General features: G+C 41.7%; 49 protein-coding genes and 1 pseudogene. 35 read left to right on the top strand and 15 right to left on the bottom strand.

The window, feature by feature from the left end:
* Positions 1–284 precede the first annotated feature (284 nt).
* From Q8O20_RS10795 to Q8O20_RS10685, 23 genes are all read left to right on the top strand, one after another.
* Positions 285–1,142, top strand: a complete 858-nt coding sequence (locus tag Q8O20_RS10795; RefSeq protein WP_305531169.1) for a hypothetical protein — start codon at positions 285–287, stop codon at positions 1,140–1,142.
* Between the two features lie 73 nt (positions 1,143–1,215).
* A complete protein-coding gene (locus Q8O20_RS10790; protein ID WP_305531168.1) occupies positions 1,216–1,584 on the top strand; it encodes a response regulator in 369 nt (122 codons plus the stop codon).
* A gap of 8 nt (positions 1,585–1,592) precedes the next feature.
* On the top strand, positions 1,593–3,662 hold the full coding sequence (locus Q8O20_RS10785; RefSeq protein ID WP_305531167.1) for a chemotaxis protein CheA: 2,070 nt from the start codon (positions 1,593–1,595) through the stop codon (positions 3,660–3,662).
* 9 nt (positions 3,663–3,671) lie between these two features.
* Positions 3,672–4,172 carry a chemotaxis protein CheW gene (locus Q8O20_RS10780; RefSeq protein ID WP_305531166.1) on the top strand — a complete coding sequence of 167 codons (501 nt, stop codon included), beginning with the start codon at positions 3,672–3,674 and terminating at the stop codon, positions 4,170–4,172.
* A complete protein-coding gene (locus tag Q8O20_RS10775) occupies positions 4,150–4,986 on the top strand; it encodes a protein-glutamate O-methyltransferase CheR (RefSeq protein ID WP_305531165.1) in 837 nt (278 codons plus the stop codon). The genes Q8O20_RS10780 and Q8O20_RS10775 overlap by 23 nt, the downstream gene beginning before the upstream one ends.
* A complete protein-coding gene (locus tag Q8O20_RS10770) occupies positions 4,983–5,606 on the top strand; it encodes a chemotaxis protein CheD (RefSeq protein ID WP_305531164.1) in 624 nt (207 codons plus the stop codon). Before Q8O20_RS10775 ends, Q8O20_RS10770 begins: the two co-directional genes overlap by 4 nt.
* 9 nt (positions 5,607–5,615) lie before the next feature.
* Positions 5,616–6,659, top strand: coding sequence for a chemotaxis-specific protein-glutamate methyltransferase CheB (cheB, locus tag Q8O20_RS10765; protein WP_305531163.1), 1,044 nt, complete (start codon positions 5,616–5,618; stop codon positions 6,657–6,659).
* A gap of 41 nt (positions 6,660–6,700) precedes the next feature.
* Positions 6,701–8,110, top strand: coding sequence for a PleD family two-component system response regulator (locus tag Q8O20_RS10760; RefSeq protein ID WP_305531162.1), 1,410 nt, complete (start codon positions 6,701–6,703; stop codon positions 8,108–8,110).
* A 141-nt stretch (positions 8,111–8,251) separates the two neighbouring features.
* On the top strand, positions 8,252–8,809 hold the full coding sequence (locus Q8O20_RS10755) for a hypothetical protein (protein WP_305531161.1): 558 nt from the start codon (positions 8,252–8,254) through the stop codon (positions 8,807–8,809).
* A gap of 161 nt (positions 8,810–8,970) precedes the next feature.
* Positions 8,971–10,464 (top strand): methyl-accepting chemotaxis protein, encoded by a 1,494-nt coding sequence (locus Q8O20_RS10750; RefSeq protein WP_305531160.1) that lies wholly within the window; start codon positions 8,971–8,973, stop codon positions 10,462–10,464.
* 26 nt (positions 10,465–10,490) lie between these two features.
* On the top strand, positions 10,491–10,979 hold the full coding sequence (locus Q8O20_RS10745; RefSeq protein ID WP_305531159.1) for a PAS domain-containing protein: 489 nt from the start codon (positions 10,491–10,493) through the stop codon (positions 10,977–10,979).
* On the top strand, positions 10,954–12,384 hold the full coding sequence (locus Q8O20_RS10740) for a methyl-accepting chemotaxis protein (protein WP_305531158.1): 1,431 nt from the start codon (positions 10,954–10,956) through the stop codon (positions 12,382–12,384). Before Q8O20_RS10745 ends, Q8O20_RS10740 begins: the two co-directional genes overlap by 26 nt.
* Before the next feature lie 89 nt (positions 12,385–12,473).
* Positions 12,474–13,856, top strand: coding sequence for a HAMP domain-containing sensor histidine kinase (locus Q8O20_RS10735; protein ID WP_305531157.1), 1,383 nt, complete (start codon positions 12,474–12,476; stop codon positions 13,854–13,856).
* Entirely contained in the window at positions 13,853–15,139 is a 1,287-nt protein-coding gene (locus Q8O20_RS10730; protein ID WP_305531156.1) for a hybrid sensor histidine kinase/response regulator, read from the top strand. Before Q8O20_RS10735 ends, Q8O20_RS10730 begins: the two co-directional genes overlap by 4 nt.
* A gap of 2 nt (positions 15,140–15,141) precedes the next feature.
* The gene (locus Q8O20_RS10725) at positions 15,142–15,948 is read left to right on the top strand and encodes a response regulator transcription factor (RefSeq protein WP_305531155.1); all 807 of its coding nucleotides are present in this window, start codon (positions 15,142–15,144) and stop codon (positions 15,946–15,948) included.
* A 10-nt stretch (positions 15,949–15,958) separates the two neighbouring features.
* Positions 15,959–18,052 carry a hypothetical protein gene (locus Q8O20_RS10720; RefSeq protein WP_305531154.1) on the top strand — a complete coding sequence of 698 codons (2,094 nt, stop codon included), beginning with the start codon at positions 15,959–15,961 and terminating at the stop codon, positions 18,050–18,052.
* Positions 18,053–18,099: 47 nt separating this feature from the next.
* Positions 18,100–19,293, top strand: a complete 1,194-nt coding sequence (locus Q8O20_RS10715; protein WP_305531153.1) for a sensor histidine kinase — start codon at positions 18,100–18,102, stop codon at positions 19,291–19,293.
* Positions 19,283–21,013: an EAL domain-containing protein gene (locus Q8O20_RS10710; RefSeq protein ID WP_305531152.1), complete on the top strand. Its 1,731-nt coding sequence runs from the start codon at positions 19,283–19,285 to the stop codon at positions 21,011–21,013. The genes Q8O20_RS10715 and Q8O20_RS10710 overlap by 11 nt, the downstream gene beginning before the upstream one ends.
* 59 nt (positions 21,014–21,072) lie before the next feature.
* On the top strand, positions 21,073–22,248 hold the full coding sequence (locus Q8O20_RS10705; protein ID WP_305531151.1) for a hybrid sensor histidine kinase/response regulator: 1,176 nt from the start codon (positions 21,073–21,075) through the stop codon (positions 22,246–22,248).
* Positions 22,245–22,925: a response regulator transcription factor gene (locus tag Q8O20_RS10700; protein ID WP_304741775.1), complete on the top strand. Its 681-nt coding sequence runs from the start codon at positions 22,245–22,247 to the stop codon at positions 22,923–22,925. The genes Q8O20_RS10705 and Q8O20_RS10700 overlap by 4 nt, the downstream gene beginning before the upstream one ends.
* Positions 22,918–24,570, top strand: a complete 1,653-nt coding sequence (locus tag Q8O20_RS10695; protein WP_305531150.1) for an EAL domain-containing protein — start codon at positions 22,918–22,920, stop codon at positions 24,568–24,570. The genes Q8O20_RS10700 and Q8O20_RS10695 overlap by 8 nt, the downstream gene beginning before the upstream one ends.
* Position 24,571: 1 nt before the next feature.
* On the top strand, positions 24,572–25,693 hold the full coding sequence (locus tag Q8O20_RS10690; RefSeq protein WP_305531149.1) for a sensor histidine kinase: 1,122 nt from the start codon (positions 24,572–24,574) through the stop codon (positions 25,691–25,693).
* 174 nt (positions 25,694–25,867) lie between these two features.
* Positions 25,868–26,431 carry a hypothetical protein gene (locus Q8O20_RS10685; RefSeq protein WP_305531148.1) on the top strand — a complete coding sequence of 188 codons (564 nt, stop codon included), beginning with the start codon at positions 25,868–25,870 and terminating at the stop codon, positions 26,429–26,431.
* A gap of 3 nt (positions 26,432–26,434) precedes the next feature.
* Here Q8O20_RS10685 and fliG read toward each other — a convergent pair whose 3' ends face one another.
* The 7 genes from fliG to hemH form a co-directional block, all read right to left on the bottom strand.
* Positions 26,435–27,436, bottom strand: coding sequence for a flagellar motor switch protein FliG (gene fliG / locus Q8O20_RS10680; protein ID WP_371131556.1), 1,002 nt, complete (start codon positions 27,434–27,436; stop codon positions 26,435–26,437).
* A gap of 67 nt (positions 27,437–27,503) precedes the next feature.
* Entirely contained in the window at positions 27,504–28,688 is a 1,185-nt protein-coding gene (locus tag Q8O20_RS10675) for a saccharopine dehydrogenase family protein (protein ID WP_304737937.1), read from the bottom strand.
* A 59-nt stretch (positions 28,689–28,747) separates the two neighbouring features.
* Entirely contained in the window at positions 28,748–29,116 is a 369-nt protein-coding gene (locus Q8O20_RS10670; RefSeq protein ID WP_305531146.1) for a diacylglycerol kinase, read from the bottom strand.
* On the bottom strand, positions 29,103–29,831 hold the full coding sequence (locus Q8O20_RS10665; protein ID WP_305531145.1) for a DUF695 domain-containing protein: 729 nt from the start codon (positions 29,829–29,831) through the stop codon (positions 29,103–29,105). The genes Q8O20_RS10670 and Q8O20_RS10665 overlap by 14 nt, the downstream gene beginning before the upstream one ends.
* 37 nt (positions 29,832–29,868) lie before the next feature.
* On the bottom strand, positions 29,869–31,104 hold the full coding sequence (locus Q8O20_RS10660; protein ID WP_305531144.1) for a hypothetical protein: 1,236 nt from the start codon (positions 31,102–31,104) through the stop codon (positions 29,869–29,871).
* Positions 31,105–31,107: 3 nt separating this feature from the next.
* Positions 31,108–31,752 carry an HAD family hydrolase gene (locus Q8O20_RS10655; protein ID WP_304737949.1) on the bottom strand — a complete coding sequence of 215 codons (645 nt, stop codon included), beginning with the start codon at positions 31,750–31,752 and terminating at the stop codon, positions 31,108–31,110.
* Positions 31,753–32,700: a ferrochelatase gene (gene hemH / locus Q8O20_RS10650; protein ID WP_305531143.1), complete on the bottom strand. Its 948-nt coding sequence runs from the start codon at positions 32,698–32,700 to the stop codon at positions 31,753–31,755.
* A 147-nt stretch (positions 32,701–32,847) separates the two neighbouring features.
* Here hemH and Q8O20_RS10645 point away from each other — a divergent pair, with 147 nt between their 5' ends.
* Together Q8O20_RS10645 and Q8O20_RS10640 are read left to right on the top strand one after the other, a co-directional pair.
* A complete protein-coding gene (locus tag Q8O20_RS10645; RefSeq protein ID WP_305531142.1) occupies positions 32,848–33,627 on the top strand; it encodes a C40 family peptidase in 780 nt (259 codons plus the stop codon).
* 2 nt (positions 33,628–33,629) lie between these two features.
* Positions 33,630–34,094 (top strand): hypothetical protein, encoded by a 465-nt coding sequence (locus tag Q8O20_RS10640; RefSeq protein ID WP_305531141.1) that lies wholly within the window; start codon positions 33,630–33,632, stop codon positions 34,092–34,094.
* Here the strand turns inward: Q8O20_RS10640 and Q8O20_RS10635 are convergent.
* Entirely contained in the window at positions 34,085–35,236 is a 1,152-nt protein-coding gene (locus Q8O20_RS10635) for an FAD-binding oxidoreductase (protein WP_305531140.1), read from the bottom strand. The two genes, Q8O20_RS10640 and Q8O20_RS10635, sit on opposite strands and share 10 nt — an antisense overlap.
* Positions 35,208–37,244, bottom strand: a complete 2,037-nt coding sequence (gene glyS, locus Q8O20_RS10630; protein ID WP_305531170.1) for a glycine--tRNA ligase subunit beta — start codon at positions 37,242–37,244, stop codon at positions 35,208–35,210. Before glyS ends, Q8O20_RS10635 begins: the two co-directional genes overlap by 29 nt.
* A gap of 169 nt (positions 37,245–37,413) precedes the next feature.
* Here glyS and Q8O20_RS10625 point away from each other — a divergent pair, with 169 nt between their 5' ends.
* The 8 genes from Q8O20_RS10625 to Q8O20_RS10590 all read left to right on the top strand — a co-directional run bounded on the left by Q8O20_RS10625 (position 37,414) and on the right by Q8O20_RS10590 (position 42,600).
* The gene (locus Q8O20_RS10625; protein ID WP_305531139.1) at positions 37,414–37,833 is read left to right on the top strand and encodes a class II SORL domain-containing protein; all 420 of its coding nucleotides are present in this window, start codon (positions 37,414–37,416) and stop codon (positions 37,831–37,833) included.
* Positions 37,834–38,003: 170 nt separating this feature from the next.
* Complete coding sequence (locus Q8O20_RS10620; RefSeq protein ID WP_305531138.1) at positions 38,004–38,621, top strand: hypothetical protein; 618 nt, start codon at positions 38,004–38,006, stop codon at positions 38,619–38,621.
* Between the two features lie 101 nt (positions 38,622–38,722).
* The gene (locus tag Q8O20_RS10615) at positions 38,723–39,130 is read left to right on the top strand and encodes a hypothetical protein (RefSeq protein WP_305531137.1); all 408 of its coding nucleotides are present in this window, start codon (positions 38,723–38,725) and stop codon (positions 39,128–39,130) included.
* A 78-nt stretch (positions 39,131–39,208) separates the two neighbouring features.
* The gene (locus Q8O20_RS10610; RefSeq protein WP_305531136.1) at positions 39,209–39,871 is read left to right on the top strand and encodes a uracil-DNA glycosylase; all 663 of its coding nucleotides are present in this window, start codon (positions 39,209–39,211) and stop codon (positions 39,869–39,871) included.
* Positions 39,868–40,935, top strand: a complete 1,068-nt coding sequence (locus tag Q8O20_RS10605) for a hypothetical protein (protein ID WP_305531135.1) — start codon at positions 39,868–39,870, stop codon at positions 40,933–40,935. Before Q8O20_RS10610 ends, Q8O20_RS10605 begins: the two co-directional genes overlap by 4 nt.
* Positions 40,913–41,581: a Crp/Fnr family transcriptional regulator gene (locus tag Q8O20_RS10600; RefSeq protein WP_305531134.1), complete on the top strand. Its 669-nt coding sequence runs from the start codon at positions 40,913–40,915 to the stop codon at positions 41,579–41,581. Before Q8O20_RS10605 ends, Q8O20_RS10600 begins: the two co-directional genes overlap by 23 nt.
* A gap of 57 nt (positions 41,582–41,638) precedes the next feature.
* Entirely contained in the window at positions 41,639–42,145 is a 507-nt protein-coding gene (locus Q8O20_RS10595; protein ID WP_305531133.1) for a ferritin-like domain-containing protein, read from the top strand.
* Positions 42,145–42,600, top strand: coding sequence for an ankyrin repeat domain-containing protein (locus Q8O20_RS10590; RefSeq protein WP_305531132.1), 456 nt, complete (start codon positions 42,145–42,147; stop codon positions 42,598–42,600). Before Q8O20_RS10595 ends, Q8O20_RS10590 begins: the two co-directional genes overlap by 1 nt.
* Here Q8O20_RS10590 and Q8O20_RS10585 read toward each other — a convergent pair.
* Both Q8O20_RS10585 and Q8O20_RS10580 read right to left on the bottom strand, forming a co-directional pair.
* Positions 42,595–42,966 carry a YbgC/FadM family acyl-CoA thioesterase gene (locus tag Q8O20_RS10585; protein ID WP_305531131.1) on the bottom strand — a complete coding sequence of 124 codons (372 nt, stop codon included), beginning with the start codon at positions 42,964–42,966 and terminating at the stop codon, positions 42,595–42,597. The genes Q8O20_RS10590 and Q8O20_RS10585 overlap by 6 nt on opposite strands.
* A 92-nt stretch (positions 42,967–43,058) precedes the next feature.
* A complete protein-coding gene (locus Q8O20_RS10580; RefSeq protein ID WP_305531130.1) occupies positions 43,059–44,006 on the bottom strand; it encodes an HD-GYP domain-containing protein in 948 nt (315 codons plus the stop codon).
* 119 nt (positions 44,007–44,125) lie between these two features.
* Between Q8O20_RS10580 and hrpB the strand changes: the two genes are divergently transcribed.
* Complete coding sequence (gene hrpB / locus Q8O20_RS10575) at positions 44,126–46,627, top strand: ATP-dependent helicase HrpB (RefSeq protein ID WP_305531129.1); 2,502 nt, start codon at positions 44,126–44,128, stop codon at positions 46,625–46,627.
* A gap of 1 nt (position 46,628) precedes the next feature.
* On the opposite strand, the gene recR is transcribed toward hrpB, so the two are convergent.
* Entirely contained in the window at positions 46,629–47,198 is a 570-nt protein-coding gene (recR, locus tag Q8O20_RS10570) for a recombination mediator RecR (RefSeq protein ID WP_305531128.1), read from the bottom strand.
* 114 nt (positions 47,199–47,312) lie between these two features.
* Between recR and dnaJ the strand changes: the two genes are divergently transcribed.
* Positions 47,313–48,431 carry a molecular chaperone DnaJ gene (dnaJ, locus tag Q8O20_RS10565; protein ID WP_305531127.1) on the top strand — a complete coding sequence of 373 codons (1,119 nt, stop codon included), beginning with the start codon at positions 47,313–47,315 and terminating at the stop codon, positions 48,429–48,431.
* On the opposite strand, the gene Q8O20_RS10560 is transcribed toward dnaJ, so the two are convergent.
* The 3 genes and pseudogenes from Q8O20_RS10560 to Q8O20_RS10550 all read right to left on the bottom strand — a co-directional run.
* Positions 48,424–49,530: a hypothetical protein gene (locus Q8O20_RS10560; RefSeq protein ID WP_305531126.1), complete on the bottom strand. Its 1,107-nt coding sequence runs from the start codon at positions 49,528–49,530 to the stop codon at positions 48,424–48,426. The two genes, dnaJ and Q8O20_RS10560, sit on opposite strands and share 8 nt — an antisense overlap.
* A 3-nt stretch (positions 49,531–49,533) precedes the next feature.
* Entirely contained in the window at positions 49,534–52,644 is a 3,111-nt protein-coding gene (gene ccsA, locus Q8O20_RS10555; RefSeq protein ID WP_305531125.1) for a cytochrome c biogenesis protein CcsA, read from the bottom strand.
* A gap of 124 nt (positions 52,645–52,768) precedes the next feature.
* Positions 52,769–53,066 (bottom strand): annotated as a pseudogene (locus Q8O20_RS10550) (chemotaxis protein); the annotation flags it as partial.

Here is a 53,066-nt window from a genome sequence, read left to right as displayed (position 1 = left end):
CGACTACACGCCCAATGGTTAAACCATCGGCAACCCTCTCACGACCAGCCTCCCCTGCTCCGAAACCATCGGCCAAGAGCAGCAATGACGATGTCTGGGAAAGCTTCTAGCCATAAAATAAAAGCCCTTTAGTCGGGCTTTTAAAATATTACACTGCAATAATCGCTTTTTTATGTTTTGCCACAAACTTGCAACACTAATATGGGATACTGCTAAGACAGATTAGAGATGCCGAAAAATTAATCTACGGTTATGACGTTTCGAAAAGTATTGAAGGAATAGTTATGAAGAAAATATGGAATTTACTGGAAGATGACTCCGGTTTTCCCTCTTTGGAAGATGCGGGCTATAGAGTCGCTTCTGCCGAAGAGGTAGATTGTGATGTCATGATCTGTGGACTGGAACATGTTGAATATGCGGGAGCCTTGGTAAATCCAAATGAGAGCTTTTTTATTGTTGCTCTCGATAATCCCGATCATGAACGCCATTTGGTTCCGAGTACATTTAGCGCATGGATCGACCGTAAACGGCTTCATCGTTTACCGAGTATGCTCGACGCATATCGATCCCATATTGATCAAAAAGGGAAAACGCGAGCCCTTCGCGATACGCTCCAGCGTTTTAGCGTCGATACGTCGGTGCACTATGCGAATCTTGAGGGGATCAAGCTCAATATGCGCGAGAGTACCAAAGAGATCGAAACGATTTTTGAAGAGCGTGTCGAAGAGATGCGTGCCATACACAAAGATACTACTCTTGCACATGAAAAACTGACGGCATTAAAAGAGCAGATTGTTCCGAAAGAGTTCAATGATTTGGAAGAGTCGTGGAATATGACCCGATCGATTCTCGATCGTACCGATGAAGTGATTAAAGCGATGTTCGGATTTATCATGGTACTTCAGTGCGAAGACCGTATTACCCAGATGATCGACGGGATCGGAAAGATTATGGATGATGATATCCGACATGCTGCTGAACTAGGATGCAATATCCCTCATGATAAAGAGGTTATCTTTAAAGAGCGTCTCGTACCGTTTTACACCATTCAAGATCAACGTGATTTTGTACAGGGCAAAGATGATGCTATGCAAAAATGCAAGCCGGATCAAAGTGAAATAGATGAGTTCACTCTGTTTTAAAATCTGCCTCATGTGAGGTCATGGTTTAGTGTCGCCTGAGAGGGCTAAAAAAATTTAACTTATGGAGAGAAAAATGCCAAAAATTCTAATTGTAGATGATTCTAATATGTTGCGTGATATGGTCAAATATGCTTTAAATGAAGGTGGATACCCTGATGTTACCGAAGCGGTGGACGGAGTGGATGGTTTGGAAAAAGCAAAATCTGCAGTTTTTGATTTAATCGTTACCGATATCAATATGCCGAATATGAACGGATTTGATTTGATCATCGAGCTGCGCAAACTTCCGACCTATGCGAAAACGCCGATTTTGACTCTTACGACCGAGAAAAATGATGATATGAAAGCAAAAGGAAAAGCAGTCGGAGCGACAGGCTGGATCGTTAAACCGTTCGTACCCGAACAGCTTCTTAAGGCGGTGGGAATCGTCCTAAGTCGATAAGGATACCTATGGCAGTGTTTGATATTAATAAATATCGTCAAATGTTTTTAGAAGAAGCGGAAGACATATTTGAAACCATCGATACCATTTTGCTCGAAGCGGAAGAATCGGGTGATATGGACAATGAAACGGTTAATTCTCTGTTTCGTTCCGTTCATACGCTCAAAGGGAACTCGGCTTCGGTAGAACTGGCTATGTTCGCCGCACTTGCCCATGAACTTGAATTTTTCATGGACAGATTGCGTAACGGTGAACTCGCATTTGAAGAGAGTATGGCAGAGCTTTTGATTGAAGGGATCGATACCCTCAAACAGATTTTAGAGATGGAGCTCTCCGGTGAACTCGAAGAGAGTTTTTTCCATACAACGAAAATGTCTTTGCTCCAAAAAATTGAATCTTTTAGTGAAGATACCCAAGAGGTTGCCGCGTTAATCCTTCTCGAAGAGGAGAAAGATGACTTCGGATTGCTCATGCCGATCGATGATGATAAAGGGTTTGGGCCCATTTCCGGTGAATTCTCTGACAAAGCAGAAGAGATGCCTGAGAGCATGGAAGAGTATTTCGGACTCTTCGATGATGAAGCTCCGCAAAGAGAACTTCCTCCATTCGAAGATGTTTTCGGACTTTTCGATGATCTTGAAGAGATAACGATGCAAGAGGCCAAAGAGGAGATGTTCGGATTCTTCGATGAAACAGAAGAACCGCTAAGCCCTGTGGCAACCGTTTCTGCAGATGTAGAAGAATCGGATGACGATCATTTCGGGTTTTTTATGGAGATAGAGCCTCAACAGAAAGTAAAAGTTTCTCTGCCGGAAAAGAGATCAGAGCCAAAATCTAAAGAAGCACTTCCAGAAGCAGCGGTAGATGAATCAAAGGTAGCGAAAAAGTTCAAAGCCGATACGACTTCCAATTCGATTCGTGTTGATCTCTCGAAGATTGACGGGTTGATGAATAATATCGGAGAGCTTGTAATTGCTCATTCGATGCTTTCTCAGTATATCTATACGATGGAAGACCAAAAAACAAAATCTGATTTGGGTGAGCGGCTCGAACTGATCGATCGCCATATCCGTGAGCTGCAAGAATCGGTTATGAGTGTCCGAATGGTTCCGATGGAGACCGTTTTTTCAAAGTTTCCTAAAGTGATCCGCGATACGGCGAAAAAACTCGACAAAAAGATCGATTTCCGTAGCTTCGGAGAGAGTGTCGAGATCGATAAGGCAATGATTGAGGGGCTAACCGATCCGTTGATGCATATCGTACGAAACGGCCTTGATCACGGTATCGAATCTCCTGAGCGACGACGTAAAGCGGGCAAACCCGAAACCGGTACTCTGATGATGAGTGCGGAGCAGGCTAATGGTCAAATGATTATTAAAATACAAGATGACGGCGGCGGAATCAATCTCGCCAAAGTAACCGCTAAAGCGTTGGAAAACGGCGTTATAGATGAGCATCAAGCGTATTCGATGAGTGAGGAAGAGAAAGCAATGCTCATATTTGCTCCGGGTCTTAGTACGGCTGATGCCGTCACTGATATTTCCGGACGCGGTGTCGGGATGGATGTGGTTATGTCTAACATCAAAAAACTCGGCGGAATTGTGAAAGTCGATACCGAAGAGGGATATGGAAGTACATTTACGATTGCACTTCCTCTGACCCTCGCGATTTTGGACGGGCTTAATATCCGTGTCGGAGCGGAGCAGTTTATTTTGCCTCTTTCAGCCATCATCGAATCGATCAAACCTGAAGAGGAGATGATCAAGCAGATCGGAGATACGCAGTCAGAAGTGTTGATGCTTCGCAATGAGTTTATTCCTGTTGTACGGCTTCATACGATTTTTAACGTCGAATATGAGCATCAAAAACTCTCTGAGGGATTGTTGATCGTGGTACGCTCGGCGGCGCAAAAAATCGCTCTGTTCGTTGATGAATTTATGAATCAGCAGCAGTTTGTCATTAAGCCGCTCGATCGAAATTTCCGTAATGCACGCGGAATAGGCGGAGCGACGGTACGCGGAGACGGAACCATCGGTCTTATCATCGATACGATGAATATATTAGATAAAAACTACTAGGAGAGCATTATGTCAATCATAGAGAGCAATCAACTCCTCACTTTTAAACTCGGAAACGAAACCTACGGGATTCAAATCTCTAAAGTGAGAGAGATCCTAACCTACCCTACCGTTACCCCTATTCCCGACGCGTCACGCTGGGTTAAAGGGGTGATTAATTTGCGCGGCGAAGTGGCTCCCGTCATCGATTTGCGGGTGCGATTTAACATCAATAATGATCCTATCTATACGAATCGTACGATCATTATCGCCGTTAAAACCCAAGATGCACGGATGATCGGTCTAGTCGTCGATGAAGTATCCGATATGGAAAATGCTGAACTCGACCGCCTCTATCCGGCACCCGATATGGGGACGTCAATCGCCCCTGAATATCTCAAAGGGCTGTTTAAAAAAGAGGACAAGATGATCGTAATCCTTGATATTGACCGTATTTTGGATAAAGAAGAGATGCAGAAGCTTTCTCGTCAATCTCCTGAGACAATGCATGTACTCAGCGCGTCAGCTTGATCGTGCGCGTGATCTCGCGTATCGTCATAGCGGGATTACGCTGGGTGACAATAAAGATGTAATGATCTCCAATCGTCTCGATAAACTGAAGCGTTCTCTTAACTCCGAGGATATCGATGCGATTTTAGCATTGGTTGAAAACGGTCACCATATTGAGATATTTGTCAGTACTTTTACCACCAATAAAACGAATTTTTTTCGTGAAACGTTTCATTTTGATGATCTAAAAGAGCGGGTCGTTAAACAGGCGATCGAATCGAATCAGTCTCTTAAAATCTATTGTTCCGCCGCTTCGACGGGCGAAGAACCCTACTCGATTTTGATGACGATAGAAGAGGCAAACCGCGAATATAAAACGGCATTGTCAAATTATTCCCTCCTTGCGACCGATATTGACCTGGATGTCTTAAAACATGCCTCTAGCGGTATCTATGAGTGGAATAAAAATGCGGATGATTTTCCTTCATGGATAAAGCCGGCCGAGTATTTTAAACGCAGAGCGCATCCAACAAAAGAGGATGATTATCTGATTAAAGTCAAAGATCATCTTATGCGTAAAGTTCGGTTTGATCAGATGAATTTAATGTCAGTGAGCTATCCGTTTAAGTCTGAAGAATTTGATGTTGTTTTTTGTCGAAATGTACTTATCTATTTTAATCAAGACGATCAAAACGCTATTTTGAAAAAACTTTTTAGAACCCTTAAATTGGGTGGAACACTTTATCTTGGACATTCAGAAAGTCCATTGGAACTGGCTCCTTATGTAGAGCGGTGCGGACAAAATATATTTGTAAAAACAAAAGAGTACTTATGAAAATTATCAAAGGGACGGTAGATTCTAAAATCGTTAAATTATCCCACCCTGATGCGATCAAATACATACAAAACAAAGAGACTCTCGGAATCATCGGCGGTGAGTTTGCTATAACCTACGATAGTGATAATCTCCCTATTACGACCCTGTTGGGATCGTGTGTCGCGGTAATGCTGTATGACAGCGTTTTGCAGATCAAAGGGATGAACCACTTCCTTTTGCCCTCCTCCTGTACACAGGGAACGTCATGTCGGTTCGGTCTTTATGCGATGGAATCAATGCTGAATGAAATGTACAAACTTGGATCCCGTAAAGAAAATATTAATGCAAAAATTGCCGGAGGAGCCAACGTCCTGCACAATTTCAGCGACAATATCGGGGAGCGTAACGTGATATTTGCCCGAAGTTTTTGCCGCTCCGAGGGAATTCGGGTGGTAGCGGAGAATGTTTTGGGAACAAACGGGCGGGTCGTTATGCTCGATAGTGCTTTTAATACCGTCTCTAAAACAATCATAAATCGTTCGATGGATGAGCGGCTGGCGAATGCCGATCGCGAATTGGCAAAAATTATCAACAAAACCGAAACGGTTCCGCTCGACAACGCCGTTACCTTGTTTTAGGAGTATCAGATGTATACGGTTATTGTTATTGACGACTCTCCTTTGATGCAGCGTATCCTCTCAGACATGATTTCGCGTCTTGAAGATTTTAAAGTGATTGCAACCGCATCGGACGCTTTTGAAGCTCGTGATCTGATTAAACAGCATGAGCCTGATTTGGTCACTATTGATATCAATATGCCCAAAATGGACGGAGTCACTTTTTTACGCAATTTAATGCGGCTTCATCCGATGCCCGCAATCGTCATTTCTACGGATGTGTCACGCCATCATGATGTTTTCGATGACGGTGCCGTCGGCTTTATCGCGAAAAAAGGGATTGGCGAAAAGGATGAATCATTTTTTGCGCGAATCGAAGATACGCTGATGCGTTTAACGTTTTTAATTGATCGCTATAAAACGAAAAACAGAGCCAAAAAAGAGCCTATTGAAATCGAAACAGAAAAAATCCATCCTGATGCGCTACTCGTAAAAAAACCGGCACTTATTCATGCATCCAAAGTCATTGCGATCGGAGCATCTACGGGAGGCGTTGAGACCCTGATGAGGATATTTTCTCAGATATCCCCTCCTCTTCCGCCGATATTGATCACGCTGCACATTCCGTTCGGATTTTCGGGAAGTTTTGCGGAGCGGCTCAATCGACTCTCTGCTTTGAGCATTAAAGAGGCACAAGAGGGTGATATGGTAAATGAGTCATCGGTTTATATCGCTCCGGGAAACCGTCATATGCTTTTGGAAAACCGTCAAGGCAAATATTTTATTAAGCTTCTCGACGGCCCCCGTATCAGCCGCCACAAACCGAGTGTCGATATTCTTTTCCGCAGCGTCAACAATGCCGTCGGCTCAAAAGCCATGGGGATCATGCTAACAGGGATGGGAGATGACGGTTCTATCGGCATGAAAGAGATGTATGACTCGGGTGCATTGACAATAGCGCAAAGTGAAAAAGATTGCGTTGTTTTCGGAATGCCGCTCAAAGCTATCGAATCACAAGCCGTTCGCGAAGTAGTACATTTGGGTGATATCCCTCAGCGTATTCAGACTTTTTAATACACAACACGCTAAGAACAGAATTTTAAGATAGGGTGTATATGAAAAAAATACTCATAGTTGATAAGAATAAAGAGAGCCGAATATATCTTCGTACCATGTTGGAAGAGTATGCCCATGATACACGGAAAAAGTTTGTGATTTATGAAACCGATAACGGAAATGAAGCGGTTATGATGTCCGATCACGAGAATTACGACATGGTCTTCATCGATGTTGAAATTTCTGAGATGGAGAGTGCGAAAGCAACCGAACTGATTCGTGAAAAAAATTCCAAAGCGATGATTATTGTCGTCTCTGATACGAAAGACCCTGAAATACGGAGCCGAATCTTACGCAGCGGAGCTGAAGATTATATTCGAAAACCGATTGATCCTGATCTTTTTTATTCACGGTTAGACAACTATACCGCACTGATACAATCACGCCGATTGCATCTTTCTATCCATGAAGGTCATAATCTTTACGGTGATGCAACGTATGGGCGAACCATCTCCTATTTCATCAAAGAGTATGACGTTTTAGCTGAGTTTTGGGAGTTTTATCTCCTAGAGACTCAAGAAACGAGAACCCTTACCGATGCATGTCGACGATGCAATGTCGGAAAAAGCATCCTTAATACGCATCAAGCTTCTACGCGGCTATCCGATACTGTACGTGCGATTTATGATATCTCAATACAAGCGCTTAATATCAACGTGACACCGCATATATGGATTGAAGAGTCTGACAAAAATATCTACTTTACGATTGAAGGCTTAAGTCAAATCAACCCTGATCGGATCAGGACGATTCTAAACAAAATCCCTGAGCTCAATACCTATATATTTGACCACTATAAAGTTACGATACTCACCCCTCGTGAAAAAGTCGATCTGTGTAAAGTTGAAATTCCGTCTGATCCAAAAAAGAGCACCGAGACGATTATCATGACAGAGACAGCAAAGAGTGAGATTCAATCGCAAGTCGTCGCAGAAACCTATGTGGAGCCTGTCGTTGAAAATCAAATCTTTTACTATATGGATGAAGAAGATTTAGAAGATATCAAAGAAAATCTTTCCCGACTAAATACCCTTTTACTGATGGTAGGAAGCGGAGATATCCGATACGATGAAGTTGAAGAGATCGCTTATTATCTCGATAGGATCGGAAAATCTGCATCTATCTATTCAGAAAGCTATCCAATTGCGAGATCATTAGGTGAATTGTCCTCGACCATTAATAACAATGTGCAAACTTTTATCGATAAATCTTCTTCTTTGGGGCTCTTTTGTAAAACATTCGGATTGGATTTGACAAATTGGCTGCAAATGATCTTTTATGACGGTGCGCCAAGCGTCAATTTTATGGATGATACGATTATCAGCAATGCCCAAATGGTGGGTAGCATGTTATGTGTTAATGATTCCCCGAACGAATCAATCGACATGGACGATATTTTCGATTTTTAAATTGCGACAAACTTGCAACACTAAAACCTTATGATTCTTTATCTATTTGAATTAAAAGGTTTTATTTGATGCTCAGCCTTTTTGTAGTTGTATTTGCTGCATTTGTTTTTTTACTTTCAGTGATGACCTATGTGCTCAATATTGTCAGTATCCACGAATAATTCCTCCGAACATTTACTCGAAGAGATAATACTCAAAGCACGACTCAAAGGGGCAAAAATTTTGACGTGGTATCAATCTCCCAATGGTAGAACCGTCATTGAAATTTATGGAAAACTTCCGATTTTTTATTTAAGTCAGCACGCGGCTATCGATAGTATTATCCACCAATATAATTTAATTTCCCAATACCGGCACCTGTACCAAAGTACGACACAAAAATTCAAGCTATTAGCCGTAGAAACAACGGAACAAGAACATAAAGTCTCCATTACATCCAAAGCAATCTATGAATGTGAATCGGTGTTTGCGAATATGGATAACGAACTTACGGCATCCACAAGAAGAAAACTTTATGCAGCATTAGAAAAAATCAACGCTTCTGAGCGGATGAGCCCCTCTGAGTTTTATCTTTTTCAAAATGTCTTGTTAGATCATTTTCGTGACAAAGTTATCGAAGCCCGCTCCACAAAAAAGAAAAAACAGCTTCAAATGTTTATCCGTTTTCTTGAAGAGATAAGTCACTCCGATGTTGAATAAGCGTTTTGCGACACTATTGCAACAGTAAACATTTATCATTCTCTCACTTATTTAAAAGAAGGCTAATCATGCTAACGACCGTCAAATCAAAAATAATTTTTACAATTATTTTTTTTAGTTTTATTGGGATGGGGGCAATATATTCGTATATATCGACATCGTTGAATACCTTTTCTAACGAAACAGCCAAACGCTCATTAATGATGCTAAGCGATTCTATCTTTCAAACTCTTTCACTAAGTATGCTCGCCGGTGATCCAAAAGTCGTAAACGAAGCCATTACCCATGCACAGGAGATCGACGGTGTTTCTAAAATCGAAGTTCAAAAATCTCAGCAGGTAATTGAACTGTTTGGGTTAAATGAACAATTCAGTGATGATCCGATGATTCAGGAAATTTTTAAAAGCAAAAAGCCTCAAGTCATTGAAAACAGAGACGAAGGGCATTCTATACGCCTTTTACAACCATTGATCGCACAAGAGAGATGTTTATCGTGCCACACTAATATTCAAATCGGTGAAGTCTTGGGAGTTATGGATCTGGTCGTTTCTTTGGAGAAAAATGATGCAGAAATTGATAATACAAAATTTATTTTGTTGATTACTTTAAGTATTACGATTGTTGCTTTTGTCGTCATCCTTTCTATCTTTTTCGGAAAAGAAATCTTGCATCCGCTTGAAGAACTCAAAAAACGTATCAATGAATTAGTCAACGGTGATAAAGACTTAACCAAACGACTCGAAGTAACCAAAAAAGATGAATTTTCAGAAGCGGCCGTTGAAGTCAATCATTTTGTTGCTATGGTTCAAGATACCGTCAATCAAGTAAAAATATTGGGTGCTCAGAATTCTATGATTGCATCTACGATCACCGAAGCAACACATAGTATCTCTAAAGGGGTAGATCAAGAGCGTTCTATTGTCAAAGAAGCTACCGATAAAAGTATCTCCATTAAAGAGATATTGTCGAAAAGTATTTTGATATCCGAGCAAACACAAAAAAATGTTACGACGGCAAATAATGAATTGATTACGGCTAAAAATGTACTCAGTAAATTGGTTGTGGAGGTTGAGGGGTACATTGAGACGGAACAGGAAATGTCTTCCCAGCTGGTTGGCTTGCGTCAAGATGCCGATCAGGTCAAAAATGTTTTGGAAGTAATCAAAGAGATCGCTGATCAAACCAATCTACTCGCGCTCAATGCTGCAATCGAAGCGGCACGTGCAGGTGAGCATGGACGAGGATTTGCCGTTGTCGCTGATGAAGTACGTAAGTTGGCGGAGCGGACGCAGCGAAGCTTAACGGAGATAGAAATTAATGTTAATACAATCGTACAGTCGATCAATGATGTAAGCGATAAGATGATCAACAATGCCCGAAATATGAATCAATTAACGCTTATTTCCGATGAAGTAGAAGAAAAAATTTCGGTAACTTCTTCTGAAATGGAGCGATCCGTTCTTGTTGCACAGCATTCATACAATGATTCAGTTGAAGTGGTAAGCCACATCGAATGGATCATTGAACGGATATCAAATATTAATCATGTTTCGCAATCAAACCAAAAAAGTGTCGAAATGATCGAGAGCGACTCGGATAAATTACTGCAAGTGGCAAAATCGCTTCAATCTCGTATTAATGAATTTAAAAGCTAAAAATAAACAAATGAAAGGAGAATAGTATGGCAGGAAATGAATTGACGTTTAGCGATGACACATTTATCGTCTCAAAAACGGATATTAAAGGGAAGATTACCTACGGTAATGAACTGTTTATCAGTATGTCAGGGTACACTGAAGACGAATTGCTCTACGCCCCTCATAACATCTTGCGTCATAGTGATATGCCCGCAAGTGTTTTTAAATTGCTATGGACGCGAATTCAATCGAGAGAAGAGGTCTTTGCCTATGTCATCAATAAGACAAAAAATAATGACTATTACTGGGTATATGCCCATGTAACTCCCAGCTTTGATGCACAAGGGAATATTATCGGATACCACTCGGTACGCCGTAAGCCCAAAAAAGAAGCGCTCTCTATTATTCAACCGCTTTATCGTTCCATGCTCAGTGCCGAAAAAATCGGCGGAATTGCTGCAGGCGAAAAAATATTAATTGCCGCATTAGATCAAATGAAGGTCACCTATGATGAATTCATCCTCTCTCACTAAATTACAGTATCTTAATCTTATCTCTATCGTTGTATTTTTAATAGCGTTAGTGGTCGAAATCATTACCATAGGCTTTGACTGGATTCGATTGTTGAATGTTATAAATTTTGCGATTGCGTGGGCAATTTTTATCAATATTCGTAAAGTTCAATCCACAATCCATAAAGTTGCGGAGGTGATGAATGAAATCGAAGAAGGCCACATGGAGTCTCGAATAACTAATATTAATGAATATGGAGAGCTTAAGGCATTATGCTGGAATACCAATAATATGATAGATCAGTTGGAAGTCTATATGCGTGATACCTATGCCGTTATCGATGCGTTGAGTAAAGATCACTATTATCGCACCGTGCAAAGTTCAGGGCTCAAAGGATCCTTCAAACGTTCAGCTGAAAATATCAACCTGAGCGTTAAAAAGATGGAGCAAAGCCATGAGTCACTTAAACTCTTCGATTTGGACGGAAAACTGGCTGAGATCAGTCGTTCTACCGGAGGTCTTGATGTCATTCAGCGTGATCTTATGACATCAATTGAGAGCCTTTCTCATATTTCAACTATTTCTCAAAGTACAGCGGATCAATCAACTATCACGGTAAAAGAACTCGATACCGTTACGACCAATCTAAATGAACTTACCGCTCTGGTACAGGATTCTAACGGTGCTATCAATGCGTTGGGGACGAGAGCGAACGATATTAACTCGGTTGTTAATTTAATTAAAGATATCGCGGATCAGACAAACTTGCTTGCGCTGAATGCCGCCATCGAAGCCGCACGTGCGGGAGAACACGGGCGTGGATTTGCTGTTGTCGCGGATGAAGTTCGAAAACTCGCAGAAAAAACCCAAAAAGCGACCGGTGATATTTCTATAGCGATACAGACCCTACAGCAAGATACGCACCAGATTCAATCCAGCTCAGAGGCAATGAATGAGATTGCGTTCAAATCCAACGGCATGATTCAAAACTTTACCGAAACGATCCATTCTTTCAATACAAATGCACTGGAAACGGCGAATGTCGTCCATAATATTGAGCTCACCGCATTTATTACTCTAGCGAAAATAGATCATATACTCTTCAAAGGACGGGCGTACGATGCTGTCTACGCACGTAAATTGGATGGGGCATTTGTCGATCATACCAATTGCCGATTCGGAAAATGGTATGAACAAGGAGACGGCAAAAAGAGTTTTAGCGCCTTCCCATCGTACAAGCTGATTCAAGAACCGCATAAACAAGTCCATGACAATGTTCTGGCAGTGGCAGAGATAATTAAAACTACGGGTCTAAGTGAATCTAAAGACCTAATAGTGGATCGATTTCAACAAGTCGAAACGGCATCCGGTAAACTTTTCATCATCATGGACACTATGTTAAAAGAAGCTTCAAAACGGGAATAATCTTTCCCGTCATTCCATTAAATGCAACATATTTGCAACACTAAGGCGTCATAATCATTCAATAACCTTTTTACATACCAAGGATTTTGATGCAGACTTCGCACTCCCCTCTTACCCTTCAATACGAAACTGATATTCAACAGCTTCAACAAGATTTAGATCAAATTAACAAAAGTCTTTTTGATGCTACAGCACATACTGCAATCTTGCTTGTAAACCATAAGGGTGAACTTCTTCAGGCTAATAACTATTTCCACCAAATATTTGATTCGGTGATGGAGCCTGCTTTTCCGCGTAAAATTCAAGTTCTTCCCATTACCAATACGTACGGTTCGTGTTCAACTGATTCTTGGTTTGAATTTCTAACATTTAAAGATGAGAGGATGCTTCCAAAAGTTGAAATATTGATTGACGGAAAACTCCTTTATTTTACAATCATATCCACCGTTATTGATAACAAAGAAAGCGGATCGGGTGAACATCAATCCAGCTATATCCTATCATTGACAGACATAACCAATGTCGTTGAACTGCATAAAAATGAGATCAGTATATCCAAGGAACTTGCCTATAAACAGGGTATTTTTGATGTGACCAGCGAATACATCCACAACATTGGAAATATCGTCACGGGTGCGCAGCATCTCTCCGAGCGTATTATTAAGAATCTCGAACCGATGCAATTCTTTTTCAAATATTTTGATCATATCAAAGAGCAGCTTCAGGGGAATAAACAGTTCGTCAAAGAGAGTGTTTTAGAAGAGTATCTCAAAAATTTCAAGAAAATCGAAATGAGTCTGAATATTATCGAATCCTCTATGACCGATACTATTAAGAATGTTTTAGACAGCGATATGAAAAATCTACAAAAAGCGATCAGTAATATCGCTACCACCATAGCCTATCAACAAGAACTCTACAAAAATACCAAAAACAATATGGATGAGTTGGTCAAATTTATCGATCTTATTACCGAAATACGCAGTGTCATCGAACCGCAACTCTTTAAAAACGATATTGCACTTATGGTGGATATACATCCAAGCCTTAGTTTTCAAATTAATAGAATACATCTTTTTAACGGAATGCTTAATGTCCTTAAAAATTCAATCCATGCGATTCTCACAGCAGACAAAAGCCATAAACTTTTTCCGAAAATTATAAAAATTTCGGCGAGAAGCGTCCCTATCGAGGGGAGCTTCTTCGAACTTGACATGATGAACAACGATACCATTATGATGGATGAAAATATTGTAATAGAAGTCTATGACAACGGTATCGGAATGGATGAAGAGACAACTAAGAATGTATTTTTACAGGGCTTTACGACCAAAAAAGACGGGCACGGACTTGGGCTGCACTCTTTTGCCAATTTTCTAACCGGAAACGGACATACGATTACCTGCAAATCTGAAGGAATTGGAAAAGGGACTCTCTTCACGATTACACTTGCCCCAGGATATAAATCATGAGTGAGGCTGTTCATAACGTTCTTACCATTGATGATGATACTACTATCCTCGAAGCGTATGCCGCCATATTGGCACCGTATAAAAAAACGAGCCTTGAAGATGCAATTTTAAAGCTTGAGCAGTTGCATGATATTCAGTGCAGTGCGATTGATCCTACCGACAGGACGATGAATTTTAACCTTTTTCAGTCCAACAACGGGTTGGACGGTGTAGAAATTTTTCGCCGACACTATGAAGAGGGGTTGAGTATTCCCGTCTGTATCGTCGATATGCGGATGCCAAACGGCATCGACGGACTCGAGACATCGCTTCGCCTCAAACAAATCGATCCCGATGTCCATATAATTATTGCAACCGCCTATTCGGATCGGACGAATAAAGAGATATTGGATGCGCTGAAGAGCAATACCTATTACATTCGTAAACCCTTCAACAGTGAAGAGATCTATCAGCTGGTCTATTCCCTCTCAATCAGTTATACCTCTACGAAAACCATTCAAAGACTCAATAACGATTTGGAAGTGAAGATTGAAGAAGAAATTGAAAAAAACAGGCAAAAAGATTCCCTCCTTTTTCAACAGGCCAAACTTGCTGCAATGGGTGAAATGATCGGCAATATTGCCCATCAGTGGCGACAACCGCTCAATATTATTTCCATGTTATTTCAAAAAGTTTACCGTCAGCACAGTAACGGGACGCTTGATAACAAAGCCATGGAACATGCGCTCAACCAAGCTATGGACACCATCACCCACATGTCTCAGACGATTGATGACTTCCGAGGACACTTTGAGCCTAATAAAGAAAAAGTACACTATACCCTCTACAGTATTATTGAAAATGCGATTACACTCGTAGAACCGAGTTTTAATCTTGCCAACATCACATTGAAGACATCCGTGCAATCGGATATAGAGCTTTACGGATTTCCCGAAGACCTCAAGCAAGTACTGCTCAACCTTGTCAATAACGCTAAAGATGCAATTGTTTCCAATGCTATCTTAAACGGAGTTATCCGTTTAGAGGTAGCTTGTTCGGATGATAAAACTCAAGCACTCATCCGTATTTACGACAATGGGGGCGGGATCGATCTTCAATATATCGACAAAATTTTCGAACCCTATTTTACGACCAAACACAAATCGCAAGGGACGGGAATCGGTTTGTATATGTCTAAACGGATTGTCGAAGAGCACCTTGGCGGGAGCATTACGGCTCATAATGACGCTGAAGGAGCGGTATTTACAATATTTATCCCTGCACACATTAACAACAAAGGCTAAAAATGGAAAATCATATCACGCTAGCAAAAAAACTACATGTTCTATTCGTTGATGACGAGAGGCTCATTCGTGAAATGGTTTCCGATATGCTCAGCGATACGGTTGGACATGTTTCCCTCGCTTCAAACGGTCAAGAAGGACTTGATTTTTATCTGAATTCGCTCCGTCCGATTGACATCGTTATCTCAGATCAGACGATGCCAATTATGCAAGGTCTTGATATGCTTGAAAAAATTAAAGCGCATAACCCAACACAAAAATGCATTATGATTACAGCCCATTCCGAAGCAAAATATATGTTACGTGCCATTGAAATCGGAATCGAGAACTTTATTATTAAGCCGATTATTTTTGATAAGCTGGACAATATTTTATACGATTTAGCCCTTAAAATCGAGCAGGAATCTCAGCAGAAAGAGAGGGAAAAGCTTGATCAGCTGGAACTGATACAGCACGCTTTCAATAAATCTCTTGAATCTCTTATCAAAAACATCCCCCTCCCCTCCTTGATCCTTGATCAACACGATCATGTGATTGTCGGCAATAGTGAAATATTCTCTATCTTTGCAGGTACCCCTTATTATACAAAACTGATCAATAAAGAGCTCAACTTTAAAGATCTCCTGAATGATGATGCTCCCGTAAAAAGCGATCCCCATTTTTGTGATTGGAAAGAAGAATTTTTGCTTATGGGAGACGAACTCTATTTTGACATTGAAGGAGTCCTTTATTCGGCAAAAATCAAGCGGATACTCTCGGATGACAATACCCGTTTTTATGTGCTTTGTTTGATAGAACTTCTCAATTGAGCGGCACATCATGATTAAAATCATCCAATCTTTTCATGTTAACGCCAGTGTAATCGCCATCCACTCCGATGAGAAGACGATTTATTTTAGCGATACCGACGGAAACCTACATACTGTCTGCAGAACGAAGTGGAATCGATCCGAAGTATCATTGATCCAAGAAGCAACTCCTTTACATCGATTTCAAAAAGGGTCTTCTTTCAGTCAAAACGGCCATGTAGCATACAGTGCAAAAATCAATAATGACTGTGCTATTTGTGTGAAACTCCCGTCTATAGCTGATACGGAAAGTGAGGTGGAAGGTGCATTTCCAGACCCGATGGAAAACAATGCAGAAGCGGTTATAGGACTGCGCGGACATGATCAGAGAGCAGAGGTTATGACCTTTTGCGGGGCAAAGGGTCAATACCTTCTTACCGGAGGGACCGATGGGAAAGTCTACATGTACAGCACACAAACCGGCAAGATTATCATGTCACTTAAACCAAAGCCCGATTATATTTCTCATATCACCGTCGATAAAAAGGGAGGAAACTTAGCCTACTCCGCCTATGACAAGTCATTGAACGTTTTAAACATCCGCCATCAAAAAGAGCGTTTAAACACGTTTGCAGAGGATGCAATCGAACACTCTTTCTTCTATAATGACTCTAAATCATTGTACGCAATCGGTCGTGAAGGAAACTCTTATGTATACCATTTGAAAACGGATGAAACTTCTAAAAAAGCCCTCTTCCCTTCTTGGCCAAGTTGCTGTGCCGTCGATTCCAGCGGACGTTTTGCCATAGTCGGAGGACGAAACGGAACGATTTATGTGGTCAAGCTCTCCGATAATACAATGTTTTCCTCCTTTAAACTTGATCAAAAAGGGATCAGTTCATTGCACGTAGAGGATACGTATCTTTTTATAGGCTTTGAGAGCGGATGGGTCTATATGATCGATATGCATGCCTTTATTGATGATTTCTCACAAGCGCTTAGCGTCAAAAATTTTAAAACTGCCAAAAGATGTTTGGACAACAACCTATTTTTGGCTATACATCCGATGTCTGAAATGTTTCAAGAAGCATGGGAAGAGATGCTTAAAGAAATTATCAATCAGTTTTCCACAGGAAACGCTGCTTCTGCATTGGAATTTGCTACTCCGTTTTTATCGGATGACGAACATAAAAAAGAGTTTGAATTTTTACTTCAGAAGCAAAAAGATTTTGAAAAATTTGCTATTTTAGTTCAGAAAAAAGAGTTTCAGGAAGCATTCGGAATGCTGGATAGAGCTCCGTATCTTGAAAAAACCGATAGTGCACGTAAACTGGAACTTTACTTTACAAAAAGCTTTGCAGAAGCAAAAAAGTTGATTGCTGCCGACCCGCTACGCAATGCCCCAAAAGCACAGGAAATTCTTAAACCCTTTTGTGTGGTACCCGCAAAAAAAGAGATGATACACTCATTGCAAAAAAACTATGAGCTCTACCTCAAAGCGGACGCTCTCATCAAAGAAAAACAATTCAGAGAGTACTTCACATTAACGGCTAAATATGATTTTTTAACATCCGAAGAGGTCTATAAAAAAATATGCTCCCTTGCCGAAGCCTCTATTGGCAAAATAAAAAAGCTCATTGAAGAGGGAAAATACGACGATGCGTTTTCCGGGATAAAACAAGTCGCTGTTTTTCTTCCCTATAAAGAGCAGCTGATGGAACTGGCAAAAGAGATTCAACTGCGGCAAAAACTATTAGAAGCGATCCAAAATAACGCTATTCAAACCGCATACGAACTTGTTGTAGCCTATCCCATACTTGAATCGATGGCTGAGTTTGTCGCATACGATGAAACATTTGATGAAGTACTCTCAAATGCTATGCAATCGGTTGCTAACGGAGAGATAAAACAGGTACAGCAGATATTACTCCCGTATGCGGGGATACCTATTTTTAAACCGAAAATCAGAGAATGTATACGTCAAGCAACATTCAATAAACTCGGACTCCTCCTCGCTGCAAAATCGCTTGCCGTAGCGCAGAGTATTGCCGCTTATTACCTAAAAGAGTTTGGCAAAGATGACGAGTTTGAAAAACTTCTCAAACACTATGGGGTAGCTTCGTAATATTTTTTTGCCACATACTTGCAACACAGGAGAGCTATACTTTTGGTATGAAAGATTACTCTGAACAGCAAACCCTTGCCTATGTTTGTATGAATGCCATAGGCAACTCTCTTGTTCTTGAAAATATGTTGAGCGATGTTATCACCACATTTGTACATCATACCGGAGCTTTAGGAGGCAATTATCTTACCTCTGTACCTACTCGAAAAAAAATCGTTACTGTCGAAAAGGATTTTGATACTCCTGTCACTTTATGCACTGCAATTGAGGAATATTCTATTGTTGCAGTAGCGTCTCTCGGATATATTCTCGATATTCCGATCGGAAACGAGCATTTTTTGTTTGCATTTGAAAACAGCGATGGAACGGATGGTTATGGTCGGATGTTTGCTGGGTTTAAAACGAAACTGACAAATGCCATTGATGCTTGTCGGAGTACTGAGCGCTTGCATGAACTTAATACTGCTCTCGAAAATCAAGTTGTTGAAGCAAAAAATAAGCATGAAATAACTGAAAAGATGATGATTACCCAATCAAGAATGGCGATTATGGGAGAAATGATCGGTATGATCGCGCATCAATGGCGCCAGCCTATAACCGTTATCGGAATGATTACCAACAATACGATTCTGACACTGGAATTTGATGAGATAAACAAGCAACATCTCTTAGACGATTTAAATGTGATTGATAAACAGATTCATTACCTCTCAACCACTATTGACGACTTTCGCAACTTCTTTCGACCGAACAAATTGCCGCAGAGCGTTTCTCTGCGTGAGATGTCAAATGATTTATTGACAATGTTGGGGAAAAATTACAAAAACTTTGGAATCAATCTAACGTTTACGGGAGATGTTGATGCCGCTTTTGTTACCTATAAAAATGAATTGATGCAGGTCTTTTTGAATATATTAACCAACTCTAAAGATGCTTTTGAAGAACGCCTTATTCCCGAACCTTTTATTCAATTCAATTCAGTGTACAATGAAGAGAATATCGTATTTTCCATTCGAGATAATGCCGGAGGGATTTCGGAAGAGATCATTGATAAGGTATTTGACCCCTATTTTTCGACTAAAGTAGAGAAAAACGGGACTGGGCTCGGTTTGTACATGTCGGCTATTATTATTGAAAAACATTTAAACGGTTCCATACAAGTCTGTAACGATGCGGAGGGGAGTGTTTTTACCCTCTCTATACCAACAAACTATACTAAGGATATAACCTATGTATTCTAACCACTCAAACGAACACTATCGATTACTGCAAGATGCCGCTAAAGGAATTCGTGTACTGTATGTGGAAGACGATCCGTTTATTCGACGAGAATATATCACTTTCCTGAGCCGTTTTTTTGAAGAGATTGACAGTGAACCCAATGGTGAAGATGGTCTTAAGGCCGCATTGGCGAATCGTTATGATCTTGTCATTACCGATTATCAAATGCCGCTGCTGAACGGTTTGGAAATGATCGAAAAAATAAAAGAACGCTATCCCACCCAAGCAACCTTACTTGTATCGGCACATAAAGAGAGCGACATCCTTCACCGCTCCGTAGAATTGGGAATAGACGGCTATCTTTTTAAACCGATCGAGAGGGTTCAAACGATCGATGTCCTTTATAAAATCGTTGCAAAAATATCGATGGAAAAAGAAAATCTAACCTACAAAGAGCATCTCGAAGAGCTTGTTATCGAAAAAAGTCGTGAAGCATTACTGACGTATACTATCGATCGGATAAGCGGCCTTTTTTCTTTTGCTATGCTTGAGAATGATCTTCTAGAACACCGTAATAACTCCCTTTCATTGCTAAAAATAAACAATTTTAAAAATGTAAATGATTTTTACGGCTATTCGGTAGGAAACAGCATCCTAAAGCAAACAGCAGAGCTGCTCTCGAGATTTATTGAAGAGGAAGCTATGCCTTTTCATGCCATATATCGTGTCAGCGGTGCCCACTTTGCCGTTCTCTCTCCGTTGGATGCGAAAGAACTCTATCATTACATACATCGAATTATCCATAAATTTGAAGCTACGGAGATACAAATCAATGGACAGATGATGTATTTGGAGATGGGAGCGGGTATTGTCGATCACGGCGATGACGCCCCGCTTTCGCATGCCGACATTGCTCTGCGTCAAGCGGAAAAAGAGGGAACTATCATTATTTATAGTAATGATACGCGATCGGTACAGGAGCGCTCCACGAAATTACAGTATCAAGACATGATCAAACGAGCCCTTCAAGAAGACCGTTTTGTCCCCTATTTCCAGCCGATTATCGATAATAAAACGAAAAAAATCATTAAATACGAGGCATTGGCACGACTTATTTTACCCGATGGTGAAGTAATCTCTCCGGGACTTTTTTTACCGATTGCCAAAGAGACCAAAATGTATAACTCTATCACGAAAATGATCATACGAAAAACTCTCGAAAGCTTTTCTCATTCGGAATGTTCCGTCAGTATGAATCTCTCAATCGATGATATTAGAGACCGCCCTACTCGCGAATTTTTGATTGAGCAGATAGCCCTGTTTCCCCAGCCTGAGCGTTTGATATTTGAACTTCTTGAATCTGAGGGGATAGGTTCTTATGAAGCGGTGCAACACTTTTTTTCTGAAATTAAACATTATGGATGCAAAGTAGCAATCGATGATTTCGGATCAGGATATTCTAACTTTGAGCACCTTGCTAAGCTCAATATCGATTATATAAAAATCGATGGATCCCTTATTCTCGGCATTGAAGATACCTTGATTTCACAGGTTATCGTTGAGATGCTCTCTGATTTTGCAAGAAAAATGGGGATAAAGACGATTGCTGAATTTGTCAGTAAAGAGTCTATAAGCGCAAAAGTAAATGCCATGGGTATTGATGAATCTCAGGGCTTCTTATACGGTCAGGCGATCCCTTATAATATAGCAATGAACCACTCCATTCAATACGTAACCTAAAGTGGTATACTAAGATTCCTCATTTTACTATAAAAGAGAAAGAGACTATGCAAAGTTCCTTGGCACTATTAAAAGATTTGGCAGATGAAAAAACACTCCTTATTGTAGAAGATGATGAACGAATAGGTGAAAAACTTGCCCAAATCCTCTCCAAATTTTTTAAAAATATCGAACGTGCTGAAACTATTTCTGCGGCTCTAACCCTCTATCATGCAGCAAAAAACGATAATAAAATCATATTAATATTAACGGATATCAATCTTGCGCATGAGAGTGGTATTGACTTAACCGCTCAGATTAAAAAAATTGATCCGGATCAAAAAGTGATTGCTATTTCGGGTACCGAAGATCGATCGGTATTTGTTGAATCGATCCGATGCGGAGTAGATCGATTTATTCTGAAACCGATCAGTCATGATGAACTCTTTGACGCCATTATTAATGTATTGCAAAAAATAGAATATGATCTGGAGCTTAAAAAAAGCCAGCAATTACTCAAAGATTCAAAAGAGTATGCCCTTAAACTCCTAGAAGAACAGGATCAATTTTTAAAAAATGCGATCCACGAAATCCACACACCGCTTGCCGTTATAATTACCAACATCGATCTGCTACGGATGAATGGAATCGATAATGAATTTCTAAACTCTATTGAAGCGGGATCAAGAATTATCCAAAACAGCTACGAAGATATGACCTATCTGATGAAACGCGATCGCGTAAGTGAACAAATGAGCGCAATTGATGTGGTCGAATTTATTCATGAACGTGTACGATATTTTACGTGCATCGCTGAAGTTAATGAACTTACCCTTTCGGTGCGGGTCGGTCAGCCGAACCTTCCTTGGATAAATTTTAATGAATTAAAGCTTTCCAGACTTATAGACAATACACTGTCTAATGCTATCAAGTATTCCTACCGCCCGGGAGAAATTAATGTCACGGTAGGGTCTCGAAAAGGAGACCTCTTTTTTGAAATCCGCAATCATGGCCCTTTAATCAAAGATAAACAGAAAATATTTCAACGTTTTCACCGCGAATCCGATCATAAAGGGGGATACGGTCTGGGGCTAAGTATTGTCGCCCAAATCTGTGAAGAGGAAAATGTTGCGATTGAAATCTCATCTACCGCCAAACACGGAACCTCATTTCGTTATATTTTTGAAAATGCGACACTCTTGCAACATAATTCGCCTACAATGGCGCTACCAAAGCACAGTGGAGTTACTACGTGAAAATACTGTTATTAGAAGACGAATTTATGCTGGCACGATCCATTCGGACTTACCTCCTTTCTCGTGGCCATCTCGTCGATCACTACGATAACGGACAAGAGGTTTTAGAAGTCATAGAATCTCAAGCGCACGATTTTTATATTTTGGATATTAATACTCCTCTCATCGGAGGGCTAGAATGCCTCAAAGTTATTGCAGAAAAATATCCCGATACTCCTAAAATCATCATTAGTGCCTATCATGATGTCGACTATATATCGGATGCCTTCTCCTTTGGGTGCAGCGATTATCTCAAAAAACCGTTTAATCTGAAAGAACTCGATATCAGGATACACCATTTGACCGTACAGGCAAAACCGAAAATCGAGCAAGTCAATGATCCGATTATCCATTTGAGCAATCACTATACCTTTAATAAAGAAAACTATCTCCTCTATCATGACGGTAAAGTACAGCAATTTACCAAACGGGAATATTCACTTATTATTTTATTTGTCAGTAACCTTGGGCAAATAATGACCGATGAAAGTATCCGATCTTTTATCTGGGATGGAGAAGATACCGAGTCTTCGACAATCCGTTCATTGGTCAATCGTGTCCGAGCAAAACTCAAAGAGGATTTGATTCAAAACATTCGTGGATTCGGTTATATTATGAAAAGGGGAGATTTTGTCTAATATCATTCAGCGGCTTCAAATCGACAGTGCCAGTCGGTCAGTGCTTATTATCGATGATGATCCTGAATTAGCAGAATCGCTCAAACGAATTGTCCAAATGTTTTTTAAAGAGTGCATCATTGCGACGGACGGAGACGAAGGGGTAAAAACCTACCGAAACAAGCTGGAATCTAACGAGTCGTTTACCCTTGTCATTACCGATCTTGAACTGCCTAAAAAAGGGGGGCTTGGTGTCATAAAAGAGATTCGTTCTCTTTCAAAATCGCAGCCGATCCTTATCCTTTCCGCCCATGATGATGCCGATTTCATGGCTGAAGCGATTTCATTGGAAGTACAGGGATATCTTTTAAAACCTCTTTCAATGCCGAAATTTTTTCAATATCTTGAAAAAATTCTCCTAGATACCTCGGCTAGTGTTGTAAAGATACGGCATACCGATCCCGTTACTCGATGGAAATTACTCCCTGAACTGGAAGGATTTTTTAAATCGCCTCTTTCTGAACCGGTTGCTTTGCTGCGTATAAGGGTTAATTATCTCTCCAATATCTATGATCTTGTGGGAGAAGAGTATGCAGACGAATATGTCAGTGAGTTGGGAGCGCTGTTGGAGAGTCTCAAAATTAATTCAGAAGGTACATTCTATCGTTGTAGCCGTGATGAATTTTGTCTTGTTCTAAAAAATCAAAATCTACAATTTGCCAATGTTCTAGCCAACGATATGGTATCGATTGCACGCTATTTTCACACATCAGAAAAAGGGATAATTCTCAACTCAACACTCTCTATCGGAATCGCATACGGAACCGAAAACTTATTGGCCAATTCACGCTTGGCACTTGAAAATATTATTCATCCTGATACGGCCGGTGTGATGGTGTTTATCCAAAGCGATGAGGAGCGTGATCAGACTATTGTACACGGTCGAGAAGTGTTAAAGATGATTTTTCATGCCCTTGAAGAGGAAAACATTGTCCCATATGTTCAGCCGATTGTAAATGCATCGAGCGGCGATATCGAAATTTTTAACAGCTTTGTTAGAATACGTCAAGAAGAGAAAATATACGGGCCGGAAACCTTTTTAAATGTTGCTATCAATACACACCAAATGACGATGATCACCCGTTCGATGATTCGGAACACTCTCAGCCTTAATGCTACTATAACGCCTAAAAATGCCATATTGACCGTTTGTCTGGCAGATGAAGATCTCAACGATGACGCACTCCTCTCCTATATTCAGTTTTGGACGGAACGTTATCGATTGGAGCCTTCGAGAGTTGCATTTGAACTTGTCGGACGTGCAAAAGAGAGTGTATCTAACTCAATGTTCCCTCTTATAAAAAAGCTCAAAGCTCATGGCTATAAAATCATCTTAAACCGTTTTGGTTCGGGTGATTTTAACCTTGCCTACCTTTTTGAGTTAAAACCGGATTATATTAAAATTCATCCTGATCTGATAATACAGCTTCATACCGAACCAAGAGCTATCCAGATTGTTCAAAAATTAGTGGATATAATTCATCTCGTGGGTGCAAAAGCGATTGCCACCCATCTCTCTACAGCGAGTGATATTGAACTACTCAGATCAATTGATATCGATTATCTGCAAGGCTATGCCGTTGCAGCACCGTATGAAGTGAAATAATATGACAAAACAACGCCCTATAATTCTCCATTTTTTCGAAGACACACGTCAATTAGCGCTTCCCGAATTTTTTATAAAATCGTTTGAAGTCATCCCCATTCCTCTAAATTCTCCGCTTCTGGTTAATGAATATGTTGTAGGGATTATAGTTGACGTCTCTGCTTTGTCGAATTCGCTGTGCGATATTGTTTTGGCACACAACGCGCTTGTCGGAAATATGGGAATCTGCCTTTGCACGGATAGCTTTCAGCCTAAACTGGCACATATCCTCTCGTTAGAAGCACAAACAGTTTGCTTAGAGCGCGAATTGCTTAGAAATACGAATACAGTGGAGTGGAAACAATTAGAGCGTTTTTTTTCCTCTATTGCCCGAACCAATCATTATAATACTGCTATTACCCGTTCTTCGTACCAAAAAAGTGTGTTAGATACTCTTCAGATCATTGCACACCAGTGGCGACAGCCTATCAACCTTATCAGTATGGAGGCTATCAATATGATGGTATTGGCCAATATCGATAAAACTGTCAAATCATCTGAAGTCCTCAAAAGCAGCGAATTTATCTCACAGCAGATTTCTAGAATGTCTGATATTCTTAAAAGTATCCTTAATATGGGGAAAGACGAACGGATAAAACAACTTTTCACCGTTCATGAACTTACCGATTCTATCAAACTATTTTTCAATGAACAATTTCAAAAAGAAGAGATTGACTTGGTTATTGATATTCTTGATGATGAGATACAAATTTACGGGTTTAAAACAGATATTGAAGAAGTACTCATAAACCTCATTAACAATGCCTGTGATGCTTATAACGGAAATCATATGGATGGGAAAAAAACGATTACATTTCGAGCGCTCATCGATAAAGACACCTATCTATTTTCTATTCGAGATGAAGCGGGAGGAATTCCCGAAGAGATCCGTAAAAAGATATTTGAGCCTAAATTTTCAACTAAAGACAAAGGGGTAGGATTTGGAATCGGCTTGCATTTTGCTCAGCTCACTATTGAAAAAGAGTTTGGAGGATCACTCACCCTTCACTCATTTGAGAATGGTTCGGAATTTCAAATTAAACTTCCCAGAAATGATCTAAGTAATCTCACGTTTATTCATTAAGAATAGCCAAAATTGTAGATATATAGCAGTTTTTTCAAATTCTTCTTTATAGAGTCTTGGATAGTAGATGAGATCTTTTTTTGTTACGAATTTGTAAGAATAAAACGCTAACATTCCCTACTTAATATATCGGTAATTTTTTTACCGCAGATTCTTTAGATTCAGTGATACTATATGACATACTCTACAGACAATCCACCCGAAATAATATACGAAAATTTACTCGATGAGATCATTGCCAAAGTACGATTAAAAGGGGCAAAGATAACTTCGTGGTCACAATCTCCAAACGGTAAGACGATTATCTATATCCCGAATAAGCTTCCGATGTACTATCTTAGCATGGATGCTGCTGCGGACAGCCTGATACATCAATATAAGTTAGTGTCAGAATACCGGTATCTTTACCAAAATTCGGCCCATACCATTAAATCACTCACTACTCAAGCATCAGACGAACCAAAAAATTCTCTCAATGCTCAAGGAATATTTGAGTGTGATGCTCTTATTAGCAATATGGATAATGAACTTTCTGGGACTATTAAAAGAAAACTCCATCATATTATCGAAAAGATCAATTCTGCGCACCGTCTGAGTCCATCTGAATTTGATCGCTTTCAAAACTTTTTGATAGAACATTACCGCAATAAAACGATAGAGGCCACTACAACGCAAAAGAAAAAACAATATCAAATGTTTATCCGTTTTTTGGAAGAGATAAGCCAATTAGATATTTAAGGGTTATTCGAGCATCTCTTCGGATTCGCCGAGCTGCAAGATACCCTGCTCTGCCAATGCCTGAACCGCATCAACGATTTTACGCTGAGCACCCTCTACCTCTTTCATCTTAACGGCACCCAAGAATTGGAGCTCTTCGACAAAAGCATCTTTGGCACGTTGAGACATATTGGCGTAAAATTTCTCTTTAAGCTCTTCCGCCGCATTTTTAAGTGCCAGCATAAGATCGTTTTTATCGACTGCTTTGAGGATTTCACGGATACTATTACCGTCAAGATCGACGATATCTTCGAACGTAAACATCATCTCTTTGATCGATGCCGCAAGTTCCTGATCGAGCTGTTCGATTTGCGTGAGGGTCGCTTTGGAGGCTTTCGCTCCCAAACGGTTGAAGACATCGGCCACCGCCCGCGGTCCGCCCACTTCCACTTTATAGCTGGCGAGAGATTCGAGTTTGGATTCAAGAACGGCACTGACCCGCTTGATAATCGCCGGAGTGATATCGCCCAATTTCGCCATACGCATTGCTACTTCGGCCCGCAAATCATCCGGGAAGATATAGAGGGTCTCTGCAGCAGAGGAAGGGTCCATGTGCGCTAAGATTAACGCAACGGTCTGCGGGTGCTCATTCATAATAAAGTCGGCGAGCTGCTGCGGTTTGATTTTAGACAAGTACGAAAAGTTCTGGGCACCCTGCATCGTTTTGCTCAGACGTTCCAATACCTTTTTCGCTTCTTCAGGCCCTAGTGCTTTGTAGAGGATTTCACGGGCGTAATCAAGACCTCCGGTATTGAGGTATTGATTGGATTGGATGATCGCATAAAACTCTTCAAGGATGGCTGCACCGATATTTTTTTCTACAGAACGGTTAGAGGCTATGTATTTTGAAACTTCGGTAATTGCCTCGACATTCATCCGAGAAAAGATAGTAGCAGTGGTATCTTCACCCAGCTGCATCATCAATATTGCAACTTTTTCGGCCATCCCCATTTCATCAAAAGCCATTTGCTGATTGGGGTTGAGATTCACGATTGCCCTTTACGTAAAAGGTTGCTGAAAAGAAGCGCTTTGATTAGCACTCCATCTCTATGATATTCCAAGGAAGACCTTGAGTATTCATCTCATCCATGAAGAAATCAGGATCGAGTTGTTCCATGTTGAACACCCCTTTTCCACTCCATTTACCCTCAACCATGAGTTTGGCACCGATAACGGCCGGGACACCTGTGGTGTACGATACACCTTGGGATTTTACTTCGGCGTAGCACGCTTCGTGATCTTTTACCTGATAAATATAGATGCGGCGTTTTTTACCGTCTTTGAGCCCTTCAGCAACGATACCGATATTCGTTTTCCCTTTGGTTCTCGGACCGAGTGATGCCGGATCAGGGAGGAGTGTTTTCAAAAACTCCATCGGAACGATTTTCATCCCTTGATGCTCAATCGGCTCAATTCCAAGCATTCCGACGTTTTCGAGACATTTCATGTGGGTAAGGTAGCTTTGACCGAACGTCATAAAAAAGCGAATACGTTTGAGCCCTTTGATATGTTTTACTAACGATTCCATCTCTTCGTGGTAAAGAAGGTAACTGTCTTTTGGCCCTACTTCAGGGTAATCCCACACTTGCATAATCTCCATCGGTGCGGTTTCTATCCACTCACCGTTTTCCCAATAGCGCCCTTTTGCACTCACTTCACGAAGGTTTATCTCAGGGTTGAAGTTGGTCGCGAAAGGATAACCGTGATCACCTGCATTACAGTCGAGAATATCGATCGTATGGATCTCATCAAAATAGTGTTTTTGAGCATACGCACAGAATACATTCGTTGCACCCGGATCGAATCCGCTTCCGAGTAATCCCATGATACCTGCTTCTTTAAACGCGGCATCACGCTCCCATTGGAGTTTGTATTCGAACTTCGCTTCATCAGGATGCTCATAGTTAGCCGTATCGAGATAAGGGGTTTTCGTTGCGATACATGCATCCATGATCGTTAGGTCTTGGTAAGGAAGAGCAACATTGATCAAAATATCAGGTGTATATTTTTGGATTAATGCGATCACTTCATCGGTATTATCTGCATCCACGGTCGTGATTTCGATTGCACCTTCAGGAAGTTCACTTTTAATCTCTTCACAACGCCAAATACTGCGACTCGCTAAAATGATACGATCAAAAATTTGGTTGTTCATGACACATTTATGTGCCACAACGCGCCCTACTCCACCGGCGCCGATAATAAGTGCTGTTGCCACGGCATATCCCCTGATTTAAAAATTATGAAAATTATAGGTTAAAGTCTCTTACAAAAACGTTACAGATAAAATGCCGCATAAAGGGTTACACTCCAGATAACAGCCAGCATACCCAAAGAGAGGAATACCAATGCCGCACCGGCATCTTTTGCCCTCTTTGCAAGCTCATGGTGATCAAATGTTACCAAGTCAACCGTTCGCTCAATCGCACTGTTAATGATCTCAGCGATGAGAGGGATAAACAGTGCAACGATAAGTATCGCTTTAGAGACAAAATCAATTGGCAAAGAGCAAGAGACAATGATACCTACAACAAATAAAACGATTTGAAGACGAAACGATTTTTCATTTTTTGTTACTTCCACGAGGCCATTCAATGCATAGCGGGTATTTTTAAAAAGTGTGTAATGAGGCTTATTGAGCGCCATTGTCTTCTCCTGCAAGTACCGTACTCCAACCCTCGTAGAGTCCGTGTTCCTGGATTGCCGATTCATACAACGATGTCGTTGTTTCTTCAACCAAATCGGGGGTGATGGCTTCTATTTTAAGAAGAACCACCCCATAGGCGTAATCGCTCTCATCATCGGTAGCGTAGTCTTTGACCGTGTAGCCGTGAGAAGCAAGTTGTGCAATTGCGCGTTCCATAGAACTTTTGGTTTGGAAAAAAAGATAATGTTCGACTTCTCTGGGGAGTGAGAGATCATCTCTTGCTTCGACAAGAGCGGCAATGGTATGACGGTTTTGAATACTCAAAAGTCCATAGGCATCAGGATAGAGATTGTCGCTGTACATCTCCCATTTCGTATCCTTGGAGGAACCGCGTTCATAGACGTATCCCCCATGGCGACTCATGACCTCAGAGCTGATGTTTTCGAACCGTTTGGATTGCGGAGCATAGAAATAAAATTCAGCCCACCCCTCTTTCATAACTCTCCCCGCAAATAGGGCATTCAACGAAGTATGAAGCGTTGCGATTAAATCACTGCTAAACGTTTCTAAGGCTTCTGTAACACTGTCGGCTTTGACAAAAAGCCATAGGAGCCAAGGACGTTCCTCTTGGGGGGCTTCTTCGATGAGATCGAGCTCTATATCACAGCGATACGGTACATTTTCATCATCGAGGAGTTCGTAAAATTCTATCATTGACTAAAAACCTTATTTTTTTGTCATTATATGGTCTTTATTCTTGGTTTTCTCCCAAATAGCTCTTGTGAAGCTTCACTTTACTTGCTAACTCTTGGACACTTTTCGCCTCTATTAGGGGATGAGACTCTTTTGTCTGTAGGGTTTGAACGAACAATTTCATCTGAGCGGTTGCTTCAGCCGCAACCTCTTCCAAGTTTTGACGAATAGCGCGGTATTCTTGACGCTCATAGGATTCAAGGGTAACAATTAACTCACTGAGTTTCCCTTTAGCCAAAACAAACTCTTTATGGAGCGTTTCAGCCGAGGAAAAAAGACGAGAGAGGGGTACCAACGAGTCGGAGAGCTCTTTGGAGTGAGAGGTCATTTCACGCATTTGTTTGGAAGAGAGAACCATTTGCTGCATAATCAGTTCACTTTGTTCACGAGAGCCGCGCAGTAAGGAATCATTTTCCAGTAACGAGGTGACAATCGATTCGCTTTTAGCCCCCAGCATTTGAAGATGATGGGAAAAATCATGGACAATACGATCCAACTCTTTTTGCAATACGGTTACGGTATGATCCGGATTTTGGTGATGAGACATTTGGATTACGAGATCACGAAGCTCTTGCACCTGCGTATGTACCTCTTTTTGATCGTCACTATTTTGTCTGACAACATTTTTGAGCTGATTAAAGTGGTCTTGTTCCGCGACGCGAAGTAAATCAATATGGCGGTGAACCACGTTATCCAAACTCGGGAGTTCTGAGAGGGTAAACTCTTCGAATTTCCCCATAGCATTTTGTTGTTGCGCCAAAAGGGATTCAATTTTAGAGATAAAAAGCTTTTGATTGGTTTGAATAATACTCAGTGCATCAAACTCTTCTTTAAAAACATGCCGTATTTGATCGTGAGTGGAACCTTCCATTTGCGTGATGAGTTCAAGACGATCGCTCAGCGTTGCAACGGAAGCGGATAGAGTGGTAATCTCATCCCCTATCTCATTCAGACGAAAACGATCGGCATGGGTATTAATTACCGTAACCGTTTGATTCATTACACTCATAATACTGGAGAGGAGAACTCCGACACTCAAAGATAAAAGAGACTCTTTAATGATACTCATATCAATAGTAAGGCTTAGGATGAAATGTAACAGAGCACCGATGAATCCTAACGCAAAGACGACAGGGGTGTAATTGATTTTACTGGGATCTTTGTACACGACCGTATGCCGTAAAAATAAGAGTGACATTGCAATCATAATGAGTAATAAATCGATGCTGATCATAATCTACCTTCTGTTTGTATAGATAATATCCAATAAGGCTTGAGGAGAGGAGGCAAAATAATCCCCTTCCCCTTTCGAGCTAAATCCCCATCCAGCAAATACTCCTGCGATTCCGGCTCGTTTAGCCGCTTCCATATCTTTTGAGTTATCTCCGATCATCAAAGCATAATCCGTACCGATATGATAATTATAATGATCGAGGTGGCGGTGGAGCATTTGCGGATGTGGTTTAGGAGCATCAACATCATCCGCACCGACAATAAGCTGAAAAAAAGAGTCCAACTCCAAATGCTTAAGCATTCTCTTTGCAAAAATACTCGGTGCATTGGTGGCAACGCCCATAATCACGTTATTCTTTTTGAGGACATTCAAAAGATCATGAATCCCATGATAAGGGGTGACATTTTGAATGCACTGTTCAAAATAATGGGCTTCAAAAAGTTCCCGTGCACGTTCTTCATAGTGTTCTTTTCCGTAAAAAATCTCAGATAAATTACGCACGGGTGCATTAATAGTATCAACAACGCACTGGACACTAAGCGGATCAAGATTGTAGCAAGATGCGCGCACATAATTGATTGAGAGGGTAATATCAAGACCGGAATCGATCAGGGTGCCGTCCATATCAAAAAGTGCAATGTGACGCATCTATTTCATTTTTTCATAGAGTTCTGTAAGGGTTCGGACAAAGAGCGGATGCTCATTCGGGCAACGGCAAACACGGTACGATTCATAACCAAGGGTATGAGCTACTTCCGCGTATTCAATAGAGAGCTCGAAATCGGTTTCAGAATTATCAATGGTAAAAGCGATGGGAACAATAATGACCCGTTTGTTTTGGAGTTCACGTAAAGCCGTTTCCAATGAAGGTTCGAGCCATTTCATCGGTCCTACTTTGGATTGATAGGCCAAATGTATACCGTTAAAATTGAACCCTTTTTCTTGCATTAACGTTTTGATGAGCTCAACGTGGGCAACTACCTGTCGTTGATACGGATCACCTTGGTCAACAATTTTTTGAGGTAGCCCGTGCGCAGAGAAGATAATATCGAACGACTCCGCATTATCCTCATCCAAAGTTTCTTTAATACGCTCTAATAAACATAGATTGTAGGTTTCACGGGCAAAAAAATGTTTAATTTCTACGGTTATGACATCCCAGCCGATTCTCTGAGCGGTTGATTCAAAATCATCCAGTGACGATTGGGTAGTGGTAGAAGAATATTGTGGATACAAGGGGATAAGGTAGACTTTTTCTATCCCCTGCTCTTTTAGCCGTTTACACACTTCATCTGCCATTGGTGGAGTGTATCGCATAACGAAATCTACGACGGTATTATTTCCGATACTCTTTTGTAATGCTTCAACCAATGCAATCGTATGTCCAACCAATGGAGATTTTCCACCGATTTGCCGATATATGTCCTGAGATTTTTCGGCGCGTGTCAAGGTAATCAAGCCGGCAATAAACCGACGTAAAAGAGAACTTTTTGTACGTATAATATAGGGATCGTTGAACATGTTGTGCAAAAACATCTCAACTTCACCTAAATTGTTGGGACCACCCATGTTTAATAATACGATTGCTTCTTTCATTTTTATGCTTGTTATCCATTCGTTTTTGAGGAAAGTGTACCATAACGCTCCGTTAAATTAGCGGATTATAAAAAAAACTAAAGCTTTTTAATCTATAATGACTATAACGCAGAAAAATGAGGAGGGTTAATGCTGATAAGGCGCACAGTGTTATCACTGATTTTACTCACAACAGCGGCTCTAGCTGATACTAAGAGGCGTGAACCATCCCTTTTTTTAGAATACGAACGAGAATTAAAAAAAACAAACGATTCTCTTAATCATGAAGATATCTCCTTTACGAAAAATATCTCTGCTATATTGGTTTCCAAACCGACTCCTTCTCCAGAACCTACAGTTAAAGCGACAGCTGCAATAGAAACGACTGTTCTTAAAAACACCAAAGTCGATACCGATACGATCGGAGAAGATACGAAACCATTTTTAGTGGTTACTAAGCCTGCACCGATCACTTCTGCAGCACTTTGTCCGGAGGACGTTAAGGTAGCTGAAATCCCTAAAAACGTACCGCAAAAAATTATCAAAAATTTTAAAAATGTTAAAGAAAAAGTTCTTTCACGTGCGAAAGATTTTCTTGGAACTCCGTATGGTTTTGGAGATAAGGATGGAGGGCGTACCGATTGCTCCGGGTTTACTCAGCAAGTGTACCGACCGTTTGGCGTATCACTCCCGCGAAGTGCATCGGAACAGGCATTGTTGGGTGAAAGTGTCAATCCGAATGATTTACAAGTAGGCGATTTGCTCTTTTATCGCACTTATAAATCAGATCCGTCCCATGTCGCTATTTATGCAGGTGACGGAAAAATCATCCACGCCTCTTCTGCCGCTAAAAAAGTACAATACGATTCAATCGAAAAAGCGTATTACCGAGATCGTTTTATGTACGCTAGACGATTGGCATTTAACGACCCCGATCACGACGAGTAACGATGTCTACCCTCTATACAACACTGGACAAACACTGGCTTTGGAAAGAGGTATACACAAAACTTGATATCTCTTCGCCGGCATATCAGTATTGGAACGATACCCGACATATTAAGCTTAACCGCTATGTATTTCTGGAAAAACAGACCCTCCCCTCAAAATATTCCCATATTGAAGAAGATCTTACCGACCTATCCGGTTATCTTCCGACCCAATACGCCGCGACCCAACTGGGGATAGACAGTCATATTTTCGGATACAAAAAAATGAGGCTGTACAACCAGTTCGAATACAAATTCGTCAACGATATTAAATTCGTCAACCTCAAACGGTTTTTTCTCGAAAACGGGATTAAAATCGGTAAAAAAAGCTATGTCCATTTGGCACGGTTGGATGAACTGATCATTACATCCGATTCCCGTTTTTACCGTATTGATGATAATTATGGAGTTGTCGTTTACGATTGATTTTTTTTACTTTTTGCCCATCTAGGAAAAAAACGTGACGGCGAAAGAATAGGACCAATCGGTTGATTATCTACTAGATACTCTTTGAGTTTTCTCGCCAAATACGGTGCGAGGACAAACCCATACCCCCCTGAGCCATTAATCATTGTAAGTTGCGGATAATAAATATACTCTTGCGGATCGAGTGCTTTTCCATGGCGTAAATGCGGATGAAGTGCGAGCGTTGTGTTCGCATCGACCAAACTGCCTAACATCGGGAGATAGTCGTTTGACCCTGATCGAAGACCTGTATAGTCTTTTAGTATGTTAATATTATTTAATTTTAGTGTTTTGGAGGCTTTATCGAGGAGCGCTTTTCTCCCCTCCTCTACATCATACGGCTCCCCTGAAAACGGGGAGTAATGGACGTTATGGGTTGCTCCTATAGCGACGGTCCCCTCTTTCGTTGTTGGAGAGATCGAGACATGGTGGTGGAGAATACAGGGGATATGAGTAGCAGTTTCAATATCGATCCGATGCCCCCAAATACCCCGTAAACCGACATACTCAATGGGGAGAAGCTTCGGATAGGCACCGATGGAAAGGACGATGTGTTTGGCTCTCAGTTCGCCCACTTGCCACAAATCGTCATTATGAATTAGCTTTTCTACCTTGATCGGATAAAAATCGATCTCTTCTGTCATGGCATTGCATACCCCCTGTGCATCGACAACGGCACCCATGTCAAAATAAATAGAAGGTGAGTTTAACGCTTCATCACTCAGGAGTATTTGTATCTTATGGGGAATATTCGAGTGTTTTAGATGAGTCTCATGCTTGAAGGATTCAACTTTTTCACCCTCTTCCGGAGTATTTGCAATGTGAAGGAGCGGTTTGACAAGGGTAAAATTCGGAAAATTGGTTGTGTAGAATTCGAGTGCTTCGGCGTGTGCTTCACTCATGATCTCTTTGAGCGTACCCGCTTTGGAGATTTTGGGCGATATAAATGCTCCTGCCGCACCGCTACCGCCTGAAGCGATACCAGCTTGATCTATCAGGGCAACACGCAAACCGGCTTTATGAAGAGTATACGCGCTACAGCAGCCGTTTACCCCTGCACCGATGATGATGACATCATAAGGTGATGTTTTTGATGTCGGCAATTGAGTAAATCTCGGCGTAGATCATCCCGACCAACGCTTTGCGGTTGGCACGGACAGCTAAATCTTCGGCATTAACCATAACATTGTCGAAGAAGTTGTCCAATGGAGCTTTGAGAGCGAACAAAGCATCCAAACGCTCTTCTAGTGTTTCGTAGCTCGCGGAGATCGCAGAGGTCGCGGCAGAGTGTAGATGGCGTTCTGCATCGTTTTCAAACAACGCTTCGTTAACGCTGAACCCTTTATCCATCACTTCGTCTTTGAGGATGTTGCTGACCCGTTTAAAAGTGGAGAACGCTTCGATAAACGAATCGGATGCCGCAATAGTCGTAACGGCGCGAATTTTGCGGTCGATGTCGAGAACATCTAGCTCTACATGAGCCTCTTTAGTAACGACCGATTGAATGATAGAAGGATTAACCCCAACATACGCACCAGCGAGACGTTCGATGATAAACGTCTCAATATTCTTTTTAAACTCTTTTCCCTGTGGATAGAGGTTTGAGAGTTGATCGATCAAGGTTGAGAAGTTCAGGGGGATTTGGTGCTCTACTGCAATTTTGATAATCCCGTTTACGGCACGGCGAAGGGCGAACGGATCGCGTGAACCTGTTGGAATCTCACCGATGCTGAACATACCGATCAAAGTATCGATTTTCATCGACATAGCAACGATAGCACTGAGCATCGTACTCGGCAATGCACTCTCTTCACCGCTAGGGAGATACTGCTCTTTGATGGCAAGTGCAACTTCGGCGGATTCACCGAGAGCTAACGCGTAGTAATACCCCATAAGTCCCTGTAGTTCGGTAAATTCATAGACCATCTCAGACATCAAGTCGGCTTTTGCCAACTCCATTGCACGATCCAAATCAGATGGATTAATATTATCATATATGAGATTCGCGATGGTCGAAGCGACCACTTTTTCACGTTTGATTTTCTCCGCCAACGTCCCCAAACCGTTCATAAATACGACTTTTTCCAATCCTGCGGTGCTCAACCCTTTTTTGAGATCGTTACGGTAGAAAAAGAGTGCATCGGAGAGGCGCGGACGGAGAACCCGCTGATTTCCCTCGATAACATGGCTGAAATCATCGGTTAGTGCGTTGGAAACCACGACGAATGCATTGATCAGTTTCCCCTCTTTGAAGACAGGGAAGTAGCGTTGATGTTCTTTCATCGAGGTGATAATGACTTCCGGTGGAAGTTCGAGGAAACTCTCATCAAAACTTCCCAAAAGAGGTGTCGGGTGCTCGGTAATGGCGACGACTTCATCGAGTAAATCATCATCGATTTCAATTTTAATTCCATGTTCAGATTCGAGTTTCGCGAAGTTTGCCAAAATCGATTCTCGTCGGCTTTGTGGGTAAAGATCGACAGAGCCCTCTTTGAGAAGATCAAAATAGTGATGGATAGAGTTTACTTTTTTGGTTTCGAAATGGCTGATACGATGGACGTACGTCTCAGAGGATGAGCGGACACCGAAGAGTTCGATATCGACAAGCTCTTCACCCAAGCTAACGTTGACCCATCGTATTGGACGGATAAAGCTCTCATGGCTTGAACCCCAGCGCATCGATTTTCCGAAGTTGAGGCTTTTGATCCATTGATCGATCATTTCACCCAAAATCTCACTGCTATCACGTCCCGCAATGGTTTTACTGAAATAAAGAACCTCTTTGCCCCCCTTTTCGGCACGTGAGAGCTGATCGAATTCCACACCGCATTTTTTTGCAAAGCCAAGTGCTGCAGGTGTTGGTGCTCCGTCTTTTATCGCCATTTCGACGGGTGCTCCGAAGAACTCTTCGATACGATCGTCTTGACGTGTTTTAAATTCGCGGTGCCACAGTACAAGCCGTCGCGGCGTGTAATAGAACTCAAACTCACCCAGCAGGGCATTTTTTTCTAAAACGGATACCCATTTTTTCTCAATTTCACTTAGTTCTTTAAGGAGAGGAACAGCCGGGAGTTCTTCGACACCGATTTCAATCAAAAGAGGTTTTAACATATATTTATCCATCAATCATTTTTAAAGCCCGATTTTATCGCTTAGATGGTTAAAAATCGCTGTTGCTTTGGAAAAAATTAATTAAGAGATAAAGTATCCGATTTAGGTCTAGTTAAAAGTTTTGATGTGTACAATGTTTCCATTCATTTAAAAACAATAAGGAATTACCATGCCATCAATCAACCGTTACGTCGATATCAGCACTGTAGATCGCGAAGCGAAAAAAGACTATATTGATCGTCACTCTCCGTTTATCCACTGTAATGCAAATGCAAAAAAAGGTGAAAAATTTGCCGTTACGGTAAAAATGGGAAATGAATATTCTCATCCGGATGATTTCGATCACTTTATTGCAAACATTGCTCTTTATAATGGAGAAACATTGCTTGCACGTGCTGATTTTGTACCTGGGACACTCGGAAATGAAAAAAATCATGCAGAAGTTACATTTAACATCGTTCCAATGGGTAAAAAGTTGACCCTTGTTGCTCACGGTTACTGTACAAAACACGGCATTTGGGAATCAACTCCGGTAGAAGTTGAAGTTGAAGAAGCTTCACAATGCTGCGGTGGTGGACACTGTTCGTAAGCGTTTTGCGCAATATACTTTTGAAGCCCTTCAAAGAGGGCTTCCCTCCTTTTTAAAATTCTCCCCACTCTCCATTAATCATTCCCTATTTTTCTTCTTATCAATAAGTTAGATTTAAAGAATAAAATAAGATACTGACTTATATGAGAACAGAGAAATAAGGATAGAAAATGACAAAGTACTTGATAACTCTATCTTCTTTATTAGTACTCAATGCAATAGCGCAAGATCACGTAAAATGCCCTAATAATGATATTCAGTGCGTATACACTCATATCGGTTCAGCAAAATCGGTGGATATCACCAAAACAGAGCGTAAAGGGAGGGGCATAATCGAATCAACTCACATAAAATTAACGAATGCAACCGGCTCCACGTATACAGAATTTTCTGATATCCAAAGTATGCCCGGATTTAAAAGAGAGAAACGGGAAAAAAGTCTCCAATCATTAGCCGAGATATCTATCAATAACTTGAAAGCCATAAATAAACAGGGGAATAATTCAATTTTTAAAATACTAATCAAAACTTGCCCCAATTTGGTTTTATCGGAAAATATCAAAAAATTGAACGGGACAAAAGCGGAATGTGTCTTGAATGAAAACATTACGGTTACGTACGTTCCAGAAGACATATATTGGTGTGACCATCATTCCGGCTGTAGGCATGGTGAGTATCCGGAGGAGATGGATGAAAGATTGCAATTGGTCTCAAACGGAATAACAAACTATTATAAGTGTAACGGGTCCTTAATAGAGCAGATAGCTTCAATCTGCGATACAGAGTAATAGAACGTAATTTGCATTAAAACGGTTAAAGTTTAGAATAATACGCCATAAATCGACTGATTTAAGGTACTATTGTTAAATTATTTCAAGATAAGTGAACCATGGACAAAAATATCTTAAATCGGGTCAATGTACTCATCAAAAAAACGTACTATACGTATGAGAGATTTCAAGTCGATGCGACATTTGCGCTTCTCTATCATGAAGAGCCGTTAAGTGTAGAAGAACTCTCTTTATTCGTCAGGCTTTCTGATCATTTGATCCATCTTGATGAGCATCACTATTTTATTGTTTTTGCATTTACTTCACAGGAAAACGCCTATAAAGCTTCGCAAAATCTTATTCATAATCTGGATGGACATAGCAATGAGCATACGTGTATGGCTCTGGATACATTTGATACGTCTAAGTCACCTACAGCCGTCTTGAGTCGGTTAAAGCAGATTCTTGTTGAAACTCGAAAAAACTCCTTTGTCCGAATCGAAACGGAAGATATTCTCTATCGGTAAGAAATCGCTAAAAAGTCACTTTATCTCCTTTTAACCGCTTCTTCTTTATACTCCTTCAAATTCATAGAAGTGAAACCCGTGGACTCTTTTCAAAATCTCGCACTGCTCGAAAATCTGTACCGTTTAAAATCATTGGGATATACCTATGTTGATCCCATTACGCCGAACATCCAAACCCATTCGAATTCATTGCCTGATACCCTTAGTGTATTAGGAGAAAGTATTTCGCAATGTTATTTATGTGATTTGAGTAAATCTCGATCTCAGAGCATGATCGGGTATGGTAATCCGCGAGCGCAATTGTTGTTTATTGATGCGTATGTTTCTGCTGCGGAGGATGAAGGATCAGAATATTATGTCGGAAGATCGGGTGCGATGCTTCGCGATATGATTGAGAAAGTACTTCAAATGAAAACGGAAGATGTCTATTTGACCCATGCTGTCAAATGCAAGCCGTTTGGTTTTCAAAATCCTTCTCCCAGTGAATGTAGCAGTTGTTCCCCCTTTTTATCCAAACAGCTTGATTTAATTAAACCGCGTATTATTGTGACGCTTGGGTCGGATGCGTATCAAATCCTTAGCGGTGATAACGGAGATTTTGAACGTGTGCGTGGAGAGATCATCACTTTTGGAGAAGCTTTGTTGATTCCTATGTATCATCCCCTTTATCTTGTCCGAAATCCTTCTCTAAAAAAAGAGGCGATGCGTGATTTGCAGAGTATCAAGGCTCAGTTATCATGAAAAGTATACGAGTCGTTTTTATTCTCTTATTATTAAGCTTTTTTGCTGAGGGAAGAACACTCATTATTCAAAAATCTTCTGATAGTGTAAATCAGCCGGAAACTCTGATAGAAGCCAATGAGCAAATAAAAATAGCTATGATCTCCTCACCTAATGTGATCGGTAAATATTCTCAAACGCTTTATAATGTCTCGCTGGCAACCCTCTTGAGCCTCCGAAATACTAATTTTGTGATTCAACGCTACGATATGGTGGATGAATCCTCTGTTGCACTTGCAGAAGTGCTAGAAAAAGTACGTCACGACGATATGGATGCTATACTTGCCCCTCTTACGGCTTCAGGCGCTAGGAATTTGGTTGAGATGGAGACAAAAATCCCTGTGTTTATCCCAACAATGCACAAACGAGACATACCCTCAGCCGGTGAAAATTTCACCTTCGGCGGGATAGACTATGTAGCTCAGATTGAAGCCCTTCTCCCTTATATGAGTGACTCTATTGCTATATTTTATGACACTTCTAATGTTGGAACACAGTTGAATGGAGATACAGAAGAGGTCTTTTTAGCCCATAAAAGTGAAAAGAAAAAAGTCGCTTCGTATGCGGTAGATACCAAAGGGGAAAATATTATTTCCCATCTTGCCAAACCTGCCAAATTTAATAAATCGAGCGTTATCCTCCATATTCCCGTCGTTAAGAGCGCTCTTTTAACCGCACACATGACCTTTACAGGTGTTAAGGAACGCAATATTCTCTCGACGCAAATCAATCTCGATCCTACACTTCTTACCTTGACCCAATATGCTGACCGCAAAAATATGATTCTTGCCAATTCTCTCATAGAATTTCCCTCTAGGATATACGAGTCTAACGCGCTCATGCACAATGATATTACAGTTGATTGGATCCAATACGCAACCAGTGTCGGTATCGATTATCTTGTCTCAAGATTAGATAATACGAGCAGAGAATATACAATGCGTCTCATTAACTCTCAGGTAATTTACCCGGTAGAATTAGTACGTGCGAAAGAGTATGGCTTTGAATCCCTCACTGCACGGTAGTTCTACATCTCTCGATAAAGTCGGGATATTTAGCCATTTAACACCTAATCAGCGAAAACAAATAGAGGAAATTGGAATTATTCGTCACTACAATGAAAATGAAATTGTTTTCTATGAAGGCGATCAGAGCGACTATTTTCATTTTCTCATTGATGGGGAAGTCTCTATTTTTAAATCGACTGCTTCTGCCGAGACGATGCTGATTCATCGTTTCCGTGCCCCTTCTCTGATAGCTGAAGTAGCAACCCTAAAACAGATACCCTACCCTGCGTCATGTGAAGTTTTGCACTCGGCAGTTATTCTCAAGATTTCGCGTGATCCATTTTTAAATCTCTTGCAAAATGATCCCTCATTGAGTATTGCTCTTATCTCCTCATTAACTCAAAAGATTTCAGCATTGGAGCGTTCGCTACAACGTCATAGTGCACCTAACGCTATGGCAAAAGTCGCACGTATAATACGTGAAGATCACCATATGTTTACGCGTCTAAAAGGGATTGAGATAGCACGTATGATCGGTATAACGCCAGAAACTCTCTCCCGAATGATTAAGAAGTTGAAATCTGAGGGGATTATTACTATGTCAAAATCAGATGGGATAATCCTTTTGCTTCCTGAAGAACTTAGCCGATACTGTGGAGAATAATTTTCCTTTAAGAGAAGCAATGATAGAGTTGGATTAACTATCATCAAGGAGAATAGAATGGGGAAAAGAGGGATTTCGCTTCTGCGAGGAATTGAAGCACAAACCGTGTATGAACTTCTGAATAAAGCTTACTGTGATGAATGGCTTGCCTATTATCAATACTTTATTGAGGCAAAAGTCGTAAAAGGATTGATGAAAGATGCCGCTATTGTTGAGCTGACACAGCATGCTGCGGATGAACTTCGCCATGCGACTATGGTATGCGATCGTATTATTCAACTAGGCGGTACGCCTGCACTTCATCCAGCCCAATGGCTTACTAATTCTAACTGTGGCTATGACGCTCCAACTGAGCCTGACGTACGTAAAGTCCTTGAACAAGCAATTAAGGGTGAGCAGTGTGCTATCGGAGTCTATTCCAATATTCTTGATATAACTCGTGAAAAAGATATCATTACCTATGACCTCGTTTCACAGATTTTGGCGGATGAAGTTGAGCACGAAGAGGATCTTCAGGCTCTATTTGACGATATCGAAGAGTTTATTGAGCAATTCAAGAAATAATGATGCGATATCGTTTTTTCTTCCTTTCATTTCTATTTGCTATTTCGCTTCAAGCGGCAAATATACTTGATTTAGTCGGATTACTCGATCGAAACGACATGGTTGCGTTTCAATCACGCGTTCAAACACTTAATGATGCCAATAGTGCTCGCGAGGATAATAACAAAACTATTTTGATGTATGCGTGCTGGGTTGGAAATACTGAAGCGGTGAAATATTTGATTCTTAAGGGAGCAAATGTGAACGCACAAGATTCAGGAGGTGCCACCGCATTGCATCTTGCTGCTTGGAAAGGTTTTACACCGATTGCATTGTACTTGATCGAAAACGGTGCATCAGGACAGACCGTGAGCAAAGACGGAATGACCCCTTTTGATATCGCTATGATGCAGGGGAATCAGAAAATTGCTGATGCAATTTCTAAAGCCGCTCCGAAACTCAAGCCTCTTTTATAGCGCTGCTAGAAATACTTTCTCTGAGTCGGGGATTTTCCCCATTTTTCCTGTAAAATCAATGTAAACCAATACAATCCTCATCGAAAAAAGTTTTTCATTAGCTCTGAATACTTCCTGTAATAATGTAAATGAAGCATTTTTAAGCTCTATCAGTGTTGTTTTTACTTCTAAAATATCAGCGAATTTTGCACTTTTAAGATAATCGGCTTCGATATGTTTTGCCACAAAATGTCCCCCATCTAAAATCGGTGAACGCCCTGCATCAAAGAAAAGTTGACTCCGCGCCCGTTCGCAAAAGTTCAGATAATTTGAGTGGTAGACGACACCGCCGACATCGGTATCCTCATAGTACACGCGTATGGTCATAAAAGTCCCTATAAATTATGAATGTAAAATTATTAAATTATAACTATCGATAGCTGATTTGTAGGAGTGTCACGTTCTAGAGTAGAGGCAGTCTATCTTTTTTGAAGCATTCGGATTAATGAATCGACAATTTTCATATCCAAATGTTCTCGCATTGTTTCTTTCATCAGTTTGATCGCCTCGAATGTGCTCATAGGGCTTTTATACGATCTCTTGGTCGTTAATGCGTCAAATACATCGCATACGGCGATGATTCGTGCGAATAGTGATATCTCATCGCCTTTGATCTTATCGGGGTATCCCTTGCCGTTGACTTTTTCGTGATGATGACGAATGCCGGATAATATTTTCGGATCGTTGATCCCTAATTTTAATACGATTTCATACCCTAAACACGGATGACCTTTCATCGTCTCAAATTCTTGTTCACTCAATGTCCCGTTTTTATTGATAATGTCGTAATCAACTTGACTCTTCCCGATATCGTGCAATATCGCAGACATACCAAGTTGTTCTAACTCTTTTTCATTGATCCCTAAAAAATTTCCGAGACTAAGGGCATAAATACTGACATTGAGTGAGTGGGTATGGGTATAATAATCGTGAGCCGTTATTTTCAAGAGAGACTCAATCGCACCGCTATCACGTAAGATTACTTCAACAATGGTATTAACAAGCGGCTTTGTATTCTGAATCGTTTCTAGTGACTCAGGATTATGAAACATGTCATTAATAACAGAGGTTGCCCGTTCGTATATGATAAGTGCTTTGCTATCCATTGGAATATCTTCGGCGCGTGCAATGGATTGGATGTGCTTTTGGACGTATGCTTCATAACGCAGAGAGTCTTCATCCTCAATATAGAGGCGTTCTACTTCTCGTAAACGGCTTCTGTTGTTCGAATCAACAACCGTGTCGCTTTGCAAAAAGAGTGTCATTTCTGTTTTGGTCTGATTACGAAGATAAATGGTGAAATCAATCTTTTCACCTTCGGTAATAACCCGTTTATCAATCGATTTATAACGTTTAATTTTAGCCATAAGTTTCCTGTTGTTGTATTCTACCTTTTCATGTTCTAATAATGTGATTGTATTTTCTAACAATTCACGCGTCTACTACATAAGGGGTTTCGGAGAAGGAATTAGCTATTATTTTCCTTATGAATCTTCCCATATACGACGTTATCGGCGATATCCGCTCCGCACTATTAACCTCAAACCGCCTTATCCTCCAAGCCCCTCCGGGAGCGGGAAAGACGACATCGGTTCCCCTTGCGCTATTGGATGAGCCGTGGTTGGAGGGGAAACAGATCATTATGCTGGAACCGCGACGTATCGCCGCAAGGAGTGCCGCCGCACGTATGGCACACCTGCTGGATGATAAAGTGGGAATGCGGATCGGGTATCAAATTCGAGCCGAAAAAAAACTAAGTAGCGACACAAAAATCCTCGTCGTCACCGAAGGGATTTTGACTCGTATGCTCCAAAGTGACCCTTCGTTAGAGAATGTCGCCCTTATCATCTTCGATGAGTTCCATGAACGGCACCTCCATAGTGATCTCTCCCTCGCCTTTGCTCTGCAATCTCAGGAATTTTTGCGTGAGGATTTGAAGATTATGGTGATGTCGGCAACGCTGGACACCGACGCATTGCAGACATTGCTCAAACACCCTCCCCTGATCACCAGCGAAGGGCGCAGTTACCCGATTATGATAGAGCATCTGCCACCCAATTCGCCAACAATTGAGCCGAAAAAGATTGCCGCAGCACTGATGGATTTGATCCAAACCATTATTCATTCTGATGAGGGGAGTATCCTCGTTTTTTTACCCGGTACTCGTGAAATCAAAGCCCTTGAGGGGATGCTCAAAGAGTATTGCAGGGGAATGGAGATCGATATTTCTCCACTCTATGGCGAGCTCTCCAAAGAGGCTCAGGAGCGTGCTATCGCACCGTCGCTAATGCGCAAAATCGTCCTCGCTACCAACATCGCCGAAACGAGTCTCACCATCGAGGGGATCAGAATCGTTGTCGATTCGGGGTTGGAAAAAGTGCTCACATTCGACCCTCGCAGCGGAATGGAGCGGCTCGTAACGCAGAGAATATCCCGTGCCTCTGCCGATCAGCGTGCAGGTCGTGCAGGCCGCTTAAGTGCGGGGAAATGTTACCGCCTATGGAGTGCGACGAGCCATCAGATGCTACCCTCTCATAAAGAGCCGGAGATTCGTCTGTGCGATCTCACCCCTTTGGCATTGGAACTGGGTTTATGGGGTGATACCGAGCTCTCATGGATCACCCCTCCCCCCGCCAAAGCGCTGGAACACGGTGTGTCACTTTTGCAAATGATGGGTGCTATGGATGCCAAAGGCTCGATTACAGTTCACGGCAAAGCCATGATGGGGTTAGGGATTCACCCCCGCTTGGCGCATATGATACTCATCGGGCGAACATTGGGATATGAGAGTGAAGCTATTGTATTGGCCGCTTTGCTCAATGAACGTGATCTCTTCGCCCGAAGCAGTGAGCGGACATCCGATATGCGGGAGCGGTTTTGGCGATTGTGTGATGCGTTTAACGGCAAAGTGCTTCCCCATGTGATGGCTGAGAACGGACAGTTTATCCTCGCAACGGCCAGAGATATCGCAAAACGGCTCACATCATCATTGCGTTTGTCAGCGGATTTCCCCTCAGAGATGATCGCCCTTTTGCTCACCCTCGCTTATCCCGATCGAATCGCCCGTCTCCGTACTCCCAAAGGGGATAAATATCTCCTCAGCAACGGCAAAGAGGTCAGATTAGCTCAAGAAGATGATTTGATCGGCGAGGAGTGGCTCATCGTCACCCAAAGCGGCGGAGAGTCAACAACGGGGCAGATTTACAAATGCGCTCCGCTTTGTATCGATGTGTTGGAACGGTATCTCCCTGAACTCTTTACTACGGAAGCGACGATAACGTGGAACGCTGAGTCAGAGCGGGTTGAAGCGAGAGAGATCACCCGCATCGGGGCTATACTCATCGAAGCTCGACCGCTAGCGCATCCCGACGCGATGGAGGTGAAACAGACACTCTTGGAGGGGATACGTTCAAAAGGGGTTGATGCCCTCCCTTGGTCTGCATCATCGGTTGCACTGCGTCATCGTCTTCAAACCCTGCACTATCACTCTAATGAGAATTCGTTCGGCGATTTCGCTGATGAGGCACTCCTATCCTCGTTGGAAACATGGCTTTTGCCCCATCTGAGTACCCAAAGCTCGCTCCGTGAATGTGAGAGTCTTGATCTCTACGCCATCCTCTCCTCACAGCTTAGTTGGGAAGAGACACAACGATTAAACGCCCTCCTCCCGACACACTTTAGTGCTCCAAGCGGCACTATCGTAGCATTGGATTACTCAAACCCTGAAGCGGTTATTTTAGCGGTGCGGATACAGGAGGTTTTCGGTCTTGGGAGCCATCCGAGCGTATTTGAGGGAAAAATACCGCTTTTGATCCATCTCCTCTCCCCTGCACGCCGTCCGATCCAAGTAACGCGTGATCTCATCGGTTTCTGGAACGGCTCCTATAACGATGTCAAAAAAGAGCTGAAAGGGAGATATCCCAAACATTACTGGCCTGATGATCCGCGTAATGCCGAGGCGACGAGTAGGACAAAAAAATATATGTAGTTTAAATGCTAACGCGATCTTCCATCGCTTTGGTTAGTGAGAGGATATCGACATTCTCCAAACTCACCCCAGTCGGAACTCCCTGTGCGATACGGCTAAAACGGACGTCACAGTCATAAAGTTTATCCTCGATATAGAGCATTACCCCCTGATTGGCGATGGAGGGGGTTAGGGCAAATATAACCTCTTTGATACCGCTTTTGACCACTCCGCGCAAATGGGAAAGATCAAGCTCTTCGAGGGATTCAAGGACAAAATAGCGACCGTCAAACAGGCCGTTCTCTTCAAACGTCAAAATATCTTTGGCATTTTCAACGACACAGAGAATCTCATGGTTACGTCGTTCGTCACTGCAGATCGAGCAAAGCTCATCTTCACTCAATCCTCCGCACGAGCGGCATTTTTTAAGAGAGGTAATCGCATTTTCGATCGCATGGGCAAGTTTGAGGGCACCAAAACTGTCGTGCATGACCATATGATAGGCTAAACGGGTAGCCGATTTTTGCCCGACGGTGGGGAGTTGTTGGAGGGCATCGACAAGGCGGTTAAATTTCTCTAAGGAACGTTTCATGTACGTATTGTAGCAAAGGTTGTTCCAAATATAGTTGAGTCTTTAAGACTAAACTTTGCTAACACTCTTTTCAATATGGTATAATTCCAAAAAAATATGTTTTGGAGTTATTGCGTGGAAGAAATGAGCTACTATGAGATTCTAGAGATCACCAAAAATGCCAACGGAGACGAGATTAAAAAAGCGTATCGTAAAATGGCAAAACTCTACCATCCTGACCGTAATCCAAACGATGACACGGCAGAACATAAGTTCAAACTCTGCAATGAAGCGTACCAAGTGCTCAGCGACGATCAACAACGCAGCATCTATGATCGCTACGGCAAAGAGGGCCTTCAAGGGGGCGGTAGTCGTCGAAGTAGCGGCGGCGGATTTGATGATCTCGGAAGTATATTCGAAGAGATGTTTAACGGTTTTGCCGGAGGGGGACGTAAACAATCTCGCGCGGCAGCAGATAAATTCCCTCTCGATATGGGTGTCGAGATGCGCGTCAGCTTCAAAGAGGCGGTTTTCGGATGCGAAAAAGAGGTCAAGTTTACGACGAAAAGCTCATGTAAAACCTGTAAAGGAACCGGTGCCAAAGAGGGCAAAGTGACCAGCTGTAGCCAGTGCGGCGGCAAAGGACAAGTGTATGTCCGTCAAGGGTTTATGACCTTCTCCCAAACCTGTCCTGCATGTCACGGTGAGGGGACGATGGCGAGTGAAAAGTGTGGCGATTGCAAAGGGAAAAGTTACACCGAGGAAAAAGAGAGTGTCACTGTCAAAATTCCTGCAGGGATCGACACCGGTAACCGCCTGCGTGTTTCAGGACGCGGAAATACAGGCAAAAGCGGCGTACGAGGCGATATGTATGTGACGTTTGAGGTGGAAGAAGACAGCCACTTTATCCGAAACGGCAATGATATCTATCTCGAAGTTCCCGTATTTTTCACCCAAGCGGTTCTCGGGGAAGATATTTCGATCCCCTCACTGGGCGGTGAGCTGACGTTAGAGCTTGAAACGGGTACTAAAGACGGACAACAATATCGTTTCCGAAACGAAGGGGTTGCCGATGTTCACGGACGAGGCAAAGGGGATTTGATCGCCCAAATCCACCTCACCTACCCTAACCGTCTCAATTCTGCACAAGAAGAGCTATTGCAAAAACTCCAAGAGAGTTTCGGTATCGAATCAAAACCGCATGAATCGATGTTTGAATCGACATTTGAAAAAGTCAAGGGATGGTTTAAATAACCGACTGCTCTTGGATATCGGTGTTTTGGGCAGAAATCATTTGAACAAAGTTTTGGACTTTTTTTATAAGGTTGATCTGTGCATTGATTGTCCAATGATGCAATAGAGCTTCGTTATGCGCATCATAGGCAATTTTGAAGGACGCTTTCATCATTCCCGGAATATCCGTAGTCTCAATATGAAGCGGGATTGCTTTGATTTGCAAATGCAGAGTATCAATACTCACTTCGGCATTTAATGTCTTACCAATCAGTGCTGATAATGCCAACAATACCGTCGAATCATCGGTTCGTACAGATAATCCTTTTTCCGATAAATCGTGTAATTGCAGGGATTTCTTTTCTTTTCTGATTGAAGTGATAAAATAGCCGTTTTCTTCTATAGTGTAGCGAATGTCGTTTCGTAAATGAAATCCTTTAGAAACAAGGGTAAGATTACTCAACCATATTTTCCCGCGCTGCAAATCATAGCTCTCAACCTTGCCCGAAATCATCTTATCTTCTTTATCACCCAATAACCATTCTTGTCCGATGTCTGTCGCAATAAGCTGTCTTTTTGCAATGCTTAATTCGATCATCCCCTCTTTTATGTTCACGATCCTGCAATCGGCTTTTATAGGGATCTCTTTATACAGTACGATAGAGGTAAATTTTCTTTTTTCAAATTGCTCCCCTAAAACGTTGATAAGCAATCTCCACTCTTCATTGATAATATGCGGTGTTGCAACGGGCGTGTTTACATGCTGAAGTGATCTAAGAGGCAGAGTAGAATCTATCGTCTCAATCGTTTGATTGGATATCTTGATTAAAATAAAAAGATCAATATTATCAACGGATTTATGCTCTATTTGTATAATGCTGCTTCGATGCAAAAAACAATTGTTATGCAGAAGAAACTCGTGAAGTGAATGGTGTGAAAGCTTCTCCAATCCCAATATATTGCTAATAATTTCAATAATGTGATCACTGGGAAGAGATGCTAAAAGTAATACGTTCCTGAGATGGTCATTGACGAAAAAGAGCTTTTCATCTTTAAAAATTATCACCCCTACGGGGAGATATTTATACGCGTAAAAGAGTTCTCTTAACGCGGTGTTCATAATTTATCGAGTCGCCCGCTTCGAGTATGCCATCGCAATCACGAAGGCGATCACGGCATAGGTCCATGGAACGAAATCAGGAACCGGAACAGGGTCTCCTTTTGCGTACGAATGAAGTCCTGCGAGATAATAGTTCACTCCGAAATAAGTCATCAGTACCGACGTAAATGCCAAGAGCGATACAACACTAAAGATATAGTCGCTGTAGGCACCTTTTATCATACGTAAGTGAATAACGACTGCATAGACAAGGATCGTTACTAATGCCCATGTCTCTTTCGGGTCCCATCCCCAATAGCGTCCCCAGCTCTCATTTGCCCAGACACCTCCGAGGAAGTTTCCGACGGTGAGAAGTACCAAACCGATAATCAGGCTCATCTCATTGATCGCATTAAGCTCTTTGATCGCAAGATTTAGACGATCAGAGTTTGTCGGATTTTTTAGGATAAAGAGGATTAGTGTAATCAGTCCGAGCAACGCACCAAGACCTAAAAATCCATAACTCGCCGTAATCATCGCAACGTGGATCGTCAACCAGTACGATTGAAGTACAGGAACGAGGTTAGTCACCTGCGGGTCCATCCAGTTTAGATGGGCGACAAAAAGGATCAACCCCGTCATAATCGCCGTAGCCGCCATCGTCATTACTGAGCGGCGTGAGAAGATAAACCCTGCCAATACACTTGCCCATCCGATGTAGATCATCGATTCATATCCGTTTGACCATGGTGCGTGTCCTGAGATATACCAACGCATTGCAAGTCCTGCCGTATGTGCGACAAAGAAAAGAACTAAAAGACCAAATGAAACTTTGCTCAACCACTCCGCACGAATAGCGGGCTTAATAATTTTAATGAAAGATAAAATAAGCAACGTAAATCCGACGACGAAATACAGAGGCCACAACTGCTCAAATATATTGAATTTGTTGTAGAGAATTTCTACTTTTGTTTTTGCATCGCTCGGGTATACGCTTGCTCCGACAAAACGTTGATATTTATCGATACGCGCTAACGCTTCATCAGCCTTTTTCCAGTCGCCGCTTTTCATCGCTTCATCGATCGAGCCAAAATAGCCGATAGCTAGAAGACGAACCATTTCAGACTCTTTCGGGCTGAGAGATTGCAGCGATTCAATCGTCGCATCCCATTTATGGTTTTTATCATTCGGTTTTGGCCACATACGGACTAGTGAACCCGTATAAACCATATAGGCAACATTGACCCGCTCGTCCACCTGCAAAAGTGCTTTGTCAAATTTATCCCGTTTTCCCGGTGCTTTACGATTAGCTTCATCAACCATTTGTGCCAGTTTATACCCGCCGATTTCATCGGGGAATTCAAAAAACTGTGAAAATGCCGCTGTTTTAGCACTCTCAGGAAGACCGATCAGTTTATTAACCTCTTTGTCTCCTGTACGAATCATCGCGATCTCACGCCATGCATCAGGACGGAGCATCATCCCTAAAATAACTTGGTTCGAGGTTAGCCCCATAAAGGTATCGTGTCGGTTCAGTTTTGCCAAAATCTCATGGGAAAGGGTATCAAGGGGCTTCATGCGACCGCTGGAATCTTGGACGATGAGATGACCGAATTTATCGGCATGGGTTTTATCAAACCCTTTTGCCGTTTTAATGACCGGATTCTCAGCATCTGCCGCAATAGAGTCGGTCGTCCCCAACGTCATGAGGAGAACGGCCAGAGAGGCTGCTACTTTCTTGCCGTCTAATGCCTTGAGCTTTTCCCCTAATGCATTGAAACGACCGTTTTTGACGATCAATACGCCGAACATTCCGATTGCGAGGAGCAAATAACCGATATACGTGATAAGAGTCCCCGGGTCACGGTTAACAGAGAGGACGGTGCCCAATTCATCTTGATCAAATGACGATTGGAAAAAACGGAACCCTTGATAATCAAGGATATGATTCATATAAATACGGAAATCAAACTTTTCCTGATTTACGGTGTCTATGACACTCACTTCACTCGCATACGATGCCGGAGACATTGAACCGGGATAACGCTCTAGCTCAAAATCACGCAAAGCCACGGCAAAAGGGAGTTTACGCTCAATTGAACCGTAAGCTATCTCGATTTGAGTATCACCTAGTGCTATTTTTTTAGCATCATCGGCCTCTCCTACGGAGCCGAGGACAACAACAGACTCTTTTTTATCGCCGCTGGATATGGTAAAGGTTAATGCATCATGCCCTTGCATCATAGGACCTTTTGCAGGTTTTGAGACCAGTTGCATAGATGCTTTTGGAAGGAATTCACGCAATACAAACCCGCTTTGCGGCGTTTGAAAGAGTGTACGTAACGTCATTTCGTGTTTACCTGCACTCAAAGCACTGCTTTTTTGTGTATCCATACTAAGGGTTGTCAAAGCAGAAGGAGCACTTAAGTAGGCTTTTTCTCCTTCAACACTCAGAGCGATAACCGGTTTATCAAAAGTTTTGTTTGAATCAAAATCGATAACCATATCATTTGCCTCGATGAATTCCCCTTTTTTTAGAGAAACTTGCTGTGCTCCCTGCGCTCCGGTCACCATCAAATTAAAAAGCGGTTCACCCTTAGGATCGGCAACAGCTTCATAGCGAGCATCTCCCATATAGCTATCAAGGTTCACATGGATTTGTTCCCCATTCGCTTCTAATGTTCGTTCAAAGGAGTTCGAGGTACGTTTTGAGAGAAAAAGGTTCTCTTTAAAGTCATACGTTTTGTCACCTTTTGTGACTTTGAAAGTGACATAAGGTTCCGCACTGAGAATCACATCACTGCTTTCCCCCTCACGGATATGCATAACACCCTCATATCCCATATAGCGGGTTACTGCTGCACCGACAAGAATAATTAAAAAAGCGGCATGAAAAATAAATACAAGCCATTTACCTTTACGCGCCATTTTAAAATTAATGATATTGAGAGTGAGGTTAATCGCCAGCAATGCAAGAAGAATTTCAAACCATCTCGCATTATATATGTCTGCTTTAGCAGTCATTGAGCCGTAATCGTTTTCAATAAACGTAGCATAGCCGATCGTGACGGCAAATACGAGCATAAGAGCCGCCATGGTTTTCATGGAGCCTAGAAAGGAGAGAACTTTGTTCATGGAATACCTATGTGAAAAATATTCGGTATTGTAGTCGGTGTTGGGTAAATATTTGTTAATTCACTATTAACAATCAAATGCCTTCAAAAATTGCAACTTTTCAAAGGCATAGTTTACACTCTCTTTAGAACTCTTTCAGATCGTTTTCGCTGAGCGGAAACACATCATCTGCTTTGGGTGCAACTCTGTTTTGTGGTGCGGGAGAGGCTTTACGCGGTGCCGATGATTTCATCTCGATATGATGAAGGTTCATCTTTTTTAGCGAATGTGCTGCGGGTGCATCACTCTCCATTCCTACCATTTTGGCAAGGATACGAACGGTTTCCATCATCGATGTCGCTTGTGCGTTAAGCTCTTCTGCTGCTGCGGCCGCTTCTTCGGAGTTGGCGGCAACTTGTTGGGTTACTTGGTCTACTTGACCC

The organism is Sulfuricurvum sp., assembly GCF_030691015.1.
In the GTDB taxonomy this organism is placed as follows: domain Bacteria; phylum Campylobacterota; class Campylobacteria; order Campylobacterales; family Sulfurimonadaceae; genus Sulfuricurvum.
Note: the sequence above shows the minus strand (reverse complement) of the source record. Positions and strands in the feature narration are given on the sequence as shown.

Excerpts from the sequence above, each read along its gene's own strand:
- Q8O20_RS10795 (WP_305531169.1), top strand. The coding sequence starts at position 285 with ATGAAGAAAATATGGAATTTACTGGAAGATGACTCCGGTTTTCCCTCT.
- Q8O20_RS10790 (WP_305531168.1), top strand. The coding sequence starts at position 1,216 with ATGCCAAAAATTCTAATTGTAGATGATTCTAATATGTTGCGTGATATG.
- Q8O20_RS10785 (WP_305531167.1), top strand. The coding sequence starts at position 1,593 with ATGGCAGTGTTTGATATTAATAAATATCGTCAAATGTTTTTAGAAGAA.
- Q8O20_RS10780 (WP_305531166.1), top strand. The coding sequence starts at position 3,672 with ATGTCAATCATAGAGAGCAATCAACTCCTCACTTTTAAACTCGGAAAC.
- Q8O20_RS10775 (WP_305531165.1), top strand. The coding sequence starts at position 4,150 with ATGTACTCAGCGCGTCAGCTTGATCGTGCGCGTGATCTCGCGTATCGT.
- Q8O20_RS10770 (WP_305531164.1), top strand. The coding sequence starts at position 4,983 with ATGAAAATTATCAAAGGGACGGTAGATTCTAAAATCGTTAAATTATCC.
- cheB (WP_305531163.1), top strand. The coding sequence starts at position 5,616 with ATGTATACGGTTATTGTTATTGACGACTCTCCTTTGATGCAGCGTATC.
- Q8O20_RS10760 (WP_305531162.1), top strand. The coding sequence starts at position 6,701 with ATGAAAAAAATACTCATAGTTGATAAGAATAAAGAGAGCCGAATATAT.
- Q8O20_RS10745 (WP_305531159.1), top strand. The coding sequence starts at position 10,491 with ATGGCAGGAAATGAATTGACGTTTAGCGATGACACATTTATCGTCTCA.
- Q8O20_RS10740 (WP_305531158.1), top strand. The coding sequence starts at position 10,954 with ATGATGAATTCATCCTCTCTCACTAAATTACAGTATCTTAATCTTATC.
- Q8O20_RS10735 (WP_305531157.1), top strand. The coding sequence starts at position 12,474 with ATGCAGACTTCGCACTCCCCTCTTACCCTTCAATACGAAACTGATATT.
- Q8O20_RS10730 (WP_305531156.1), top strand. The coding sequence starts at position 13,853 with ATGAGTGAGGCTGTTCATAACGTTCTTACCATTGATGATGATACTACT.
- Q8O20_RS10725 (WP_305531155.1), top strand. The coding sequence starts at position 15,142 with ATGGAAAATCATATCACGCTAGCAAAAAAACTACATGTTCTATTCGTT.
- Q8O20_RS10720 (WP_305531154.1), top strand. The coding sequence starts at position 15,959 with ATGATTAAAATCATCCAATCTTTTCATGTTAACGCCAGTGTAATCGCC.
- Q8O20_RS10715 (WP_305531153.1), top strand. The coding sequence starts at position 18,100 with ATGAAAGATTACTCTGAACAGCAAACCCTTGCCTATGTTTGTATGAAT.
- Q8O20_RS10710 (WP_305531152.1), top strand. The coding sequence starts at position 19,283 with ATGTATTCTAACCACTCAAACGAACACTATCGATTACTGCAAGATGCC.
- Q8O20_RS10690 (WP_305531149.1), top strand. The coding sequence starts at position 24,572 with ATGACAAAACAACGCCCTATAATTCTCCATTTTTTCGAAGACACACGT.
- Q8O20_RS10685 (WP_305531148.1), top strand. The coding sequence starts at position 25,868 with ATGACATACTCTACAGACAATCCACCCGAAATAATATACGAAAATTTA.
- fliG (WP_371131556.1), bottom strand. The coding sequence starts at position 27,436 with ATGGCTTTTGATGAAATGGGGATGGCCGAAAAAGTTGCAATATTGATG.
- Q8O20_RS10670 (WP_305531146.1), bottom strand. The coding sequence starts at position 29,116 with ATGGCGCTCAATAAGCCTCATTACACACTTTTTAAAAATACCCGCTAT.
- Q8O20_RS10665 (WP_305531145.1), bottom strand. The coding sequence starts at position 29,831 with ATGATAGAATTTTACGAACTCCTCGATGATGAAAATGTACCGTATCGC.
- Q8O20_RS10660 (WP_305531144.1), bottom strand. The coding sequence starts at position 31,104 with ATGATCAGCATCGATTTATTACTCATTATGATTGCAATGTCACTCTTA.
- Q8O20_RS10655 (WP_304737949.1), bottom strand. The coding sequence starts at position 31,752 with ATGCGTCACATTGCACTTTTTGATATGGACGGCACCCTGATCGATTCC.
- hemH (WP_305531143.1), bottom strand. The coding sequence starts at position 32,700 with ATGAAAGAAGCAATCGTATTATTAAACATGGGTGGTCCCAACAATTTA.
- Q8O20_RS10640 (WP_305531141.1), top strand. The coding sequence starts at position 33,630 with ATGTCTACCCTCTATACAACACTGGACAAACACTGGCTTTGGAAAGAG.
- glyS (WP_305531170.1), bottom strand. The coding sequence starts at position 37,244 with ATGTTAAAACCTCTTTTGATTGAAATCGGTGTCGAAGAACTCCCGGCT.
- Q8O20_RS10625 (WP_305531139.1), top strand. The coding sequence starts at position 37,414 with ATGCCATCAATCAACCGTTACGTCGATATCAGCACTGTAGATCGCGAA.
- Q8O20_RS10620 (WP_305531138.1), top strand. The coding sequence starts at position 38,004 with ATGACAAAGTACTTGATAACTCTATCTTCTTTATTAGTACTCAATGCA.
- Q8O20_RS10615 (WP_305531137.1), top strand. The coding sequence starts at position 38,723 with ATGGACAAAAATATCTTAAATCGGGTCAATGTACTCATCAAAAAAACG.
- Q8O20_RS10605 (WP_305531135.1), top strand. The coding sequence starts at position 39,868 with ATGAAAAGTATACGAGTCGTTTTTATTCTCTTATTATTAAGCTTTTTT.
- Q8O20_RS10595 (WP_305531133.1), top strand. The coding sequence starts at position 41,639 with ATGGGGAAAAGAGGGATTTCGCTTCTGCGAGGAATTGAAGCACAAACC.
- Q8O20_RS10590 (WP_305531132.1), top strand. The coding sequence starts at position 42,145 with ATGATGCGATATCGTTTTTTCTTCCTTTCATTTCTATTTGCTATTTCG.
- Q8O20_RS10585 (WP_305531131.1), bottom strand. The coding sequence starts at position 42,966 with ATGACCATACGCGTGTACTATGAGGATACCGATGTCGGCGGTGTCGTC.
- Q8O20_RS10580 (WP_305531130.1), bottom strand. The coding sequence starts at position 44,006 with ATGGCTAAAATTAAACGTTATAAATCGATTGATAAACGGGTTATTACC.
- hrpB (WP_305531129.1), top strand. The coding sequence starts at position 44,126 with ATGAATCTTCCCATATACGACGTTATCGGCGATATCCGCTCCGCACTA.
- recR (WP_305531128.1), bottom strand. The coding sequence starts at position 47,198 with ATGAAACGTTCCTTAGAGAAATTTAACCGCCTTGTCGATGCCCTCCAA.
- Q8O20_RS10560 (WP_305531126.1), bottom strand. The coding sequence starts at position 49,530 with ATGAACACCGCGTTAAGAGAACTCTTTTACGCGTATAAATATCTCCCC.
- ccsA (WP_305531125.1), bottom strand. The coding sequence starts at position 52,644 with ATGAACAAAGTTCTCTCCTTTCTAGGCTCCATGAAAACCATGGCGGCT.